This window comes from Bacteroidetes bacterium GWF2_43_63 (genome assembly GCA_001769275.1).
In the GTDB taxonomy this organism is placed as follows: domain Bacteria; phylum Bacteroidota; class Bacteroidia; order Bacteroidales; family DTU049; genus GWF2-43-63.
Map to the genome: position 1 here is coordinate 57,672 of MEOQ01000009.1, position 57,671 is coordinate 115,342.

The 57,671-nt window shown below is 40.2% G+C and carries 49 protein-coding genes (2 of these 49 cut by a window edge); 6 read left to right on the plus strand and 43 right to left on the minus strand.

The window, feature by feature from the left end; translation table 11 throughout:
• From A2W93_04555 to A2W93_04565, 3 genes are all read right to left on the minus strand, one after another.
• A protein-coding gene (locus A2W93_04555; protein OFY56032.1) for a hypothetical protein crosses the window boundary here: on the minus strand, positions 1-1,990 show its 5' portion. It extends 26 nt beyond the left edge of the window; only the first 1,990 of its 2,016 coding nucleotides appear in the window; it begins with the start codon at positions 1,988-1,990; its stop codon lies off the left edge, out of view.
• A 118-nt stretch (positions 1,991-2,108) separates the two neighbouring features.
• Positions 2,109-3,182 (minus strand): hypothetical protein, encoded by a 1,074-nt coding sequence (locus A2W93_04560; GenBank protein ID OFY56033.1) that lies wholly within the window; start codon positions 3,180-3,182, stop codon positions 2,109-2,111.
• Positions 3,183-3,296: 114 nt separating this feature from the next.
• Entirely contained in the window at positions 3,297-5,282 is a 1,986-nt protein-coding gene (locus tag A2W93_04565) for a hypothetical protein (GenBank protein OFY56034.1), read from the minus strand.
• Between the two features lie 262 nt (positions 5,283-5,544).
• Here A2W93_04565 and A2W93_04570 point away from each other — a divergent pair, with 262 nt between their 5' ends.
• Both A2W93_04570 and A2W93_04575 read left to right on the plus strand, forming a co-directional pair.
• Positions 5,545-6,300, plus strand: coding sequence for a hypothetical protein (locus A2W93_04570; GenBank protein OFY56035.1), 756 nt, complete (start codon positions 5,545-5,547; stop codon positions 6,298-6,300).
• 241 nt (positions 6,301-6,541) lie between these two features.
• Complete coding sequence (locus A2W93_04575; protein ID OFY56036.1) at positions 6,542-7,276, plus strand: hypothetical protein; 735 nt, start codon at positions 6,542-6,544, stop codon at positions 7,274-7,276.
• Positions 7,277-7,321: 45 nt separating this feature from the next.
• Here the strand turns inward: A2W93_04575 and A2W93_04580 are convergent, their stop codons facing one another.
• From A2W93_04580 to A2W93_04610, 7 genes are all read right to left on the minus strand, one after another.
• Positions 7,322-8,131 (minus strand): hypothetical protein, encoded by an 810-nt coding sequence (locus tag A2W93_04580; protein ID OFY56037.1) that lies wholly within the window; start codon positions 8,129-8,131, stop codon positions 7,322-7,324.
• A complete protein-coding gene (locus tag A2W93_04585) occupies positions 8,097-8,888 on the minus strand; it encodes a TIGR02757 family protein (GenBank protein ID OFY56038.1) in 792 nt (263 codons plus the stop codon). Before A2W93_04585 ends, A2W93_04580 begins: the two co-directional genes overlap by 35 nt.
• 811 nt (positions 8,889-9,699) lie before the next feature.
• The gene (locus tag A2W93_04590; GenBank protein ID OFY56039.1) at positions 9,700-10,251 is read right to left on the minus strand and encodes a 2-oxoglutarate ferredoxin oxidoreductase subunit gamma; all 552 of its coding nucleotides are present in this window, start codon (positions 10,249-10,251) and stop codon (positions 9,700-9,702) included.
• 17 nt (positions 10,252-10,268) lie between these two features.
• Positions 10,269-11,069 carry a 2-oxoglutarate oxidoreductase gene (locus tag A2W93_04595; protein ID OFY56040.1) on the minus strand — a complete coding sequence of 267 codons (801 nt, stop codon included), beginning with the start codon at positions 11,067-11,069 and terminating at the stop codon, positions 10,269-10,271.
• 4 nt (positions 11,070-11,073) lie between these two features.
• Positions 11,074-12,153, minus strand: coding sequence for a 3-methyl-2-oxobutanoate dehydrogenase subunit VorB (locus tag A2W93_04600; protein OFY56041.1), 1,080 nt, complete (start codon positions 12,151-12,153; stop codon positions 11,074-11,076).
• Between the two features lie 17 nt (positions 12,154-12,170).
• Positions 12,171-12,395, minus strand: coding sequence for a ferredoxin (locus tag A2W93_04605; protein OFY56097.1), 225 nt, complete (start codon positions 12,393-12,395; stop codon positions 12,171-12,173).
• A gap of 260 nt (positions 12,396-12,655) precedes the next feature.
• A complete protein-coding gene (locus tag A2W93_04610; protein OFY56042.1) occupies positions 12,656-13,933 on the minus strand; it encodes a methionine adenosyltransferase in 1,278 nt (425 codons plus the stop codon).
• 156 nt (positions 13,934-14,089) lie between these two features.
• Here A2W93_04610 and A2W93_04615 point away from each other — a divergent pair, with 156 nt between their 5' ends.
• Positions 14,090-14,380 carry a hypothetical protein gene (locus A2W93_04615; GenBank protein ID OFY56043.1) on the plus strand — a complete coding sequence of 97 codons (291 nt, stop codon included), beginning with the start codon at positions 14,090-14,092 and terminating at the stop codon, positions 14,378-14,380.
• Here the strand turns inward: A2W93_04615 and A2W93_04620 are convergent.
• Positions 14,372-15,100, minus strand: a complete 729-nt coding sequence (locus A2W93_04620; GenBank protein ID OFY56044.1) for a hypothetical protein — start codon at positions 15,098-15,100, stop codon at positions 14,372-14,374. The genes A2W93_04615 and A2W93_04620 overlap by 9 nt on opposite strands.
• Positions 15,101-15,587: 487 nt before the next feature.
• On the opposite strand from A2W93_04620, the gene A2W93_04625 reads away from it, so the two are divergent.
• Positions 15,588-16,220 (plus strand): hypothetical protein, encoded by a 633-nt coding sequence (locus A2W93_04625; GenBank protein OFY56045.1) that lies wholly within the window; start codon positions 15,588-15,590, stop codon positions 16,218-16,220.
• A gap of 435 nt (positions 16,221-16,655) precedes the next feature.
• On the opposite strand, the gene A2W93_04630 is transcribed toward A2W93_04625, so the two are convergent.
• Positions 16,656-18,188, minus strand: a complete 1,533-nt coding sequence (locus A2W93_04630) for a hypothetical protein (protein OFY56098.1) — start codon at positions 18,186-18,188, stop codon at positions 16,656-16,658.
• Between the two features lie 314 nt (positions 18,189-18,502).
• On the opposite strand from A2W93_04630, the gene A2W93_04635 reads away from it, so the two are divergent.
• Positions 18,503-18,766 carry a hypothetical protein gene (locus A2W93_04635; protein ID OFY56046.1) on the plus strand — a complete coding sequence of 88 codons (264 nt, stop codon included), beginning with the start codon at positions 18,503-18,505 and terminating at the stop codon, positions 18,764-18,766.
• 62 nt (positions 18,767-18,828) lie between these two features.
• On the opposite strand, the gene A2W93_04640 is transcribed toward A2W93_04635, so the two are convergent.
• The 11 genes from A2W93_04640 to A2W93_04690 all read right to left on the minus strand — a co-directional run bounded on the left by A2W93_04640 (position 18,829) and on the right by A2W93_04690 (position 33,242).
• A complete protein-coding gene (locus A2W93_04640; protein OFY56099.1) occupies positions 18,829-19,908 on the minus strand; it encodes a hypothetical protein in 1,080 nt (359 codons plus the stop codon).
• A gap of 868 nt (positions 19,909-20,776) precedes the next feature.
• Complete coding sequence (locus A2W93_04645; protein OFY56047.1) at positions 20,777-21,478, minus strand: CMP-N-acetylneuraminic acid synthetase; 702 nt, start codon at positions 21,476-21,478, stop codon at positions 20,777-20,779.
• The gene (locus A2W93_04650) at positions 21,468-22,517 is read right to left on the minus strand and encodes a nucleotidyltransferase (protein OFY56048.1); all 1,050 of its coding nucleotides are present in this window, start codon (positions 22,515-22,517) and stop codon (positions 21,468-21,470) included. Before A2W93_04650 ends, A2W93_04645 begins: the two co-directional genes overlap by 11 nt.
• Positions 22,518-22,535: 18 nt before the next feature.
• A complete protein-coding gene (locus A2W93_04655) occupies positions 22,536-23,705 on the minus strand; it encodes a UDP-N-acetyl-D-glucosamine 2-epimerase, UDP-hydrolysing (GenBank protein OFY56049.1) in 1,170 nt (389 codons plus the stop codon).
• Positions 23,706-23,711: 6 nt separating this feature from the next.
• Positions 23,712-24,722, minus strand: a complete 1,011-nt coding sequence (locus tag A2W93_04660) for an N-acetylneuraminate synthase (GenBank protein OFY56050.1) — start codon at positions 24,720-24,722, stop codon at positions 23,712-23,714.
• Between the two features lie 3 nt (positions 24,723-24,725).
• Positions 24,726-25,364 carry an acetyltransferase gene (locus A2W93_04665; protein ID OFY56100.1) on the minus strand — a complete coding sequence of 213 codons (639 nt, stop codon included), beginning with the start codon at positions 25,362-25,364 and terminating at the stop codon, positions 24,726-24,728.
• Between the two features lie 75 nt (positions 25,365-25,439).
• On the minus strand, positions 25,440-26,816 hold the full coding sequence (locus tag A2W93_04670; protein ID OFY56051.1) for a hypothetical protein: 1,377 nt from the start codon (positions 26,814-26,816) through the stop codon (positions 25,440-25,442).
• 3 nt (positions 26,817-26,819) lie between these two features.
• Positions 26,820-27,968: an aminotransferase DegT gene (locus tag A2W93_04675; protein ID OFY56101.1), complete on the minus strand. Its 1,149-nt coding sequence runs from the start codon at positions 27,966-27,968 to the stop codon at positions 26,820-26,822.
• A gap of 5 nt (positions 27,969-27,973) precedes the next feature.
• Positions 27,974-29,161 carry a UDP-N-acetylglucosamine 4,6-dehydratase gene (locus A2W93_04680; GenBank protein OFY56052.1) on the minus strand — a complete coding sequence of 396 codons (1,188 nt, stop codon included), beginning with the start codon at positions 29,159-29,161 and terminating at the stop codon, positions 27,974-27,976.
• 687 nt (positions 29,162-29,848) lie between these two features.
• Positions 29,849-31,060 (minus strand): AAA family ATPase, encoded by a 1,212-nt coding sequence (locus tag A2W93_04685; protein OFY56053.1) that lies wholly within the window; start codon positions 31,058-31,060, stop codon positions 29,849-29,851.
• A 988-nt stretch (positions 31,061-32,048) separates the two neighbouring features.
• Positions 32,049-33,242 (minus strand): AAA family ATPase, encoded by a 1,194-nt coding sequence (locus A2W93_04690; GenBank protein OFY56054.1) that lies wholly within the window; start codon positions 33,240-33,242, stop codon positions 32,049-32,051.
• A 462-nt stretch (positions 33,243-33,704) separates the two neighbouring features.
• On the opposite strand from A2W93_04690, the gene A2W93_04695 reads away from it, so the two are divergent.
• A complete protein-coding gene (locus tag A2W93_04695) occupies positions 33,705-35,024 on the plus strand; it encodes a hypothetical protein (GenBank protein OFY56055.1) in 1,320 nt (439 codons plus the stop codon).
• Between the two features lie 613 nt (positions 35,025-35,637).
• On the opposite strand, the gene A2W93_04700 is transcribed toward A2W93_04695, so the two are convergent.
• From A2W93_04700 to A2W93_04795, 20 genes are all read right to left on the minus strand, one after another.
• Positions 35,638-36,726, minus strand: coding sequence for a hypothetical protein (locus A2W93_04700; protein OFY56056.1), 1,089 nt, complete (start codon positions 36,724-36,726; stop codon positions 35,638-35,640).
• A complete protein-coding gene (locus A2W93_04705; protein ID OFY56057.1) occupies positions 36,726-37,628 on the minus strand; it encodes an NAD(P)-dependent oxidoreductase in 903 nt (300 codons plus the stop codon). The genes A2W93_04700 and A2W93_04705 overlap by 1 nt, the downstream gene beginning before the upstream one ends.
• Positions 37,629-37,636: 8 nt before the next feature.
• A complete protein-coding gene (locus A2W93_04710; GenBank protein ID OFY56058.1) occupies positions 37,637-38,341 on the minus strand; it encodes a hypothetical protein in 705 nt (234 codons plus the stop codon).
• Positions 38,334-39,545: a hypothetical protein gene (locus A2W93_04715; GenBank protein ID OFY56102.1), complete on the minus strand. Its 1,212-nt coding sequence runs from the start codon at positions 39,543-39,545 to the stop codon at positions 38,334-38,336. Before A2W93_04715 ends, A2W93_04710 begins: the two co-directional genes overlap by 8 nt.
• The gene (locus tag A2W93_04720) at positions 39,542-40,711 is read right to left on the minus strand and encodes a hypothetical protein (protein OFY56059.1); all 1,170 of its coding nucleotides are present in this window, start codon (positions 40,709-40,711) and stop codon (positions 39,542-39,544) included. Before A2W93_04720 ends, A2W93_04715 begins: the two co-directional genes overlap by 4 nt.
• Positions 40,686-41,813: a hypothetical protein gene (locus A2W93_04725; GenBank protein OFY56060.1), complete on the minus strand. Its 1,128-nt coding sequence runs from the start codon at positions 41,811-41,813 to the stop codon at positions 40,686-40,688. Before A2W93_04725 ends, A2W93_04720 begins: the two co-directional genes overlap by 26 nt.
• Positions 41,800-42,204 (minus strand): hypothetical protein, encoded by a 405-nt coding sequence (locus A2W93_04730; protein OFY56061.1) that lies wholly within the window; start codon positions 42,202-42,204, stop codon positions 41,800-41,802. Before A2W93_04730 ends, A2W93_04725 begins: the two co-directional genes overlap by 14 nt.
• Positions 42,205-42,419: 215 nt before the next feature.
• Positions 42,420-43,532, minus strand: a complete 1,113-nt coding sequence (locus A2W93_04735; protein OFY56062.1) for a hypothetical protein — start codon at positions 43,530-43,532, stop codon at positions 42,420-42,422.
• Positions 43,533-43,574: 42 nt separating this feature from the next.
• Positions 43,575-44,183, minus strand: coding sequence for a hypothetical protein (locus A2W93_04740; protein OFY56063.1), 609 nt, complete (start codon positions 44,181-44,183; stop codon positions 43,575-43,577).
• On the minus strand, positions 44,176-45,432 hold the full coding sequence (locus tag A2W93_04745; GenBank protein OFY56064.1) for a hypothetical protein: 1,257 nt from the start codon (positions 45,430-45,432) through the stop codon (positions 44,176-44,178). The genes A2W93_04740 and A2W93_04745 overlap by 8 nt, the downstream gene beginning before the upstream one ends.
• Positions 45,425-46,408, minus strand: a complete 984-nt coding sequence (locus tag A2W93_04750; GenBank protein OFY56065.1) for a hypothetical protein — start codon at positions 46,406-46,408, stop codon at positions 45,425-45,427. The genes A2W93_04745 and A2W93_04750 overlap by 8 nt, the downstream gene beginning before the upstream one ends.
• 238 nt (positions 46,409-46,646) lie before the next feature.
• A complete protein-coding gene (locus tag A2W93_04755; protein OFY56066.1) occupies positions 46,647-48,029 on the minus strand; it encodes a hypothetical protein in 1,383 nt (460 codons plus the stop codon).
• Positions 48,030-48,156: 127 nt separating this feature from the next.
• Positions 48,157-49,170 (minus strand): capsule biosynthesis protein CapI, encoded by a 1,014-nt coding sequence (locus tag A2W93_04760; protein ID OFY56067.1) that lies wholly within the window; start codon positions 49,168-49,170, stop codon positions 48,157-48,159.
• A 677-nt stretch (positions 49,171-49,847) separates the two neighbouring features.
• The gene (locus A2W93_04765) at positions 49,848-51,101 is read right to left on the minus strand and encodes a hypothetical protein (GenBank protein OFY56068.1); all 1,254 of its coding nucleotides are present in this window, start codon (positions 51,099-51,101) and stop codon (positions 49,848-49,850) included.
• Between the two features lie 745 nt (positions 51,102-51,846).
• Positions 51,847-54,273 carry a hypothetical protein gene (locus A2W93_04770; protein ID OFY56069.1) on the minus strand — a complete coding sequence of 809 codons (2,427 nt, stop codon included), beginning with the start codon at positions 54,271-54,273 and terminating at the stop codon, positions 51,847-51,849.
• A 331-nt stretch (positions 54,274-54,604) separates the two neighbouring features.
• Positions 54,605-55,375 (minus strand): hypothetical protein, encoded by a 771-nt coding sequence (locus A2W93_04775; protein OFY56070.1) that lies wholly within the window; start codon positions 55,373-55,375, stop codon positions 54,605-54,607.
• Positions 55,376-55,560: 185 nt separating this feature from the next.
• Positions 55,561-55,917, minus strand: a complete 357-nt coding sequence (locus A2W93_04780) for a four helix bundle protein (GenBank protein ID OFY56071.1) — start codon at positions 55,915-55,917, stop codon at positions 55,561-55,563.
• 235 nt (positions 55,918-56,152) lie between these two features.
• The gene (locus A2W93_04785; GenBank protein ID OFY56072.1) at positions 56,153-56,356 is read right to left on the minus strand and encodes a hypothetical protein; all 204 of its coding nucleotides are present in this window, start codon (positions 56,354-56,356) and stop codon (positions 56,153-56,155) included.
• 57 nt (positions 56,357-56,413) lie between these two features.
• Positions 56,414-56,908, minus strand: coding sequence for a hypothetical protein (locus A2W93_04790; GenBank protein ID OFY56103.1), 495 nt, complete (start codon positions 56,906-56,908; stop codon positions 56,414-56,416).
• A 598-nt stretch (positions 56,909-57,506) separates the two neighbouring features.
• A protein-coding gene (locus tag A2W93_04795; GenBank protein ID OFY56073.1) for a gliding motility-associated ABC transporter ATP-binding subunit GldA crosses the window boundary here: on the minus strand, positions 57,507-57,671 show its 3' portion. The gene runs 741 nt beyond the window's last position; the window shows 165 of its 906 coding nt (coding positions 742-906); the start codon falls outside the window, past its right edge; its stop codon occupies positions 57,507-57,509.

The window sequence follows — 57,671 nt, forward strand, 5'->3', positions numbered from 1 at the left end:
CAAATCCTGTAGGACGATAGATCACAACATCGCTTGCTGTAGTCGAGAAATCAATTTTTATTTCAACCCCGGGTTTTAGCTTCACAATGTCTATCCGGGTATCTCCTGCCTGAATGTAATAATCGCTGACCGTATACGATGGAATGCCTGTATTCCCTGCAATGGTCATCGATACATCATTCCCGTTCACGATTATATCTTTCAAAATGATGGGAGAACTAATTTCTTTCATTACATAATACGAAGGTTTCGGATTCAGCTTCACATCGCAAATACCGTGAATTCGCTGCGGGTAACGATAGGTAGAGTCTTCTCCAAAATGCGTACGGTAATCGTTCAGACAAAAATAGATTGCTCCGGCAACATAGTCTTTGCTGCCGTAAATCCTGATCTGTTCAACCATTTCCGTGGCACGTCGCTCATCTCCTCCTTTAAACTTCGGCTCACATATTCCCCACTCTGAAATGGTGACTGGTTTTTCAGGATACATGCCGTGAATGCGGTCAAGCGCTGCGGGGATTGAATCGAGGTTAAATCCGTACCAGGTTGTGTTGTATTCGTTATACATAATCATGTCGTAGCGCGGAGAGGCATCCGGCAAGATGTTTTCAGGCCCTGGCACTTCATGGTGAACTGCATTTGAAATATAGGCCACCAGACGCGAATTATCAAGTTTCCGGGCGTATTTTTCCATAGTATCCAACCCTTTGATGTTGGTTTCTTCGTGGCTGGAAATCTCATTACCAAGTCCCCAGATGATTATGCTGGGATGATTGTAGTGAGCGTCGATCATTTCGTCGAGATGTTGCAAGGCGATGGGCAGTAAAGTGTCGCTAAGATGCGTTTCGTAGCCCCAGAGCGGGACTTCTTCCATGATCAGAATTCCATTGCGGTCGCACCAGTCGAAAAACTTTTCGCTTTGCTGCCAGTGACAACGGGCAAAAACACAATTGGCATTTTTCATCAACGTGAGGCCTTTATTCAGATTCTCGTCGGTCTGCGCAAGTCCGTGTTCCATATCCTCGCCAGCGGTCCACTCCATGCCCATAAGCCGCATGGGCTCGCCATTCAGCACATATCGGTTGTTTTCAATTTTTATACTACGGAAACCAAAAACGGTACTCAGTTCATCTTTAGGTTTCTTGCCTTCAAACAGGGTGATATCGATCCGATATAGATTTGGCGAATCAAAATGCCAGAGTTTAGCTTTTTTCAGATTGACACTTGTCAAAAAACGACCATCGCTGAACTTCCCTTTCAGCTTGCCTTTGAAAACAATATTCTGTGTTTTCTGATTCTCTTCAGTAATTACCGCCTGGAACCAGGTCTTACTGCAGTTTATTTTTGAAAAGTCAATGAATGGAATTGAAATTTCTGCCCGACCACCATCACCGGCAGGAATGCCGTTTACATGAATAGTGCGCATGGCCTGAGGCTCAGTGAAAATCATATTCACACTACGAATAATTCCCCCGTCGTGCGACCAGTCGAAGCTCTTCATGTAAGGAATGCTTTTTTTCGATGGCTCATTATTGGTGTAAACCGTCAGTGTGTTTTCGCCTGGCTGAATGTAAGGCGTGATGTCAATTGTGAATGGAGTGTATCCAGCACCGAAATGCTCCCCAGCCTTTTTACCATTTACATAAACAATTGCATCGTGATTCACTGCTTCGAAGCGTAGCCGCACAATTTTATTCATCTGATTTTTGGAAATCTGGAATTTCCGGTCGTACCAGCCCGCACCCCAATAAGTGTAATAACCTTCGTTCATATTAAAGGAGTGTGGTACAGTGGCGGGACGCTTTCCGCGCGCCGGCAGGCCATTTTCGCCCCAGCCAAGCCTGAGCCCCCTGGTATCGGGATCGACAACAAAATTCCACTCTCCATCAAGCGAAACGATATCGCGGTTCTGCGCTGTAGAAATAGAAGGAAATGAAAATATGAAAGCGCAAAGCGCAATCAGACATATAATAAGCTTTTTCATAATCATGAAATTGAAAATATAAAAGAGAGAACAAACCTACATTTTTTTTCAAAATAAATCAACCCTGAAAAAAAACAGGCTGTCCGTTTTGTGACGAACAGCCCGATTGACAGTGATTTTTATTCTAGTTTCCCGATTCAGGAAGCTGCTCTTTCAGCTTTTCAACCTCCATCAAACGAATATTAAGCTGATTGATGTACGCTCTTTCTTTTTTAAGCATGTGGTCTTTGTAAGCTCTGTTAGCCCATTCGAGCGCGATGTTGAGCTCGCCTTCCATTTCAGCAGCCAGAGCCATGTTGTGGCAAGCGCGGCCGGCAATTTTCGGGTCAGGACTTTTGGCCGACTGAGACCAAAGCACTACAGCTTCTTTCCAGTTATTCACTTTCACGAATTTCTTGGCACTCTTCAGACGATCGTCACCTTTTTTATAATAAATGCGTGAAACACGAACCCAGTTGGGTGAAATCCGAATGCCCATCATTTCACCGGCGAAGTATCCTGCATCGTTTATGGCATTGCGCTTTGAAGGTAGTTTTCGAAATGCATCTTCGGGTGAATTTCCAACGGTGTTCCATCCTTTATCATCATAAAAAACATCCTGATCAATAATCTTTTTGTTGACATTGTCATACAAACGCCAGCCGGCATTGACTCTGATGTTCAGGTCTTCCATAAATTCCGTGACCATTACATTTTCGCCATTGACCGCACGCTCCACCTGACGTGAACGCGAGGTACGGCGAATATCGCTGTCGAAAGTTTCAAGCGAAACAATGGCATCGACATTATATTTTTTGCATAGTGCGTCCACTTCAGCCCAGGAGAGGGGGACAGGAAATTCCTTGGTGCCCGTGCCACGCAAGTCTTCACCTTCCATCAGTTGCGCTTTGAAACGCGGATTGGTGTTCACCTTAAACGCAAGTCCTTTACAAACATTATAAGAACCTTCGCGGTCGGCAGCAATGGATTCTCCGGTAATAAAACCTTCAAGAAAATTAGACCAACCCTCGCCCTTGGCTGGCAGACTGCGATTGAGGACTCCCACACTTTGAATGTGCTGTGGGACTGTGATCTGAGCGGGCACCAAAACGTTGGTGTATACAGTTGCTGTTTTGCATGAATAAAGTGAAACAGCGATAACTGCAAGCAGTAGAAGAGTAATTGTTTTCATGGTAGATGTTTTTCTGGGCTTGCCCAAAATTATACCAATTTCCTTACATGAAAAGAAAAATAATGCTTAAAGAATATATAAGATTGTAATGCAAAAAAAAAGCCGGCATAAGCCGGCTTAATAATTTGTTGATTAACTCTGTTAATGAGTTACTACGAAAGAACTTGTTGATGACGTACCGTTATGCTGAACACTAACGAAATAAATTCCGTTGATGAATGCTGCGGTATTAATCTGAATTGTATTTACACCTGCAGTCAGTTTTTCAGATGAAGAATAAACTGTTTCGCCCAATGTGTTTGAAACTGTTACCAATGCATCGTCAGCAGACTGAACATTGAATTTAATGGTTGTTGCGTCATCGGCCGGATTCGGGAAAACAACAAAACCAGCGTTTTCTTCATTGTCATTTATGCTGACAGTGTTTGATATGTTAATGTCATCAAGGAAAAGGTTGTTTCCATATCCGCTGGTTGCCCTGAAACGAACAAGAACACTGCTTTCTCCGTCATATGCCGATAAATTGACACTAATAAACTTCCAATGTGCTGCAAGAACTGTTGTGTATGCTGATTCACTGGCAGTGGTAGTTGCAAGTTGCGAACCCGATTTATTCCACACGGTTGCCCATGTTGCGCCGCAGTCTGTTGAAACATCAACCTGAAGTTTATCGGAATATGAAGAACTGTATTGGCGATGAGCATAATTGAATGTAAGAACAGAATTTGTGATAGATGAAAAATCCATTGGATAGCTTACGATGTCGTCAATCCCAGAAGAAATGTTGAACCAATTGATGAATGCGCTTCCACCTGCAAAGCAACCCTGAGTGCTGCGTGTCCAGTTGGTGCCATTATTATCATCGCTCAGAGTCCAATCGGCCGGAGGGAAGGTGGTTGAAGTAAATGGCTGTGTTACAGGAGCTGTAATGCTTGAAACAAATGTTACGAAAGTGGCTGACACTTCATCGTTAACAAATGAATAATCGGTTGTACTGTTAGGATCAGAGACGCTTACTTCAAAAACATGTGCTCCGTTTGTTGAAGGAGTAAAAGCAGGGAATGTAATGATGGTGTCATCTCCGGCAACAAGTGATCCGGTGAAAGCGATTGGAGTTTGAGCAACACCATTGATTGAATAATTAATATTAGCAGTGGTTATTGTTGCTAATCCGTTGTTATACAATCTCACTGATGGACTAAAAGGAGTCGTGCCACATGACATTGAAGGAATGCTGTCAAGGTCAGCAACACCAGCATCGAGTGGGAACGGTACTTTAAATTCATCACCACTCAGAATTTCCTTGTTTCCCTGCGAAACAAAAGCAACCAGCTTTAAATTATATAATTCAGCGGGAATAGTTCCGTATGTTGCAGGTACAGTATATACAAAAGCGGTGTCAAAAAATGTTCCCGCGGTAGTTGTGGGAATTGTGATACCCCATTGACCAAAAATAAGATGCCGCAGCATGTGCATATGATAGTAGCTGGAACCTGTAATATAATCGGGATTATATGAAGATCCGGACTGTGGCCCGACAACATAATCCTGAAGAACGGCAATATTAAGTTTATTTGTCGCAGTAGCTTCAGTTGCTGTATGATAAACTTCAACAAGTATTGAAAGTTCACGGGTAGCTTCATTCATTGTAGCATCGATGGCTACATTCACAGGAGATGTTTGAGCAAGCATGGTATTGGCAGCTGATGTCCATGAACCACGGTCCAAAGCTATATTAGTTCCTGAAAACACATGACGGTTAACAGTTCCTGAAGGATAACCGGTCAATCCGGTTTGACTTGCCAGCGCATCGCCAAAAGCAGTCCTGTAATCAGGTTGTCCTGAACTTGGAACTGAATAAGATCCCTGATGAATGTTGATTGGAAACACATCGCCCGGATTCGCGGTGGCTAATTCATTGGCAATCCGATGTCCATCAGGACAATACGGACAATTGATACCGGTATATTCTTCCAGAACAACGTTCTTTGGGGCAGGAATTGTGCTCACAATTGTTTGTGCCATCACTGTCATGCCAAAGCTCAAAAGCAATGCAAAGGTTAAAACATGTTTCATATTACTGTGTGGTTTTGTTTTATTATTTTGACCGTTCAAAAGTACTATCATACAGACAGAAAACCAAATGAAAAGTTGCAGAATTCTGTAAATATACAGTTTTCGACCTGTGTTTTATTCAAAATGTCATATTTTGTTACAAACATGAAATTAAAACGGATTTTTCATGATGAAAAAAAGGTGTTAGATTTAGTAATACACTATACGAACGTTTTTTTTAGTTTTGGAGAAACAGGTAAAAATGTGGTCTTTTTATCAATAATCTAAGCATGTTGGAAAATTTTCAACTCCAGTTCAAATACAAATAGTATTTTTGAAATCAAAAAGCAAAAATATGAAAATGAAATCTGCTCTACTTTTTCTGTCATTTATTGTTGTGACAATATCAACAATGGGACAGAACCTTTCGCTTTCAACCGACAATGGGCCTCTGGCTATGGATGAAACAATATACATCTGGGGCGATTCAGGACAGTATAGCACAATTTATTGCTACCTGCATGTAACCAACAACAGTGCAGCCGATATTGATGTACTGGTGAAAAAAACAGAAGTTGATATACTTGCCGGAACCGAAAATTCATTCTGTTGGGGAAATTGCTACCTGCCAATTGTTTTTGTATCCCCGGATTTTATTACCATTGGAGCTGGACAAACCAACGAGTTAAGTTTCTCAGGCGATTATATGCCCAAAGGTCAGGTAGGTTTGTCAACCATTCTCTATACTTTTTTCAATAAAAGTAATTCAGCCGATTCAGTGGCAGTAAATGTTGTGTTTGGCTCAGGAACAGCCTCCATTGATGGCATCGAAGCCGAAAATGCATTGGCAGCCTATCCGAATCCGGCTACGTCGCAGGTTAATTTCACCTATCAATCAGAAAACATGCAGGATCAGGCTCAACTTATTATTATGTCAGCTGCCGGATCTGAAGTTTATCGTGCTGAAATGCCGAACGACAATTCGCCGTTTTCGATTGACGTAAGCAACTTCAATTCAGGTGTTTACTATTATTCTGTATTGATCAACGGTCGAACCAGTGAAGTGCGCAAGTTAGTCGTGATGCACTAATCTGAAGAATACATTTCCTTTTCCGAATTTTGTTAAATTCTTGAATATATTGATTAGCCCTGAAAAGGGCTTTTTTTATTTTCCAAAAACCATGAAGCCATTTGTTTCAGCTCATTTTGACCAATGTAATAATCATGGCAAGCATATGATAAATGGATCGATTTGTCTAAATAGTCAGGAATGTATTGTTATTGGCTCACTTTTCGCCTAAATTTGTTATATCCACGAAAAAATTATAATCATGAGTAAAAATATATTCGCATTATTTCTGTTTTCTGCGTTAACCCTCTCTCAGGTTTTTGCGCAGGGTTTATTATTGTCGGACGATAAAGGGCCGATTGCAAACAATTCAATTATTAACGTGTGGGGCGATTCTGCCAACTCCAAATCTATATTTTCTAATATTGATATCACAAATTCCAGTGCTTCTCACATTGAGGTGCTTGTAAAAAAGACAGAAGTAAGCGTTGTCCCCGGATCCGAAAACAGTTTTTGCTGGGGTACATGCTTGCCTTCAAATGTATTTTTATCCACCACTCCTATCTTAATTGGCTCCCGCACGACCAATAAGAGCAGCTTTACCGGAGAATACAAACCATTGAATAATAACGGAACAACCACAATCCGATACACATTTTTCAATCAAAATGACATCAGTGATTCTGTAGCAATTACAGTTATTTACAATGCGGTTACTGCCATTGCTGACGAAATTCCGGTGATAATTGATTTTTCAAATGCTTATCCTAATCCGGCAGCAACAGTTGCTAACTTTAATTATGAATTTCAAAGTATTGGTTATGCTGAACTTGTAATTTCAGATCTGCTGGGAAGTGAAATTCACAAAACTGTGCTGCACAATGAAAAAAATAAACTTAGTGTTGATGTATCATCTTTCATTCCTGGCGTCTATTTTTACTCCCTCCGAGTTGACGGGAAATTGTATTTCACCCGAAAGTTGATTGTCAGACATTAAGAAAATTCTTAGCAGAGAAAAGGCCGGTTTTTACCGGCCTTTTTTTTAAATGTATCCAACCATTCTGTAGGTCAGATATCCAATAATTTCATGCAGCAACTCATCCCAGATGTCAAGAGCTTCGGTTTTTGGCATCAGAAGATTCATCCAGTACCAGCTTCGGTCGCCAGCTGTCAAATCAACCGGAAACGGATCGACATTCAGATTAACCTGGCGGAAACAGCCAATACTGCGGCGCATATGCGATGCTGAAGTGATCAATAAAAACTCGCCGCCAGGTATTGAATCGTTTAATATTTTTGCCGTATTTACAGCGTTTTCGCGGGTATTGTTTGATAAACTATCTATCAGAATGTCTTCGGCAGGCATGCCTATGTCAATCAGAAAATCGCGCAGTAAAACACTTTCGAGCATATCGGGATACTGCATGGAACCTGAGCCACCCGAAATAAGGATTTTTGCAGCCTTGTCATTTTTATACAGCCACAAAGCCTGCATGATGCGGTCGGGATTGTGGCGAAAAGTCAATGTTTGATTCTGCGCATCGGTAGTGACAATGCCGCCGCCAAGCACTATAACTGCATCGTACTCCTTTTGGATGGAATACACCGAAGACGGCTCCGGCTCCCACATACGCATGAATTCCTTAGCAATAAACGGATTGGTAAAAAACAAGCCGGTTGCCAATGCAGCAATCAGAAAGCGCTTTTTGAGTTTTGGCTTGCGCAGAAACAGGGAAAGCGCAATCAGAGCCAGAATCCAGGTGATCGGACTAAACAGAAATGCCAATATTTTGCTTAGGATAAAAAACATATTGCTGTCAAAAATAGTGTTTTTCGTTGATACCGGTACCAAACAAAGCAAAATCGAAACGTGCAGGATCATTCGGGTCGAGCAATCTGCAGTTTTCAGAGACTTCTAAAACAGCTTTGGCATCGGTCTGAAGTCGGCTTAGAATGCCGGTTTCACGAGCAATGCGGGCTGAATGCACATCGAGAGGAATGAGCAATCGACTCATTGGGAAAGTATCGGTCCACAATCCGAAGTCGACACCGCATTGATCGCGGCGCACCATCCAGCGGAGAAACATGTTGAGCCGTTTGGCAGCACTGCCCCGCTCCGGCGAACTGATGTGCTTTTCGAAACGCGCTTCGTGCGGATAACTCAACAAAATATTTCTGAAATTTCCGATGGCATCGAAAGCATTTGAGTTTTTGTTTTTCCGAATTGGTTCTGAAAACACGCTCTGCATGCCGCCTTCGCGCGTATAAATATTTTTCAGTCCTTCGCAAAGAGTGGCTGCATCGAACGAATTGAATGTGCGATATACAAAGCCCTGCAGGTTTTTCAGATCTTTTTGGGTATGTCCTGTCACAAACTGGAATGGAGCATTATCCATCCTCTGCATAAGTTGTTTTGCACCGGAGATAATCGCTTTGCGGTTTCCCCACGCAAGCAGCGCAGAAAATAAAGCTGCGATTTCGATGTCCTCCTTTTTCGAAAACATATGCGGAATCGACACGGGGTCTGTTTCAACAAACGAGGGGTTGTTGTAATAAGCGGCTTTTTCGTTGAGCCAGTCTGCTATTTTCGAGTCTATCTGATTATTCATTCAACAAGTCATTAAGAAGTCCACGAATCCTTGAGTCCACAAATTATTCACTCATTATATCATTTTTATCGGTGTTCATGAGCTCAGCGCCTTTCAGTCGCTTCGGTTGTCACGAATTGCACGAAAATACCTTTTTATTTGAACGAATGTACACGAAGAATTAAAAAACTTTGCCAAATGTTCAACACGAGTTTTTCAAAATGAGCATGACATTCGGAGGATGTCGAATAATAATAGCGTCCGGCAAAGCCGGATGTGATAACGCCCAAAAGCAAGACCCTGCAAGGGTCTAATCCACGTGTACCTGGATAATATTGATACATTATATCATCCTTTATTTGACCTCTCCGAGGTCGCTATATTCTATTTTTGACACGGCCTTGCAGGCCGCGCTATTATTGTTTGACCTGCGCTGCAGGTCAGGCAAAATCTTCAGACTAAATGTTACACTCAAAACTTGTATAACCAAAAATCGAAAAAGAAAGGACTATGATTATGTCGCCGACTTTCGTGTAATTCGTGCCATTCGTGGATAAAAAATGACACCAGCATTCTTCCCGACAGCCTGTCCGCCCTTTGGCGGAATTCCAGGTCAGCAGTAGCTGGAGTTTACCCCGCATTTGGCGGAGCAAAAGTGTCAGGGAAGATATTGATGGTAACAATCCAACGCAGAGAGATTGCTTCACGTGAAACGTGACAAAGTCGCAACGCACTCAGGTTGGACTGACGCTAAAATGTCGGGAATGCAAAAGTAAAAAAAGCTCCACCTTTCGGAGGAGCTTTTTGCAAGTAGTAATGAAGTTGTTTTGTTTTATTTCACTGTGTAAGGCACAATGATTTCGCGTCCAATGCCGACGGCTTTCACGTTCTCAGGAATGAGGCCGTGATGGCGGGTTGGCAAAGATTTTTTGAGACCTGCTTCGATGTACTGGTCGGTAACAACCGGTTTCACTTTGAGAAAACCACCCAAAACAATCATGTTGAAAATTTTGGATAATCCAAGCTCCGAAGCTTTTTTGGTAGCATTGATTTCGTAAATGGTGATATCTTTCCGTGTTGGCGGATTGACAATGCCATTGGGATCAAAGATGAGAATACCACCAGGTTTCACCGAGCTTTGGAATTTGTCGAGCGATTGCTGGTTGAGAATAATGGCAGTATCGAACTGGTTGAGAATCGGCGAGCTGATGCGATTGTCGCTGATAATGACGGTTACATTTGCAGTACCACCGCGCATTTCAGGACCATATGAAGGCATCCAGCTGACTTCGAGACCTTGCATCATTCCGGAATAGGCAAGAATTTTACCCATCGAAAGAACGCCCTGTCCGCCGAAACCGGCTATAATCATTTCTTCAGTCATAGTTTGCTGTTTTAGGATTACTTTTTAGTGACCATTTGACCATCAACCTTAATGTCGCCCAGTTGATAGAATGGGAACATGTTCTCTTCCATCCAGACATTGGCATCGGGGGCAGTCATTTTCCAGCCTGAATTGCAGTTGGAAACGACTTCGATGAAAGAAAGGCCTTTGTTGTTTTTCTGATTTTCGAAAGCCATGCGAACGGCTTTTTTGAATTTCCGGACAGCGCCGGGTTTATGAACCGCATGGCGAGCCACAAAATACGTACCCGGAAGCTGAGCTACCAGTTCGGTCATTTTAAGTGGGTTTCCCATCATTTCAACATCGCGTCCATAAGGGCTCGTGCTCGATTTCATGCCGGGTAATGTTGTCGGAGCCATTTGGCCACCGGTCATTCCGTAAATACCGTTGTTCACAAAAATGATCACGATATTCTCTCCACGGTTGCAGGCATGAATGGTTTCAGCTGTACCAATAGCAGCGAGGTCGCCATCGCCCTGATAAGTGAACACATATTTTTCGGGCCACATACGTTTGATTGCAGTTGCCACAGCCGGAGCACGACCGTGAGCCGCCTGCTGCATGTCGATATTGAGAAATTCATAGGCAAGAACAGAACAACCTACCGGTGCAACACCAATGGTTTTATCCTGAATTCCCATTTCTTCAATAATTTCAGCAACAACACGGTGAGCAGTACCATGGCCGCAGCCGGGGCAATACGACAAGGTTTTGTCGGTTAACAAGGAAGTTTTAGAAAAGACCTTGTTTTCGGGCTTGATTATGTCTTTCCAGACATCTAAAGTTACATCTGCCATGGTATTATCCTCCGATTATTTGTTTTTTAAGAGCCTCAACAACTTCAGTTGGAGAATGAATCATTCCACCAACACGGCCAAAATGTTCGACTTTGGTTTTGCCATTGACTGCCAGGCGAACATCTTCGACCAGCTGTCCAAGGCTCATTTCGACTGAAAGCATTCCTTTAACCTGTAAACCAAGTCTGTTGAGTTCAGCTTCGGGGAAAGGATAGAGTGTGATTGGACGGTGAAGTCCGACTTTAATTCCTTCGGCGCGTGCAAGGTCAACTGCTTTTTGGCAGATACGAGCGCTGGAGCCGTAGGCAACGAATAAATATTCAGCATCGTCGGTCATAATGTTTTCGAACATAATGTCCTGCTTCATGCTTTCATATTTTCTTCCAAGCTTTTCAACATGTGTTTCCTGAACCGACGGGTCAAGGTTCAACGATGTAATGATGTTACGCTCGCGATTGGCTGTTTTGCCGGTGGTAGCCCAAGGGCATTCCTTAATAATTTCTTCTTCGGTACGGCGTGGAATCGGGTCGAATAATTCAACTTTCTCCATCATCTGGCCAATAACACCGTCGCTCAAAAGCATAGCAGGTGTGCGATATTTGAAAGACATTTCAAATCCAAGTTTCACGAAATCGGACATTTCCTGCACACTGGCCGGAGCAAGAACAAACATGCGATAATCGCCATGTCCGCCACCTTTAACAGTTTGAAAATAATCGCACTGACCAGGCTGAATGGTTCCGAGACCGGGACCACTGCGAACAACATTCATCAATAAACAGGGCAGTTCGGCGCCTGCCATATACGAAATGCCTTCAGCCATGAGACTTACGCCCGGACTTGAAGACGACGTCATCACACGTTTACCGGTGCCAGCGCCGCCGTAAAGCATATTGATAGAGGAAGTTTCACTTTCGGCTTGCAGAACAACCATTCCGGTGCGTTCATAAGGTTTTTCAGCCATGAGATATTCAATCACCTCAGACTGAGGGGTAATCGGATAACCGTAATATCCGTCGCAGCCAGCGCGGATGGCGGCTTCGGCAACGGCCTCATTTCCCTTCATTAATTTTAATTCACCCATTGTTTATGGTCTTTAAATTATTCAACTTTTTTTGAGTAAACAGTGATAACCGCATCCGGACAAACTGTTGCACAGTTGGTACAGCCAATGCAGGCATCCTGGTAAGGCTCAGCATAAAAATAACCTTTGATGTTTACTTTATCCCCCAGCCTTATAACGGAGTTCGGGCAAACCGGGACACAAACGCCGCAGCCCTTACACCGGTCTTTGTCAATTACAATAGCACCTTTAACTTTTGCCATATCATGATTTTTTGTAAGATTCGTGGCGAAATTATACATTTTTTATTAATAATGGAAATTTCACAACGATTTTATCACACCTCTCAAAACCGCACTGCATGCGGCTAGCAGAGGCATGATACAAATCATTCAAAAATAATCTTGTAAATCAGGCCTTTTAGCTGAATAAAACAATGATATAGCTATATTTCAATGATTTTTCAACAAAAAACCCTGAAGTTGAAAGCTCCAGGGTTAATTAAAACGAATATCTCTTAATATCAGAGACTAAAAGCCTTTTTTATGTCTTCAACACGGTTGAGTTTTTCCCATGCGAAGAATGTGATTTTTTTCATCCATTTCTGCTTACCATCAATTGTCTTCTGAATGGCACCAGCGTGAAGCTCTGAAACTTCGACTTCCTGCTCATAAGAAGTACGGCCAAAATGCCCATAAGCAGCTGTAGGAGCATAAATAGGATTGCAAAGTTCATAATTTCGCAGAATAGCATATGGACGCAGATCAAACAGACGGCGAACAATGTCGCTGATTTCAGCATCGGTCATTTTTACTTTAGCAGACCCAAAAGTATTTACATTAAATCCAACCGGTTCTGCAACGCCAATGGCGTAAGCAACCTGCACCAGCGCTTCCTGAGCAACACCGGCAGCCACGAGATTCTTGGCAATATGACGCACCGCATAAGCTGCAGAGCGATCCACTTTCGAAGGGTCTTTGCCCGAGAAAGCACCGCCGCCATGAGCACCACGTCCGCCATAGGTGTCAACAATAATTTTGCGGCCAGTAAGGCCTGTATCGCCGTGTGGGCCACCGATTACGAATTTTCCGGTAGGATTTACATGTAATGTAAAATCACCTTTGAAAAGATTTTTCACACGCTCCGGTGTATCGTCCGATTCAATAACACGCGGGATCAAAATGGTTTGAACATCGCTTCTGATTTGCTCAAGCGAAACGTTTTCATCGTGCTGTGTTGAGATCACAATGGTGTCGATGCGCTGTGCAATGCGGTTGTCGTCGTATTCGATGGTTACCTGCGACTTCGAATCGGGACGCAGATAAGTCATGACTTTTCCTTCTTTGCGAATGGCAGCCAGCTCCTGAACAAAGATGTGAGCCAATTCGACCGGCATGGGCATATAATTGTCCATTTCATCGCAGGCATAACCGAACATCATTCCCTGATCGCCGGCACCCTGATCTTCTTCCTTTTCGCGGTCAACACCCTGATTAATGTCGGGTGACTGGCCATGTATAGCGGAAATAATTCCGCATGAATTAAAGTCGAAGCGGTATTCCGGTTTGGTGTATCCAATTTTCTGTATAATGTTACGAGCTGTCTCCTGCTGATCAATCCAACCGGTGGTGGTTACTTCACCTGCCAGCACTACAAGTCCTGTAGTAACCAGTGTTTCACAGGCAACACGCGATTTGGGATCGTGCCGTAAAAATTCGTCAAGCAATGCATCTGAGATCTGATCGGCCACTTTGTCCGGATGGCCTTCGGAAACGGATTCCGACGTAAATAAAATTCCCATTGTCTTTCTTTTTGAAGATTAATAATTCGGTTCAAGAAGTGAATGGGTTTGATTGCGTGTGTGCGGCAAATACTTTTTAGCATTTTTTACCGTGGTTGCAAGCAATCAAATCTTTCCACAGCGCAAAATTACAATTTTTTTCAAAACGGGCAATAATTGATTTTAAAGCTTTCCAATTCAAAGGTGCTTCGCATCATCTTTGTCCCTGGGGCGGAGTTTATCCCGCCCAGCGGGGCCCAAGACTATTTAATTTTAGCGCTGTCGGCACAAAAGTTTTCGAAATTCATCCGCCGCAGCGGACAAACATCAAGTCGGAAATCTAAAATCGATATTCTTAAATCGGTTTGTGCCTTAGTGGCCTTATCCGCGCGCCCAAAGTGGTTGGAGACCACAAAAAAAGCCGCACAAGGCGGCTCTGAAAATATTTTGAATATAGACTTAGAATAAGCTGTTGTTTTTTCCTCCAAAATAGAGTTTGATGCCGCCCATGAAAGACCCAAAAGCATCATCGGATTTGGTAATGCCTTCGCGTGCATCGAGCAAATCGGTTGGAGTGTTGTACCATGAATACTCGCCATAGATAGAAAGCATCGGAAATACATTAATTTCAGTTCCAAATCCGAAAATATAAGTGAAGGCAATTTCGCGTTCTTCGACACCAACTTCGTTGACTACAATTGCTGTAGTTGCGACGCGTTGTTGTGAACGATAGAAAATAGCGCCTGCGCCCAGTCTACCATAAAAATCAAACGGAAGAAATTCACAGGATTTATTTGTAATATTGGTCAGTTTGAAAAAATGCGCCTGAAAATCGGCTGACAGCGCCCATAAATTGCAACTGAATGCCTGATCGGTGGGAGCGCCATCGGAGTAAAACATTTTAGTCCCGTTAAGACGACCGTCCAAAACTTCAATATTTGAGCTGAGTGCAGGACTCCAATGCTTTCCAAGGCGAATAGCATAACCGCCGCTGACTTCATTAAACTCTTCGATGAGATGAAAACCGTTGTATGAAGTAATGTCTGTATAAGGCAGGAGTTGTCCGCCGGAAACACCGACAAACCATCCTGTATTTATGTCATTACATTTTAATCCTTCAGAACTGCATTGAGCATGAATGTTTACAACAAAGATAAGACTACAGATAATCGTAATTAGGATTTTCATGGTGTTTGGATTTTAATGCACAAATGTAAAGATAAAAATCAATAACGCTGAATTCTCTTCATATAATCTTATTTTTGATGCATGAAGTATGAAAATTAAATGTGAAATCAGAGCTTATTGCAGTGGCGAATGACTTTTGCACCCAACGATTCCGTGTCCGCTCCTATTCTCATGTTATGTGCCCCCTGACATTTTACCGTCTGCCCGAGGAGGTTGACACTTTAGCATTGCTGACGTGGAATCGTCAGGGGCGAATGCCTTTTGCACCCAACGATTCCGTGTCCGCTCCTATTCTCAAATCAATGTCCGGCGAACGACAAAATGTTGGGTGCCCCCTGACTTTTTACCGTCTGCCCGAGGAGGTTGACGCTTTAGCATTGCTGACGTGGAATCGTCAGGTGGTTAGAGCTCCCTGCAAATAACAGATTAGAAAAAATGCTTTTTTAATTATTCAACTTTTTGTAGTTTTGTATAAACCAATTAATAAATGACTGAACCACTATTAGCAAACAAGTATTATCATATATTCAATAGAGGCAACAACAGCGACTCTGTTTTTAAAAGCTATGACGATTATTCATATTTTATTCACTTATATTCCATTTATGCTCATCCATTTTTTGAGACTTTTTCGTGGTGTTTGATGAAAAATCATTATCATTTTTGCGTTCGGGTGAAAAATGAAAACGAGTTTGAGAGATTTGACAAACGAAACCGATGGAAAATAGAACCTGTAATAAAATGGCAAATGTATTCTATCAATGAAATTCCACTGGAAAAACAAATAATTCCGAAACCGCATCGAATGTTGGGTTTTATGTTCGATGCTTATTCAAAATACTATAATAAAAAATATGATCGGACTGGTGTCGTTTTTGAAAGAGGTTTTGAAAAAAAACTGATTGAAAAGGAAGATTATTTGATGGAACTAATTACCTACATACATAATAATCCGGTTAAACATCAAATTTCGAAAGATGCTGGATTGTACCAGTGGTCGTCATATAATGAAATACTTAATAACAGCTCCGCCTTTTGCAATTCTGAGAAAATTATTCAGATGTTTGATTCAAAAGAGAACTTTGTTTTCATTCATCAATCAAAGCACGCTGATGAATAGTGTTGTGTTAGTTTAGTGTTGGTTAGTTCATATCCGCACCCAACGATTCCGTGTCCGCTCCTATTCGCAAATAATGTCCGGCGAACGACAAAATGTTGGGTGCCCCCTGACATTTTACCGTCTGCCATAGGAGGTTGACATTTTAGCATTGCTGACGTGGAATCGTCAGGGGCGAATGCCTTTTGCACCCAACGATTCCGTGTCCGCTCCTATTCACAAATAATGTCCGGCGAACGACAAAATGTTGGGTGCCCCCTGACATTTTACCGTCTGCCCGAGGAGGTTGACGCTTTAGCATTGCTGACGTGGAATCGTCAGGGGCGAATGCCTTTTGCACCCAACGATTCCGTGTCCGCTCCTATTCACAAATAATGTCCGGTACCGCCTGCAGCAGGATAAACTCCCGACAAAATGTTGGGTGCCCCTGTAGCAACATCAAAAATCGTAATACAAATTATTTAAACTTGTTCGGAAACCGAGATACAAAAATGTGCATTCGTTGCGATCAATTTCTGAGATAGCTACACGCTTCATCAATCCAAGCGTTAGATTCATGTTTGAGGCTGGATTTATCAGATAGCTCACGCTTGCATCAATTATATTCACCTCCGTTTTGTTACCTTGCCCAACATAAACTCCATACTCAAACGGGCGCGTGGTGTATGATTGCCAGATGTCGTTGCCATAATTGACTCCAGCACTATCGGCTCCGTAGACAATGAAATTGTATTTCAGCTGTGCGAAAAATCGTTTGTGATGATATTTAAGAATACTCACGTTTTCAATAAAATTCGCACCAAGCGGATGAGCCAGCGCTTCGTTGTAATGTCCGTAAGACAAAGTGCTGGTGCGACTTGAGTATGTATATGGCCGCACAAAATTCAACTCGCTCTGCAATGAAAGCCCGTTGAGACCTGCGATATCGAATGTGCGGAAACCAAGCTGCAGCGCAGATTTGTTGCCCCACCAGCCATCGCCTGAAAGAATTTCATGTACCTTGATTTCATCGAGCATGAATTGTGCATACAACATATTTTTCTTACGGAGTTTATACGAAGCATTTAATCCGATCAGCACATTGTCGGGCGAGCCGAGCGAAAATTCAACCGGGCGAAAGAATATTACGGGGTTCAGATAATTCACATCGAATCCGCGATGGCCGGTGCTGTCTTCGTTAATCCAGATTACTGCTTCGTACAATCCAAGCTGCAAGCGATTGTTCACAGCGTAGTTCAGAAAGTGAAAAGTGCCGTATTTTTTCTGATAGCCAATGTTGTAGCCATGCGGTACACGCAAGTCCTGGAACTGAGCATACATAATGCTGTACTTCAGTTTCCATGCTTCGATATTGAGTTTCAAAAATGGATAATTGAACGCATAATCCGACAAAAGCAATGATCGATATCCGTCGCCATAAAAGTTTTTCCCGTGTCCGGCCTGAATATTCAAATGTTTAGATGGTGCATAGGAAATATGTCCGCTTGAAAACCCATAATCAAAACCGTCGCTGTAAAAAGTACGGGCCATTCCCTGCCCCGGCACCATATGCGTGTTTCGGATGCGGGTATCGAGGAAATTTACAAAGGTCCCTTGATTTTCATAGAATGATGTGATGAATGAAAACTTAGTTCCAATGCTGCCTTGAGCCTGCACGCCGCGTGTACTAATAAACCGAAAATCTTCATCGTTCGAAAAATCTTTGCCTGGTTCGAAAGCAAATACCGGATCGATATCGAGATAAAAATCATCGGTGCGCACCTGGAAAAAATGTTCGTTGAATGCTTTTCGAAAAAGCCAGCTGTCGAATTTACGCCGTGCCGGATTGCTGAACAATACAGCATTTCGCGACGAGTCGAGATTATAAACTTTACTAACATCGGCTTCAACAAAGGGACGTATGTTGGTGTGAAACGAAACAGAAGGATCATACAATGCTTCTTCGATATCCGGGGTAAAGGCTGAATTCATCGGAAGCGTGAGTTGTTGCGCTTTTGCAGAGTGCGATGAAAAAACAATGAGAGATACAATTATAGAAATTTTGAAAATAGTCATGCCTGAATTATTTCCGCAAAGATAATAATACCAAATTGAAATTGTAGATAGTCCAAGGACGTACTACAAATTCAAATTTGGTTAATGCCGTTAGCAAATACAAATCAAGCAACAATCTGATTTTGTATCTTGGACTATGTTATAAGTAAACACGGTATAAGTTGACGTCAGTCATCATCAGCTGTCGGTGATAAACTTCAAAATTATTTTGTGCAATAAATCAAGAGTGTTTGGCTTTGTTTGAAAAGACTTTTTTTTCTAATAATCCGCCAAAGAAAAGATGCAACCTATGTTTCGACGGAGTTTATCCTGCTGTCGACATTTCGACGGAGTTTACCCCGCCGCTTTTACTCAGAAAAAGTCTGTTCGCCTGTCGAGTCTTCGACTCCGCTCAGACTGACAGGAGCCAAGATCAAATAAAATTGGCGGGACTCAGCATGGCAGCGGCGGGGCTCAGCGTGACAGCAGCTTTTCTGTCATTTTTTTCACGATAGTTATCGTGATAGGTTGCGAGGCGCGCATCACTGGATGTCTCAGGATGACAATGACTTTAATGTCATTTAGCATCATGCACCTCAGACCTGCCGGTCACTTTGCCTGAAATCCGTCGGGCCCATTTGGTCACAGGAATCAGATACCAAATCGTAGCAATGACAGTAAGTATGAGTATGATTTTCAAACTTCCCAAATGTTGCAATATAAATGCCAACACAATAAAAATTATGCTTGCGACCGAAATTATTAATGTGGCCTGCGGATGCGAATATCCAAGATCGAGCAACTTGTGATGCAGATGTCCGCGATCGGCTTTAAATGGCGATTGCTTCCGCAAAATACGGGCAGTCATCACCCGAATAGTGTCGTAAATAGGGATAAATAAAATGCCAATTGCCACGCCTGGAGCTGAATATATATGATGCTCGTTGCTCAACAATCGGTTTAGTTCAATAAAACGAATTGTGGCAACAGCAATCACAAAGCCAATGAGTAAAGAACCTGTATCGCCCATGAAAATTTTATTTTTTCCATTCGAAAGGTTATATCGAAGGAAACCAATGATTGCTCCGGCAAGCGAAAAACACATGATTGCATACACATAGTCACCTACCAGCGCAAACCAGGATCCCAAAGTAATTGCAGCAATATTGCCGAGCGACCCGGCCAATCCATCGATACCGTCACTAAGATTAAAAGCATTTATGATTGCAATGACAACGAAAAAAGAAAATAAAACACTAAACCAATAAGGAATTTCATGAATGCCAAAGAGGCCTTGAAAATCGCTGATGAAAAGATTTCCAAGAATCACGACCAGTAATGTTGCAAATATCTGAGCCAGAAATTTTTTGATAGGGGCCAGTACGAAAATATCGTCTTTCATTCCCATCAGGAAAATAACCAGACAACCTGCAGCTATAAAGGGTCGTTCGGGCAAAGGCTCATTACCCGAAAACACCAAATATGAAAACTTGAATCCTGCAAAAATAGCAAGTCCCCCAAGCGTTGGTGTGGCAATTTTGTGTGCTGATCGTTCATTGGGTTCTTCAAATAATTTTTTCGCATTCGATAAAGCAACAATAGGAGGAATGGTTGCCCAACTAACAATCAGTGCAACGGAAAAGGCGAAAACCAGCATCAGATAAAATGGTACTGAGTAAATGTCGAAAACGACAGGATGCGTTAAAATACTGTACATAATGCTATAGTAACTAAATAATCAATCTCTTCTGTAAATTTCATACCTATTGAGAAACATGCAAATGTAGACTTTTTTTTTGTCTCCGGCTAAATAATTTTTTTAAATATTCCCAGTGTTAATAAGATAAGCAGGCATGCTCATACACAATATATGTAAATACACCTATTAATACGACCTGTCCGGCTAAGGGTTGAACACGTTATAGTGCAATTCTCTGGTTTATGCATTCCGAATTCAGCACTCAGCATAGCTTTCGGACGTATTTTCTTCGCGAAATCGTGTGATTAATGAGTTTTGAAGGAAAGTTAAGGTTAAGACAAATATTGGGGTTGAGGGTGTTGTTCAATTCACGCATCAACATTGAACGATGCAATTGAGAGGCGCGTGCCCAATGTAGGGTTCAGCCACAAAGACGTGATGATTTATTTTTTACCTTCATGACTTCGTAGTTATATTCTGTCTCCTTCGATACAATGAAGCTTGAGAAGCATAATGCGAAATGCTTCATCACTGCTAATGACACTCTCGTATAAACAACTAAATATCAAGCAGAAGAGCAAAACCGATCTTCCATCAAATCAACAATCACCGATCTTTTATCCCAAGGGTGATGAGCGAAATGCTCCCCGAGGCCCTGCCATCACGTAAAACGTGATAAATCGGCTAATGTATATTGCGCTATCAACGCATCGGATGGAGCTTCACGTAAAACGTGACACGGTCGCAGCTTTTTTTGACGCCTTCGGCTCATAAAAAATCGCAAATCATCCGTCGCAGCGGATTCCGTGTTCAATATTCAAGGAGCCTAACTATTTTTGCCAAGTCTTATAATGGATTCTGCAACTTGGAAATCCAGCAAGGAGTCTACATCTACTGAACTTTCATCATCCATCGCAAATTTTCGAACTTTGTCAAATTCAGCAATGGGCCTGTTTGTCAGGGATTGGATGTTTATGAAATAAATTGCGCCATTGTATTCCCAAACCATCGGGGCCTCCTGTCTTCTGCTGAAATTTCCTTCTTTCGATTTCTTTAAAAAGCCATTTGACTGCTCTTCAAATAAATTAAAATATGGGTTTGCTTTACTCTCCCTAACTGAAACAACCATGTCGAGATCATCGCTCCAAAGCTGATGTGCTGCCAAAATATGGTGAGATACGCGCAAAGGACTGGTGGCCTGAAGTAAACAAATTTTTGAAAACGAACGATTTAAATGGTTCCTGTAAAAATCAATGGCATGAAGCAATACTTCCCGCGTGCCTGCAGTATCGGATGCCAATTCCGCCGGTCGGATAAATGGTACAGATAGACCATAGTTTTCAACAACTTTTTTTATTTCCATATCATCAGTGCTGACACAGATGTTGTTGTTCGATGTTACACCCTGCGCTGCATCTATGGTGTAACAAATCATGGGTTTGCCGTTTATTGGCAAAATATTTTTTCGTGGCAATCCCTTTGATCCACCACGTGCAGGTATAATAAAGAGTGTGTCGTTAATTTCCATCTTTCAAATGCTTCACAATTTCCTGTGCGTTTTTGTAATCCTGATGCTGACCAATATCAATCCAATAGCCAACTATGGGATTGTGGATGACCTTTTGTCCATCGAGAATTAATTGTTCCAACAGATCGGTAATATTGTAGTGCGTGTTTCGCGGAATTTTATTTAGAACCGATGTGTTGAGAATATAGATGCCGGCATTGGCATAATCGGTATAAACCGGCTTTTCTTTCAGCCCCGTAATCTGTTCGTTGATTGTTGTAAAAATTCCCAGCGGCACTTTGGTTGTGTATGGAACGCTTGCTACGCCTGCCGCAGCCTGATGCTTCATGGTGTTGATGAACAGATCTTCGAAATCGGCATCGGTAAAAAGATCGCTGTTCATCAGAAGAATGTGTTCCGTGTCGAAACGATTTACCAGCGACAGAGCGCCGGCTGTACCCAGTGGCACGTCTTCCCAAACGTATTCTATTTGAATTCCCTTGGCTGAACCATCACCAAAATAATCGACAATTTGTTGCCCAAGATATTTAACGGAGATATAAAATTTTTCAATTCCAAAACTTATCAGGCGATCAATGTTGTGTTCAATGATAGGCTTGTTGCCCAGTGGCAGCATTGGTTTTGGCGTTTTATCTGTCAATGGAAGCAGTCGCTCCCCTCTTCCACCGGCCATTATCATGCATTCGAGCGGAAGGATGCTTTTTCGTTTTTTAAGATCATAGACCTTTACAATCTGACCAGCATCGTTGAGTAGCGGTAATAAACGAATTCCTTTGTCGCGGGCTTTTTTGAAATCAAGAATGCTGAATCCTTTATTTACTCGGTGAAACGATGTCAACATAAATTTATTGACGGAATCTGTCAACAGCAAGCCTTTGATGAAACCACGACGAATGTCGCCATCAGTAAGCGTTCCGACAAGTTGCTGTTTTTCATCCACAACAAATAAAGTCAAAGTGCCGGGAATACTGTTCATCTGTTTCAGGGCATCGAGAACAGGTGCTGTTTGCAGTATAATATTTCTGGAAAAATCGTTCATTGAATTACAAATTAATTCTTACGCGTTGTTTTCTCTGAGCTGGAAATCGATATTGTAAAATTGTTTTTTCAGTTCAATTTTATTCGTTTTCTTCAAAATATTCAGAATCTTTTCGGCTGCATTTCCTTCGCCAAAAGGATTGGATACCGGTAACGTTTTATCAAATTCAAAAGCCTTCTCCAACGCTTTGCTGATCTCGTTTTTCGATGGTTTGCAACTAATAACCGAACGACCCATGATGCGTCCTTTTTGCCTGTCGCCAATGTTTATGGTCGGCACATTGAACGAAGGTACTTCGATGATTCCGCTGGATGAATTGCCGACAACCGCATTCATAAATGGGATGGCAGACAAATAGCGCAACTGTCCCAACGATGTAAAAGCAATTGCCTTGTGAGGATTTTTACTTACAAATTCATCAATCATCTGGATAATGATACGTCCGTCTTTGTCGGAGTTGGGTTTGGTGAAAATCAACAAGGTATTATCCAGTTCATTCAGCGCATCCAGCAGTTGTTGAAATTGCTCGTGAGCTGTTTGTTTTTCCAAAGTAACCGGATGAAATGTTATCAGAAGATTTCGCTCCAATAATTTTTTTTCAATGGATTCTTCAAAAGCTGATTGGTCCAGCAGATTCAGCCTTTTTATATTATCCAGACCCATGGCCCCGACATTGAAAACCGTTGCAGGTTGTTCGCCCAACTGGATCACTCTTTTACGATATTCATCGGTTGCCGTAAAATGCAGGTGGCTCATTTTTGTGATTGAATGCCGGATAGCATCGTCGTAGGCGCCTTCGGTAAGTTCTCCGCCGTGGATATGTGCAACCGGAATTCCGGCAATTAAAGCGGCCTGCGCTGCAGCAAATATTTCGGTCCTGTCGCCCAGCAAAACAACAATCTCTGGCGCCAATTCTTCGAACGTTTCAGCAAAAGAAAGAAGGGCGAGAGAGTTTGATTTTGAAATGCCGACAGCAGTATCAGACGACAAAAGAATTTCCATTTTTTTTGAAATGGGGAAGCCGTCTTTTTCAATTTGCTTCCAGGTGAGTCCAAACTCAGGCGACATGTGCATTCCGGTAACGAGGAGTTGAAGCTCCAGCGCGGGATCTTCGTGTACTTCCTTAATCAGCCAGTAAAGCAGACCATATTCAGCGCGGGTTCCGGTTACAATACAGATTCGTTTCATTCGTTTTTAAATTTCAATGAGTTCATCCAATTTGAAATCCCGACTGGAAATCAGACCAATCACATCATCCCATTTCATCGGACTGATGCCGTTTCCAGGACGTTTTACGGTCAAATTTTCTTCTGAAAATATTTCTCCTTTGCGAATGTCTCTCGCGGCCACAATACTTTTTCGTGCAACTGCAATATTTTTAATTTCACCCGGACCTGGTTCCTTTATTCCTGAACCAGAAATGGCTTTTTCAATATTTCGGATGGCATCCACCATTTGCTTCAATTCAGCCGGCTCCAGCGATGCCTTGTGATCGGGCCCTTCCATATTTCGGTCGAGTGTAAAATGTTTTTCAATGACACAGGCGCCCAAAGCGACCGCTGCAACAGGAACTTCGATACCATTGGTGTGATCGGAATATCCGACTTTTACGCCCAAAGCTTCGCGCATATATTCCATGGCTTTCAGGTTTACATCCTCCATGGACGTTGGGTATTCAGTATTGCAATGCAACACTGTGATTTGATCTTTCGGCACACCGTTATCAATCAGGACAGAAAGAGCATCATTAATTTCATCCATGTTTGCCATTCCGGTACTCATTATCACTGGCTTTTTGCGGCTGGCAATGTGCTTCAGATAGGGCTTGTTCGTAATTTCTCCCGAAGGAATTTTGTAAAAAGGAATGTTGAGTTTTTCCAGAAAATCAATACTGTCAATATCAAAACCGGTAGATAAAAATTGAATGTCCCATTTTATGCAATGCTCGATTAATTCGTAGTGATTTGCTTCGGTTAATTCTAATTTTTTGAGCATCGAGAATTGAGAGTCATCACCATCACCGATGTTTGCTTTCTGGTAATCCGCTTTCCTGGCTGATTTGCTCACCAGAGAGCCAGCCTTGAAAGTCTGAAACTTCACAAAATCAGCTCCGGCCTGAGCAGCTGCCTCAATCAGTTGCTTCGCAATTTCAATGCTGCCGTTATGATTCACGCCGGCTTCGGCTATGATTAATGTGTGTTGCATATATTACCCGATATTTTTTAAAGGATTTCCAATATAAACACCCGGCTTGTCAATGTTTTGCAAAACCACTGAACCGGCAGAAATAACTGCGTGTTCAGAAATATTGATATTGTTTGCAACAACAGCATTACTGCCAACAAACGAATGAGAACCAATATTTACCTGACCATTGATGCAAGCTCCGGTTGAGATGTGACAGAACTCGCCCACCCGGGCTTCATGTTCAATCAACGATTTTGTATTAATGATGCTACAACAACCAATTTGCGCCGCAGCATTGACTATGGCCTGATGCATAATTATGGATCCTTCACCAATTACTGAATGCCTGCTTACATGCGCCATAGGACTCACAATCACGGGTAGCTGGCCGCCTGCATTTTTTACTTTACTGTAAATGCTGCTTCGAACATCGGAAGTTTTGATTTGACCAACTGTGATCAGAAAATTGGGACAGGTTTTTACCAATGCGACAATATCTTCATCATTTCCGATTACGTCGTAACCCAACACTTTGGTTCCAAGTTTTTCGGGCTGGTCAATAATGCCTATAATTTCATACTGGGCTGTTTGTTCAACAACATCGATGCATGAAATGCAATGGCCGCCACCGCCAACTAATATGATAGGTTGCTTTTTCATTTGAGTATTGCGCTGCTCGTTATATTCACCAGACGATCCGAATTCCATTCTGCATTTTTTTTATAGTCATGCGATTCATGAGATAAAGTTTTTTTCGAGTATTTCCCAGTAGCCGCCTTTTTCAGAACCTATTCTTTTTAGTTTGTTCATTTGCTTCAATTTATCAATGTCACGCCTTATCGTTCTGGTAGAGACCTTCAGCATTTCAGCCAACTCTTTCAAAAGAATCCGGTTGTTTGCCTGCATTAATTGAAGAATTGATATTTGCCTTTTATCGGGGACATTATCGGGGACATTATCGGGGACATTGTCGGGGACATTGTTTTGTATATTTGATTTTTTATCATTGTCTGGCCTTTCAATAGTAACCATAATTCCACCCATTGTGGTTTCAAAAACCGGAATATTTAAACCTTCATTTTTGAAGCCATTGGTTATTTTAGCAATGCCCCGCCCCCATGATTCAATAAAACCTGCTTTAAAAAAAACATCAGCTATATTCTTATTAAACGGCCGTGAAGGGTGTTTTCCAAGCAGTGTTTCGATGGTAAAATCATCGGGCAATCGGCCTTCGTTCCAAAGAATTAATTTGTCGTTATACACACTCAACTGGATTGGAGCCCCGGTATAATCTTTATGGATAATCGCATTGAATATTAATTCGCGTAATGCCATTTCAGGTATCTCAAGTTTTTCGATGCGTTGCAAGCCTTCATAACTTATTGGAGAGACAAGGTATTTTGTTTTAAGTATTTCCATTACCTTGTCGGCCATTTGCAAGATATTGCCTTCAACAAAGTCTTGGTAACGCAAATCGTCGTCGCTAGTTATAAAACGGCCAATTTTAAATGACACCGATGGGAAAAACTTTGAAGGTTTCATGCCAAATAACAATAAAGCCGCATTTTTAAGTTTATTGCCGTGGATTATAAGGTTTAGGTTTTCAAGGGTGGTTCTTAAATCTTCTTTGCCATTGTGGTTGGTTAAACGCTTACAGCTTGCGGCTTTTTTGAAGAAATAGGAAATCGCATCCGGATCAATATCGGATAAAGTAGCGTTTTCACAAGGCAAATCATCCCATGTTTTTCCTAATCGCTTTAACAGAAACTGTTGCAATGCCGACCCTTTGATTTCTTGCTTTGTACTCCCTGAACGATAATGATATACTCCTTTATATGAAATTGGCACACCCGAAGGAGATACAATGATTTCAATGTAGGGCTTACTTTCCTTTTGTAATAAATTAACATCGGCAATGATTCCCAAATAATTGACAATTTTATTTGGAATATCTTCCATTAATTTACGTGCATTGCTTAAACCAACAGCTTTTCCAGTATCATCAAAGCCAATACAAATTTTGCCGCCGGAAGCGTTTGCAAACCCGGCAACCCACTTGAGGTATTCGTCTTTCCAGGTTTGTTTGTATTCTATGTTTTGGCTTTCATTCATTCTTTACATGATTGCGCTGCTCGTTATATTCACCAGACGATCCGAAATCCATTCTGCATTTTTTAAATCGGCACATTGCGCATTTTTAAACATGGGCAAACGGTTTATCAGTTCCCATGCCGGCCGCGTCATTACGCCATGATTGTTGGTATAAGACAAAAATTCATCGCGTTCTTTGCGGTCGTTTAAGAAAATGGCATTGAGCCAGTAATTTGATTTTGCATTTTCAGGTTCAGTGAAAAAACGGATTCCAATCTGCTGAAAAAAAGTTTTGTATTGTAAGGCCAATGCTCGTTTTGATTCCAGAAACCGTTCAATCTGCTCGAGTTGTGCCACGCCCATGGCCGCGTTGATGTTTGGCATGCGATAATTGTAACCGATTTCATCGTGCGCAAATTCCCACGGATGAGGCACCTTGGCCTGTGTGGTGATGTGTTTTGCTTTTGCTGCCAATTGTTCATCGTTGAAAAGAAGCATGCCGCCACCACCGGTGGTGATGATTTTGTTTCCGTTGAAGCTCAGTATACCTGATTGGCCAAAAGTGCCGGTGTGCTGACCTTTGTAATAACTGCCCATGCTTTCTGCAGCATCTTCGATTAATGGAATATTGTATTGCTTACATACGTCGGAAATTTCATCAATCCGGCATGGGTGACCAAAAGTATGCATGGGAACGACGGCCGCGATTCTTTTTTTCGTTTGTTTATTGTAGCATCCTTCTGATCGCAATTCAGCATTTTCTTCCAGAAAACTTCGGAGTGCATTTGGGCTCAATCCCATTGTATCCTGATCGACATCAACGAAAACCATGGCTGCACCACAATAACTGATGGCATTGGCGGTGGCAATAAAACTCAATGGCTGGGTAATCACTTCTTCATGCTGCCTGACGCCTGCAAGCATCAGCGCAATGTGCAGCGCATTGGTGCCGTTTACACAAACCACTGCTTTTTTCGCACCTGTAAAGCGGGCCATGTCTTCTTCGAACTGATCAACAAATTTTCCAACACTCGAAACAAAGGTTGAATCAATGCATTCAGAAATATATTTTTTTTCATTGCCGATGAACACTGGCTCATGCAGGGCAATGAAACCTTCGGGTTTATTGTAGGTTGTGCGGATAAATGAAACGACTTTTTCAAATTTTTCCATCATAATCACATTTTTGAATCCAGATATTTACCCTTCTCGATATAGCCGAAATCCGGAATCATCTCGAAAAACAAATCCACCAGTTGTTGCCGGGTCCATTTTCCATTCTCTTTAAAATTTTGAATGGTATTTGTAAAATGGCTGATCAGGTTTGCATCAAACAATGCATCGTTCTTTATAATTCCAAGGCTAATGTAGCGATTTAAATCCAGCATTTCATTCTCGGTAAAAAATTCCTCAAAATCCTTTTCTCCGGTCGTATCGCTGGGTGTGAACAAACAGGGCCATTGTCGCTTATCGGGCAATGTGTTTGCAAGTTCCCGTGCTTCGTCTTCGGAATTGCACAAAAATGGCTCAAAGCCTTTGCTTTTTAAATAACGAACGGCAATTTCGGAGAATGTTATCAGATGCAGGCTCTCACTTAATTTTGGAAAAAATATATCGCGGTTTTCGCCAAAAATGCACGACATCAGACAAAGTTCACCCGATTCTTTGGGGATTACGAAGTATCGTTTCACATCGCTGGGAGCCACAATCGGCTGTCGTTTTTCGATGCGCTGATTAAAACCATGAAGCAAGGAGCCATCGGAGAAAGCCACATTGGCAAAACGTGCCGTTGAAAAGCTGATTTGCTCGCTTTTTTGCATCAGATACATTTCCATGATTCGTTTCGATGCACCCATCATGTTGGCCGGGTTGGCAGCCTTATCGGTAGAAACGCAAAAATATTTTTTTATCCCTTTTTCAATTGATTGCTGAATTGTTTTTTCGGTATTGAAAACATTCACATCAATCATTCGCATGAGCGTGTAAGGATCTTTCTCGCTGCGCACATGCTTCAATGCTGAGAGATTCAGCACGTAATCGTAATTTCCGTCATTTTCCCAGAAAGCATCGTACATGCACGATCCGATATCGATGGCAAATGTTTGAAAATCACCGTCAATATAACCAAACGAGCTGCGGATATCGCGCACCAGTTCCACCAAATTGTTTTCGCTGATGTCTACAACGTGTAGCTTTCGGGGTTTGCGTTTGAAAATTTCTTTAGTGACGGCCTGGCCGATAGAACCAGCACCACCAATGATTAAAAACCGTGAAGAAGAAACGATTTCAGACAATTCAGTTTCATGATTACCAATATCGTCGGTAAACAGTTCTTTATTTCTTCCGATCAATTGCAGCAAATTCATATTCAAATCTTTCAGGAAACCAATTCGACTGATATTTTGTAAATCAATAATATTGATTGTTCAAAATTAAGAAATTCTTTCTGGTTACGAAAACTATAATTCAATTTGAGGTTTTGTTTGAGTTTGAGCGGCCGTAAGCCTAACATCATAAAATACGGCAAATCCACGCGCTTCGCTGGTCTTCCGCGAATTATTCACTCATTATATTGTTTTAAGAGGTGTTCATGAGCTCAGCGCCTTGCAGTCGCTTCGGTTACGCTAATGGACGCGAAAGATTTTGCTTCCCTCAGCAGGTCTTATTGACGCAAATCCGCCAGCATCAGTCACTGGCGTGACATGAAGGGCGGACATGTTCGAATCCGCCTTCATCTGCGATGAAGACTGATTCCGTTGTGTATAATATTTTTACTCAGCGTTTATCGGGATATTGTATTCAATTATTTTCGCGTTATTCCGCGTCTGATAAAATGCCACAAAGGGCACAAAGCCACCAACTTTTTTTTGTGCCTTCGTGTCTCAGTGGCAAAACCTCAGCGAATGAAGCCCGTTTCAGAAATTCCTTAGCATAAAGCTTAAGATTTTGTGGATGTAATTTTCACCGCTCTTTAAGCCTTAAACATTAAGCCTTAAGCGTTAGTAATATTCCGCGTTACTCCGCGTCTAATCTCATGCCCTAAGCCGCATGCGTCATGCTTCATGCGAAAAATGCTTATGAAATGGTTCAACCAAAATATTTTTACCCGCAACATGAAATGAATCCTGTTGATCAGCGGTAATGATTCTGGCTGTTTTAATGCCGAAAAATTCCATGGCCTCAAGAAGTCCGTTCACTTCCCGGTCTGTATTATCTTCATCCAGTTGCCAGCAAACCTGATAAAGTGAGGTGATTTTACCTTTTTCTGCAATGGCAAAATCACATTCTTTTCCTTCATTGAAATAGAAAATCTCTTTGTGCTTTCTTCGTAACTCAATAAATACCAGGTTTTCCAGCAAGCGGCCATAATCATCACTGAATGAAACCGAGTTGGCCCGGATAAATCCATTATCAATGCAATAGACCTTCCTTGGATTAACAATCTGTACCTTGTTTGAATAACTGAACTTCGGTACAAAGAAAAATAAATAGGCGTCGGCAAAATACGACAGATACTCCATGATGGTAGATGCCGACTTTATTCCGAATGTCTTTCGCAGACTGTTTCCGCTCGCTGGCTTTCCTGCATTGGTAACCAGCCACACCGCCAGCTGACGCAATACCGTGCTGTTTTTTATATTATAACGGATGGCTATATCACGGGCAATAATATCATTAAATGTCTGCATAAGTACATCGGGCAGATTGGTTTTAATATATTCGGGAAAGCCGCCCCCTTCCAAATATTTCATCATGGACGACTTACCTGCTTTCCGTTTGGTGAAAGCAAGAAATTCCGTGTACGAAAACGGAAACAACTCTTTCGATATATGCCTTCCGGTGAGTTTGCTCCCTAACTCAGTACTGAGCATGGTGGCATTTGATCCGGTAATGAAAATCCTGTATCCTTCATCCAATCTGAAACGGGCAAATTTCTCCCATTGATCGACCAGTTGAACTTCATCGAAGTAATAGGCCTTTACTTTCTTTTCTTTGCCGATATCATGCAACCGGTTCATATCGCTTATGTCGAAGCCGGCCAGGCGCGGATCTTCAAAGTTCAGATAAATGCTTTCCGTTTTTTGGGATTCGTGAATCTGCTGCAAAACGGTGCTTTTCCCACAGCGCCTTATACCGCAGAGTATAAAGGCGTGACTGCTTAATCGCTCATAACCGCTTACCTTTCTCAATAATCCGGTATTGATTGAAGCCAGCCGTTCCTTTTGTGACTTTATTACCTGTTCTATTACGAGTCTGGATATCATGGAATGAATAGTTTTCGTTTACAAAGATAACTATTTTTCGTTATAAACGCAAACTAATGTTTGTTATTAACAAACACTTTGTCATTATATGATTTCTGAAGCACGTTTCATTGGCGTACTGAGTTCCCGGTCACCGATTGCGTTTCAGCTTCTGATACCGTGCCGGGATCTCCTGGAAAACCTTCGAAGACGCAGCATCTTCTTCGTCCACAGATTATTCGTTCATTAAATTATTTTCCAGCGGTACTCATGAGCTCGCGCTACGCGCTCGGTTAACGCAGATGTTCACAGATTAAAATCGTAAAATTCCCTCAGCAGCCTATTCAATTGACGCAAATTCGAATCACCCTTCACCTGCGGTGAAGACTGATTCAGTTGTATCGCGCAGAGCTCGCAAAGTCGCAGAGAGATTGGCCACAAGGGCGCCAAGACATCATGATATAAGATATTAGAGTTTTGATTTGAGATTTGAGAGCTGATGTTGGATTTGAAGGTCCTTTCTACTTTATGAACATTCTACTTTATGAACTACTGAGTTCCCGGCCGGAGCTTTCGAATCATCCCGCCGAAGCGGGACAAGTTCCCAAGAAACAAGGAATTCTGAAGTAAGAAGTAAGTTTTGAAGTGAATTTTACTTCATCTCGCGATAGCTATCGCGACTCACTTCCTTGTTCAGCGTTCAGAGTTCATGGGAGCCGGGGTCTCCCCGAAAACCTTCGCCGCTGCGCCTCTTTTCTTCCGCGAATGACACGAATCTCCACGAATGGATTAAGACCACAAGTACTGCATATTGACGCAAATGCAAAACAAGCTTCATCTGTGATGAAGCCCGTTTTAGATTGTACAATAAAAATCTTCCGTGCCTTCGTGGCTCAGTGGCGAAATTCCAAACTTCGCCTTTAAACTTTCTACTTTATAAACTTTTCACTTTTCTGGTGCGAAGCACATCGTAAATAAAAGTTGGCCCCGACACAAAGGTCCTTCACGCTCAATAAAGCAGGCCAAACATCCACAACGGAATAACGTTGCTGTGGCCGGATTCCAGATGATCAGCGGCGACGTAGGCATGAGGAATTCCGCGAATTTGCCGGTCATTCTTCGATCGGCCACCAATCTCAAAAACATAACGGCCGTCCACCAGAAAATCGCCTTCAGCAGTATATTCCACGCGATGTGCATACTCAAGCTGGTTCATAAAATAGGTTTCGCGCAGACTGCCGGTATTCACTTCTTCGGGTGCAAAAGCATACATGAAATTCGTGTTTTCAAGAAAAATTTTGTCGGGCTTCTGCAGGCGACTGATTCCTTTTGAATCACGATAAAGGTTTCGGGTCAGGTGGGCTTCTCTGAGGAAGAAAAGATAGGTTGAAAGGGTATTCCGGTTAATGCCGATCTTTTCGCTCAGTTTGCTCACATTGGGTATAAAAGGTGCTGTCTCAGAAATGACCTGCAGCAGTTGTTTGATTTTTGACACATACTGAATCTCCACCTTCCTGAGCAGGGGAAGTTCAATTTCCAGGATCATATTGGCCACCTCACCGATGCGTTGAAAATACAGATCGGCGCCTTCAGTGAAAAAGGGGTAGTACCCTTGTTTGAGATACACCGGAAAATGTTTCAGTGGCCGGATGACTTTATTGATTTCGCGGGCTATTTCCACATGTCCTTTCAAAAGGTCATGCAGCGATACTATCGGAAAATTGTGATCCAGAGTCATATTGAGGTACTCCCTGAACGAAAGACCCTGCATAGAATAAACCACTGCGCGCCGGCTAAGGTCGGCCCGGGCATTCAGAATTTCAAGCAGGGATGAACCTGTAAAAACGATCTTCAGTTTTGGAAAATCATCATACAGATTTTTCAGGACGATGGACCAGTCGGGGTACTTATGCACTTCATCCAGGCACAGATATCGACCGCCTTTCTTCTCGAAATCGTCGGCCAGATCCAGCAGCGAATGACTGGCAAACCACAGGTTGTCGAGGCTGGCATACAAAACTTCATCAGGATCCTTGCGTATGCTGTTTAAATGCTGCAGCAGCAAGGTGGTTTTCCCCACTCCCCTGGCACCCCGTATCCCAATCAAACGGGCATTCCAGTTAATGGAATCCATGAGCCCACGGTTAAAGTCGGTGGACACATTGTTGATTCTGCGTTCCGATCGCTCGTATAGTTCGTTCATAATTGCTTAATAGAATAAGCAAATATAGTCTTTTTTTGCTTAATGTGGTAATAAAAAGTGTTTTTTTGAAAGGCGGGAATCTAAAATCAACACGTATTTTTCTTTTATCCGCTTTTATCATAGATTTATTCAGATGTTTCAGCGTTCTTCCGCGTCTAATGTCGTGCCTTAGTGTCTTATATGTTTGTATTTTGAAACAGAAAAAGCAAAATATCAATAAATTTGACTTTGAGGGGGCTTGTGTAAAAGCACTGTGATGCTGTCACTGAGAGACCCCCAAATGTCAAATCCAATACGTGGTATATCTTGATTTCCAAAAATCGCATTTGATAAGAAAGTATCATGATTTGACAATTTTAAAACTAAAAACAACCGTCAATGAAACAGAAAAGTATTTTTATGGGAATTGATGTCAGTTAAGGATATGCGGATTTCTGCATCCTGTCATCGACCAGAGAACCTTTGGAACCTGATTTTCAGCTCGATGATCAAAGAGATGGGCATCAACTTCTTAAGGAAAAAGTTACTTCATTGCTTTCTCGTTCAGAAGACGTTTTTGTAGGGGTTGAAAACACGGGAGGATATGAACGCAATTGGATTAACGCGCTTCATGCAATCAGAAAAACAAATTCAAAACTGCATGTGTTCAAGTTTAATCCCAGAGCAGTAAAATATCAGATACAAAGTCTGATGAAGACTGTTGTTGATGATGGCGTTAGTGCATATGGCATTGCAATTTACATGATTAACAACCATAATCTGAGAGAAAATGACTGGGAAAAAAGTACCAATCAGAGCGAATATGAAAGAGAAATGCAGCTTTTGTACAGCATGATTCAAGCTCTGATTAAGCAAAGAACAGCCAAACTCAATCAGCTTGAAAAGCTTTTGTATGGCGCTTTTCCTGAGATATTAAAGTACGTTAAAGACTCGGTGCCAGCATGGGTTTTGAGACTAATCGAAAAGTATCCGGATGCAAAAGCTGTCGCAAAAGCAAAAATTGAAGGGCTGACAAAGATCAAGGGCATCAGCGAGAAAAAGGCGACTGTCCTTAAACAACTGGCAGTAAACAGCGTAGCATCATTACAGGGTGACATCACCCGAAAAATTATCTCACAGTACAGCCAGGATATAATGTATCTGAACAATGAAATAGATACATACAAAGCAATGCTGGTCTCTGTTTATAAGGACACTCCGGAATTGAAAGTGATCAATACCGTGAAAGGCATCGCTGATTGGACTGCCACATCGTTTTTGATTGAAATCGGAGATTACAAAAGATTTGGATCTACAGATCAGCTTGCATCTTTTTATGGTGTAAATCCATCTTTCAAACAAAGTGGTGATGGCCTTTACAAAGTAAAAATGAGTAAACAGGGAAGTGCAAAAATGAGGGCGGTTTTGTACCTTATTGCGCATAATCTTGTTATACATAATCAGTACTTCCGCGATATATATGCCAAGCACAAAGCCAAGGGTAAAAAGCACAATGCCGTAATGGGCATACTTATGCATAAGGTACTTCGGGTTTTGTGGGGAATGCTGATGACCAACACTCCATTTACTGAAAAAATCGATCTTATAAACCGGCAGAAATCAGTTGATAGTCAGGCAAACAATCACCCCATCAGTGAACGTGCCCGCAGATACCAGCCCCTTAATCTTGACGCTCCAATATCCAGGTCAAACTCTAAAAAAAGAAAGGCTATTCTCACGCCTCAATCATCAACAAAGGATGAATCATGCGAGGTCTTGGAGAATAACCCAGTGCAAACTTAAAAAAAGTTTGCGAATTTTTTGGAAATTAACGGTATATCTCAGTGGCAAAATTCCAAACGTCTGTTTTTTGTCCACAGATTAGCGCAGATTTACACAGATTAAAACCGTGAAATTTCCTCAGCAGGTCCTCCGATTTGCGCAGATACGAAACGGGCTTCATCTGTGATGAAGCCCGTTTTAGATTGTACAATAAAAATCTTCCGTGCCTTCGTGGCTCAGTGGCGAAATTCCAAACTTCGCCTTTATAAACTTTCTACTTTATGGACTTTCCACTTGCTTTGGTGCGTAGCACATCGTAAATAAAAGTTGGCCCCGACACAAAAGTCCTTCTCCACAATCTTCGCGGCTCCATCAGCAACCGGCTAAACCACTCAAGCCCAATGCTGATCATCCATTCGGGCGGGCGCTTGGTGGTGCCGGCATAGAAAAAACGGCGCCCAAAATAATCTTCCGGAGGCCGTCTTTTGGAGAGATATTAAAAATCTATTATCTTATAATTCTTACCACCGGAACCCGCTCCCAATCAATGTTTTCAAGGAATGTAAAATTATGGTATCTAGAAAATATTGCAATCTTTAAGCTTTAAAACATTATGAGCTAAACGTAATCCAAATTAAAACAATTCAGCATATTTATTCGAAATGTTTTTCCATGTATATCGTCTATGCGCAATCGATGACATTTCACTCGATAACTTTTCTGTTTGCTCTTTATCCAGTTTTGAAATAATTCCGAACAAATCAGTTTCATCTTTGAAGTATAATGCCTTCTCTTCTGTTGTGAAATGATTGGTTGTTACATCAAAAGCTATAATTGGCAAACCTAAACACATGGCTTCAACCAACGATGGAGCTGTTCCGCAAAAAGAGTGACTATGTATGTATAAATCAGCATTACTTCTGATTGCATCAAGTTCTTTTTGGTCATAAACCGCATCCTGCAAAAACAGATTTGGAAAATGTGAATATTTGTTTTTCAACGCTCTACCATATTCAAATTTGTTGTAGTTTGAAACAAGAACCAGATTTCTTTCTGGCACTTTACTATACGCTTCTAAAAGTAGATGCAAATTATTGTCAGCCTGCGCGCGCGAAACACTTACATCATAGTCATTGGCAAGAAACGGATATTTATTTAATAGTTGCTTGTCAATCTGAATTTTTTCAGTGTGATCTCCACCATATTCAATGAGGGTGCTATTTTTTTTATAAACGTCCTTTATATAATTACAAAAATGCTGGTTGTCTGCAACAATTGAAGTGGCATTTCGAATAGCAATTTTCTCCGATAACTTCAAATGCCAGCTTCCAATCTTACCCCATTTATTTCTTTTCCACTCCAATCCTCCAAAATTTATAACTGTGTTCGTTTTCTTAAAGAGCCTGAAAAAAGGAAGTATCATGCATCCACCGGTTCCAAGAATTAAGAGTGAATCATATTTGAACCAACTCAAAGCAATTGATACTATGTCGTAAATTATACTTTGAGCTCCATTAGCTTTAAATGGCAAATAGCGGAGTTTGCTGCCATTATATTCTTTTATTCTCTTTTCCTTGGGAGCTTTTTGACAAAAAACAGTAATGTCAAAGTCTTTGCTTTTTTCAATAGTCAAATAATTTACCAGCGTTTCAAATCCACCATAATTGGCTGGTAAGCCAACACTTCCAATTATAGCAACCGTTTTCTTTCTTCTGCTATTCATCAATCAATATATCCCTGATAATAATTCTCAACATATTCTTTCAACGAAACTTTCCAATCGCGCATATGATTTACGCCTCTCAGATCGAGCTTCTTTGTGAGCAAGCGCTCTGAATCAGGCCTTGCAGCAAAGTATTCTCGTTTGAAATATTCTGAAGTAACTACATCTATCTTTACAGAATCTTCAATTTTTAGAATTTTCAAAAGTTCCTGTGCCACTTCAAGGCGGCTGGTTTGACCACCGCACACACAATTATACAATCCCCAAAATTCCTTTTCAATCAATTCTTTAACGGTTCTAGCAAAATCGTGGGTATATGTTGGTGTCCCATCTTTATCATTCACAATATGAAGTTCTCTTTTCCCTTCCTTCAGCTGCTTCATTATTTTCTGAATGAATTTTTTGTCTTTTTTTGGACCTGAGCCCATCATCCAGCCAGCTCTGCAGATAACATAGCGTCTTGCATTTTCAACTACAAACCGCTCTCCCATATATTTAGAACGAGCATACACCCCCAGTGGATTTGGCGTATCCCAATCATCGTAAAGCTCCTTATGACCATCGAATATTCCGGCAGTTGAAATATACAACAAGGGTATATCGAGTTTGTTGGCTAAATATACAGCATTTTCAACCGAAGTAGTATTAGTCTTGTATGTGTCGGCTACATTTTCTTCGCAAAATTCTAGATCGGTGTATGCACCCAAATGAAACAAATAATCGGGGTTGAATTCCTTGACATCTTTTTTGTATGCATCATAGTCTCTGAAATCGAGAAATGAGAGCCAATCTTCATTCACATCCTTATCCGTGCATTTAATGTCATAATCATTTCTGAAGCAATGATAAAAAGCTTCACCAAGCATACCGCCGCAACCGGCAATGTAGATTTTCTTTTTCATCTTTGTTATTAGATTTGTTTTCTGTATTTAATCACTTTTGCAGGCACACCTCCAACAATAGAATATGGAGGTACGTCCTTTGTAACTATACTGCCTGCCGCAATGATACTGTTCTTCCCAACCGTTACTCCATCAAGAATAGTAGCTTTGGTTCCTACCCAAACGCCATCTTCAATTGTAACACCTTTCCTTGTTTCACCCTGGACAGAAACAGGCAAATCAGGATTCTCGAAAATGTGATTCTCGGAAAACACTGAAACATTGGGGCCAAAAATTACATTGTCGCCTATAACAACTTTTCCTCTGACCTGAATAAAGCAATTTTGTGCAATACCAACATTATTTCCAATAATCAATTCTACACCTAAATTTCTGATTACTCCTGTACAATCAATAATAGTGTATTTATGAATGGAAACATTATTTCCAATGGTTACACCGCCTCTAGATAATGCATTTATTTCTACGTAATCGCCAATAATAATCGATTTCCCTAATCTGATTCTTGACTTTGATCTAATTTTGACTTTCTTTCCTTTGAAAATAACACCTTTTGATTCTTTCAGAAAAGGTCTTAACAGGCTTCCTCTAATAGCTTGACAAAATCGGATTTTTAATTCAATAATTATATCTGAATTATTTAGTGCCGGATCAATTTGATAACCAACACGCCCCATTTTTTGAATTATTCGGGTTATTAGTTTTTTAATCATGTAATGCGGATTTATAAATATTCATCAACGCTTTATAATGAGCATCCTCTGAGAAATTCTCAGTTGCAAAATCAAACACGGTCTTTGATATTTGATTATATTCTACATTTGACATTTTCATTGCCTTATCAATGGCAGTCATCATTGAACTCTCATTTTTTGGTTCAAATAAAATACCTCGGCCATGCTCAAGCAACTCAGGTATTCCGCCAATATTTGAACCAATGACAGGCTTCCCGAATGAAAACGATTCAACAACCGTTAATGGATTGTTTTCATACCATTCAGAAGGTACAATTACAAATGAAGAATTACGAATTAAATTCCAAAGTTCTTCTCCTCTTTTGTATCCTATAATCTCTAGGTATTCATCACTCTGGTTTATTAAATCATCCATTAATGGCCCTGTACCAGCAATTATCAACTTACATTTAAGTCTTTTCGAACATTTTATTAAAAGTTCTATTCCTTTTTCGCGAGATAGTCTTCCATAAAAGAATAAGTAATTACCTTTAACAACAGACATTGAAAAAACTCCGGGCTTGAAATTGTACAAAACATTTGCATTTAATGCGTAATTGCTATTAAACTCAGCATGCTTGTTTCTGGAAAAATTACTTACAAAGATTAACTGGTCAATTAATTTCGAGGGATTTTTACAATACTTTCTGTAATAGGCATCCAAAGTCAGCATCATACTATGTGAAAAACGACCTTCTAATGAGCAGCGGTGAAAAGCACATCTTAAATACAAACCATCTTTACACAACTCGCATACATTGTTTTTTCGATCCAAAAATGTATAAGCCGGGCATATAAGCCGATAATCATGAACCGTGTGAACTGTTGGCACATTGCATTTTTTTAATGTACTAATTATTGATGTTGTAAGGCCGCCCAAAAACAAATGTATATGTGCGATATCAGGCTTTTCGTCTTTTATTAGTGCACTCAGATTCCGACTCGCTTTTCTATTATAAATAAAAGACTTAATTGACAACATCTTTTTGAACAATGAACCAGTCCTATAATCAGTACTTTCGGGAAAATAATGTGAATATTCGCTCTCTTCATTTTTATCAACTCTTAATGCAAAATCAACTACTTGATGCCCATGTTTTCTTAGCAGTTCGGCAGTATTAAAATACACAACATCGGCACCGCCGCGACGGTTATGATAGTTGTTGGTTAGGAGGATTTTCATTTTTGACATACGAATTTTACAGCGTTCTCAATACCATCCACCATGTTTGGCACATCAATGACTTTTGATGTTTCAAATGCTCCTGCACACAATTTTCCATATAGATCAGACTGCGTAAAAATAATCTTCAATTTTTCCGTTAATGCAGCAATGTCATTTATATTAATAACATATCCATTTAAATCATCAGTAACATAATCATAAATAGAGTCTGTGTCAGGAGACACAGACTCCCTAGTTCCAATAAAGGGTTTTTTGCAGGCATAGGCATGATTAATTGACAACCCGCCCTGACCAGGCAGAACAACTACATCTGATACTAAAATATAGAGCACTGCGTCTGCAATATGCTTTCCGGCGAAGATTGTACATTCTAACTCATCGGCTGTCATATGACTTTTTATCCATTGAATATCAAAGCCATCTCCAACAATTAATGTCTTTGCCTTTATACCAGCCTTATTAATATTCGCAATGGCTGAAATTAAATTATTAATTCTCTTACGTTTTTCGATACCACCAATAAATAAGGCAACTTTACAATCTGAGAGTTCTAATTCAGCCTTCTTTTTGTCAATGCTCCCGCTGAACTTTTCAATTGCAGCGAATATCTCTTTAGTATCTAATGCATTCTGTGCTCTGAATATCTTTTCTTTGGGGATATTTAAATATTCCATCAGATATTTATCAGCAAATGAATTATATGTTATATACGCATCTGCCTTCTTAGTCATACGATTAACAATCGGATCCATGAATTTTCTATTTGCAGTTCTTTCGTTTTCAGGAACCGCACCTGCTTCGTACCAAATGAATTTTCTTTTAAAAAGTTTGCAATAAGGAAATATAATTAAATCATTAAAAATATTTGTAGTGGGTTCTACGATTATCACATCAAAATTCCCAAAAAGCAGCCTGAAAATAAGAAAGGGATGAAAAACTATTAGTTGCTTATTATATCTGTTTAAAAACGAAAGAAAAATAGTAAACAATTTCACATGTTTAAACCCATCAATTTTCTCAGCATTTGCCGAAGCTCCTGACTTAAACCCCTTCCCGTAAAACACAGTAAGATCTATGTCCTTTCGTTCAGAAAGCTCAGTAAAAACTGGTACTCGATAATGCGGAATTATCCTTTGACTAATTGCAACCTTGATTTTTTTCATATATGTCAATAAAAAGTTTTTCGTAGTTTGATACCATAGCTTCCATGCTGAAATTTTCTACGGCATATTTATATCCATTTTCAATGATATTGTACCCTTCTTCAGTATTATAAACACTACGTGTTATTTCGATAACCAAACACAAGTCATCGTCAGTGCCATCATATTCATAACCGTTAATTCCATTAATAATAAATCCATCCGAGTTTGCATGCTTTGAAATAATACAAAAACACTTGCTGAGCATTGCTTCAAACAGCACATTTGGACAGCCTTCATAAAAAGAGGATAGAATAAATATATCCATACCCTTGTAATAGTCCTCTATGTTCTGAACTTTATCAATTAGTTCAACACAATTTTTTAATCCATTAGAATCAACATAACTTACTAGTTTTTCTGTTTCATCACTGAAAGAACCAATAATTTGTAATTTATAGGAATCTTTCTTTTGACCTGAAAAAACCCTCAACAATTGAATCTGATTTTTCTGTGTTGTCATGCGCCCTACATTTCCATATATTAGTTTTTCATCTGGCTTTCTCTTTTCACTTACATAATATCTATTTTTATCATACCCATTGTAAATGAACTGAATACGCGATTGATTTATATTCTTTTTTAAAATTGCTTTAAAATCATTAGCCGCTGATTTGCTATTTGCTACAATATAAGAACGTTTAATAAAATATTTCTCAATAAATATATGCTTTGGCGTATAAATAGAAAATGAGTTTCTGATTGTTGAAACGACTTTATTTTTATAATTTCTTCTTGAAGCAGCCAACCTTACCAAGAGACCATTCATAAATAAAGAAGTAAAAACAATATCAAAAACATTTTTAGATAAATAATTTCTTATAAAAAATATTGCCTCAAGAATTTTAAGCAATTTGTTTTCATGTTTGAGTATTTTCTTTGTAAAAATAATATTTTCAACACTTTCAATCTCATCATAAAAAACACCTTTATTAACTGCATATAAGCAAACGCTTACATTAAATCTTGACTTATCTATGTTTCTAATCAACTCCAAGAATTGGCGTTCAGCGCCACCCTGGCCGAGATTACTAATAATAAATGCTATTTTAATCTTGCTCATAAATAGTTTTTATAACCTTTGCTGGAACACCAGCAACCATAACATTTGAAGGAATATCCTTTGTTACGACCGCTCCAGCTCCAATAATGCAATTCTCATTAATTGTTACTCCAGGCAAAATAACAGCTCCTGCTCCAATCCATACATTGCTAAATATTTCGACTTTTTCAAATGTATGCCCTTGAATTCTAAAAGGAATATTAGGGTTTGAAAAATTGTGATTTGCTGTATGGATTATGACGTTGGGGCCTAATATAATATCATTGTGCAGAACTAATCCGCCGCCACCACTAATCCAACAACCCCTATTGAATGAACAATTATCGCCAATAACAATGTTCTTTGTAGCTTCGAAATGACAATGAACATTAACACCTAAACCTTTTCCCACCTTTCTGAAGCAAGCCTTGTAAAAAAGGCGTCTTAACCGATTCCCTAAATAAAAATCAGGAAATAGATTAAGGAAATTTTCGCAGTAATTGTAGATTACCAGTTTAATTTGAAACATCATATTTAAACGATTTTACTTTTATGACTTTTTCACCAGATGCAAATATGCCTATCAGAAAAATGAATGTCAGCATCTGCTTGCAATTTCTATTAACTTTATGAACCTTTCATAAAGTTCAAAATACTTGCACCATGATTTGCGAAATTAAAAGGGCCACTAGCTAGTTCAAATGCCTGTAATCTCATTTTATTTGAAATTTCTTTGTTATCGGCTACAAATTTCATAGCTTCACTTAGCTCGAGAGGATCGTCACTATTCAATAAAACTGCATTTTGCTTGTTCGTAAAAAAGTTCGGAATTTCTCCCCAGCGACTTGTTATGATCACACCTTTTGAAGCACAGTATTCTCCAATTTTATGAGGAAACCGTGCTTTATCTCGCTGATCAAAATTTAAGGGAATTAATAATGCTGTTGCCCGAGTATAATAGCCCCATAACTGGGTTTTGGGCAATGCAGATTTCAACACTACCCTATCGGAAAATCTTGAACTTTTTATCAAATGGACAGCATTTTCCATACTTCTCTTCCCACCATTTAAAACCAGAAGTAATTTAATGTTCCCTTTTGTTCCCTCAAAACCTCTTATAATTTGAATGATCGTTTTTTCATAATCAGACGAGCCGCAAAACATAAAATAATCTTCGTTAATTGGATCGACATCAATCGCATTCATTGCATCTTCAGGGTTTACCAAAACAGGGATATTAAAAACTGGTAAACTGGGATTTTTACTAATTACCTGTCTTCTGAGTTCTTCACTTATAGGGAATACTCCGTCAATTTTCGACCATGTCAATGATTCGAAGGCGTCAATTCGCTTTAAAAGTTTGCCATCTGCTTCAGGATGCATACTTCTGTAATCCTCAACGTGGGTAAGGAATATTTTCTTTTTTCGCAAATGTATAATAAACGAATAACATTTAACTTCCATATAATTTCGAGAATTAACAATAGCACAATCATATCTTGCAAAAAGAAGGTATAGCTTTTCTACAATTCCGCCAATGCTCCACAGTATCCTATTTACTATTTTGTTTTTATGTCTCCTCGATAAGAAGCTTGTATAGATATAATTAATATCATGAACAGTTCCCTTATATGGCAGGTCGCTATCGTAATTAAAGCTTTTCTTGCATACAAAGGTGACTTCACATCCTTGTTCTTGCAAGGATCGTCCAATGAGGGTTTGCTTTTCAACTTCCGCCATGCCGAAAGGGAAGCTGCTGGTACCTAAAAATAAAATATGCATTTAATTAATTTCGAGGGTCTTTATTACTCTAGCTGGAATGCCACCGGCAAGTGAATTTCGTGGAATTTTTCCTGAAACAACACTGTTAGCAGCAATTACAGAATTTTCACCAATTTCAGAACCCTTCAGTATTGTAACGTTCATTCCAAGCCAAACATTGTCTTCAATAATTACTGGAGCCTTCTTTGCAAATTTCGAAGCTCTCTCATTTGGATATATTCCGTGCCAATCTGTATCAGTAATTGAAGTATTGGCTCCACACATAACATTATTACCGATTACAATTTTTTCAGCCGCTGAAATCATAGTGCCACTAAAACCGCATCCTGAGCCAATTTGTATTTTAGCATTCCTGGTCAAGGTTTCAATTGTACAAGGTCTCATAATACCAGCTTGAAAATTCATCCTGATTCGGGATCGGAATCTACAATCTTCGCCAATTGATATAGAAGACCCATTGCATTTATAGAGCATTGGCTTTCCATGAAAAACTGAGTGCTTGCCTAAATCAACACCAATCAATGTGCATTTTAATCGAATGAATTTTGTATTAATGGTGGATGAAACTGCATTCCAAATAAAATACATTTTATTAAAAATTCTATTCATGCTGTGTATTTTGTTCTAAAATTGTTTGGTAAGCACTTCCAACCATTGCTATAGATTTTTCGATATCATGTCTTCTATGACTAACTTCATATGCCTTTTGACCCAGACTAACAGCAAACTCATCATCAGAAAAAACAATTTCTATTTTTTTTGCTAAATCCGCATTGTTATTATTAAAATAGTTCAAAGCGCTATTATCATCGACATAGGATGCAACACCTCCAGTAATATGAGCAACACATGGCAGACCTATCATTTGAGCTTCTGCCAGCGTGTTTGGACTATTTTCAATTAGTGATGTCAAGCAGAAAACATGAGATTTTTTAAGCCATCTAATTGTTTCATAATCTGACAAGTATCCTAATAATTTCACCTTCGATGATAAATTATTTCTGCGTGCAAATTTCATCAAATATTGACCATAATAACCTTTTTCATCAATTCCGCCAACTCTAAGTTCAATATCAGGATACTTGCTATTTAATAAAATCAAAGCTCTAATTGCAGTTTCGGCACTTTTCGCAGGACCCCTAATGTTCAATAATAAAATACTATTTCTGTCTGCCTTATTAAGTTCCCATTTGTCATGATAAAAAGGTTCTCTTAAAATTCTGGGCTCAGGAAAATACCGAGCTTTCGAATTAAATTTCATCAGTGTACTCTTATCAAAGTCGGTTCTTCCAAAAAAATACTTATTGATTTTCAATATTCTCCTTTCACGTAACCCACTACGAAACATGTTAATCACGTATTTGGTTTGGAAATATAAATCCTTCATTTTGTAATAAAACGATTCATCAGACTTTAAGACTATGTGATATGCTTTAAAAATTCGTTTAATAACGACCTTTGAGATTTGACTAGTTAATCCTTGAAGGGAAATAATAATTGGGACATTGATAATCTCTCCCTCCTCGCACAACAAACCAGAACGCCTTTCACTACCATGTATGTGAATTAGATCAGGCTTGATATTAAAAATAATTTTTTTAATTTGGTATAAAAATTCTTTTTCAGTAGAATTATAAATGCTAAGGTTACTGTGTATTATATAAAAAGTTATTCCTTCCTCGACAAACGAAAAGTTCTCAATTGGATATGGTGAAATTATATAGAATTCATACGCTTTACTTTTTAACAGCCCGGTTAAAAGATTGTCCATCCAGGTTCCAGTGCCAAAAAGGCCAAGATTAAGTTTTTGCTTAACTGCAGCAAGAGGAGTGTTTGTAATCCAAACAATTTTATACATGCTTTAACGCTGTTTTAATCTGATCATTAGTAAGATTTCTAATTGATTTCGATAGGCAAAAACCCGCAAGAAGCCATAATAGCATGAAATACGGGTCTGCAGCTGGGACTCTTGCCCAAAACATGACAAGCATGTGAACAATAATTGCAAAAGCAAATATTTTAGTCAAAGTATTTTTAGTCCTCCAGAGACCATATGATACCGCTTTAATAATAATTATTAAATAAGTTATTAATAGCAAAACACCTCCTTTTAAAATGATTTGCAAATAGCCAATTTCAATTATATCTCTTCCTCCAAAATTTTGATCATAGTATGGTGAAAATGTGGGAGTCGCATACATGCCAACTAATCCTCGTCCAGTAAGCAAATCACTTTTAATATCCTCGTAAAAATCCAGTGGTAGAGTCCCTCTTGAATCTTCGAACAACAATTCAGAAATTGACTTATCATTAATTTTAATTTTTTGCGGTAAAATTCTTTCAGAAAATTCAATCACGTCCTCAGGTTGTAATACAACAAAAAATAAAACAAGAGCACTGAAAACGTACAAAAATACTTTCCATTTTTTATGCTTTCGATGTGTGAATATCAATAAACCAGAAAACATAATTAATGCAAATAGTAAATCTTCTCTTTTATTACTTGAAAATGCTAAAAGAAAAAATATTATAACACCCAAAATAATTAAATTTCGTTTGCTTCTCAACCCATAAACCACAAAGATAATTAGTAATAAGCATGACCCAAATAGCATTGCTGACGAAAATCTTCTTATACTAATTGGTGTAAAATATTGCATGCATAAAAACACTATACCTACAACCAGCCCAAAAATTGATATTCTCTTCACCACCTTAATAAATGCATAAAGCTCTTTACTGCTTCTTGAATACAAAATAAAAGCTGGGAAAAGCCAAGTTGCGAATCCATAGATGTTCCATAAAACAAAATTATTAATAGTACCCCCGAACATGAAAAACTGAAAATAAACGCAGTATGCGGTAATAAAAAAGCAAACAATTAGTAAATAACTGTTGCTATTGATGGATTTAATAGAACTAAAGATTTTAATCAGGAGAATAAAAATAATTATTGGGGAGATTATATAGGTTGCATATTTAAAAATCCCACCAAACAGCAAATACAATTCGAATATAACACAGTTGATCGGCACAAGCCAAAGCAACAATTTTAAACTGAATTGCGTTAAACTATTTTTTCGAGAAGAAAGCATTAAATTTTATCTTTTCGTAATTACTATTAGCAGGTACGGCAATATACTGTAAGAAAAATAAAGTACAATAAAGTGCTATAGCTACTAATTTATTAAAAATATTATCAACTACTAACGAATTTAAGACATAACACACTATGCCTGATGACAAACAAAACAAGAATGGGAATAAACTAGTGAGGACAAACTTATTTATTTGAAGAGTGTACTTTTTCATCAATAAAATAATAATAAATACATTTACAAATTCGCTAATAACCAGGCCTAATGCACACCCCCAAAGGCCCCAAAATAGAGTGCCGCTAATAATTAATGAGAGTTTGATCACGTTTTTTGCAACGCCAATTTTATTATATGATAATGAATCTCCTTTTGCAAGAGGTATTTGATCACTTATTGTATTAAACGGCAGAAACAGAAAACTTACTGAAATTATTCTCAAAAGAGGAACAACGTCATCCCACCCAGGTCCAAGATATAATGAAATTATTACATCCGCAAACCAAAATAAAACACCTCCTATCAAACAATTTATAAAAACAATTAATGCATAGCTCTCAAATATCTTTTTAAAAAACACTAAATCATTATCTTGATTTTTAGCTAAAATTGGGAAGGAAACAGTGAAAATCGTACCTCTTAATTGTGTATTTAAAATATTTGTCAAAGAAATGGCTCTGGAATAAAACCCAGTTGCTGTTATGCCTGCGAATCTACCAAGCAGTGATAAATCCGCGTTTTTAGTAATCCTGTTTAAGACATTCATTATATTAACTGAAATGCCAAATTTCATGGATCCTTTAATCTCATCATCAATTTTGAATTTTCTAATTTTATATTTTGATAGAATAAAATATCCAAATAACAACAAAATGCTATCGGCTAGCTGCATATATATTAATGACCAATATTTATAACCGTTTATAGCAAGCATTACACCAACGAATGAAGAAACAATGGTGGTCGATATTTCTAATAATGTAATTCTTTTAAACTTAAGTTCTCTCTTTAATTTCACAAGTGCTTGTGAATAAAGAGAAATGATAAGATAATTTATAGCGAGCGCATATACAATATTAACCGCTTCAAAATTATTAAGATAATTACCAATAAATGGTGCAATGAGTGATAAAATAATTACTAAAAGTGAACCGATTACAACATTAAACCAGAAAAATGCACTTTCTGAATTCGAAGACAGTGTCCTTTTCTGGAGTGCAGCTGTTGTCATTCCAAAATCACCAAGAATTGTTGAAAGGCCTATAATTCCTTGAACAGCTGCAACTATCCCATAATCCTCAGGAAGAACGAAGCGAGCAATAATACCAACTCTTACGATCTGTATTAAGTATTTACCCATGCTTCCTATCAACGGCAAAATACTTTTTTTGATAATACTATCTGACATGATTTAATTATGTACTACGTTCAACTATTATAAAACAATACTTTTTGAAATCTAGTCGTGCTGAATAAGTATGCTTGATTCAAAAAGTTGTTTTATTTTTATACCAATCAACAAAATTGAAAATTCCATTTGAAATAATAGTATTTGCTTGAAAGTCAAAATCAGTTTTCAATTTTGAAATATCAGCCCATGTCATATCTACATCCCCATCTTGCATAGGCAAAAATTCTTTTTTTGCTTCTTTGCCGAGTGCAGCTTCAATTTGGTGAATAAAATCAAGCAGCTTCTCGGGCTTTCCATTGCCTATATTGTAAATGTCATACAGTTTTTCTTTATTCAATCGGCCTTTATCAACTATAGTAACAATGCCGTTTACGATGTCATCGATATAAGTGAAATCGCGGGAGAGTTCGCCATTGTTGAACACCTTTATGGGTCGGTCATTCATAATAGCATCAGTAAAAAGAAACAAAGCCATATCAGGCCGCGCCCATGGACCATACACTGTGAAAAAGCGCAAGCCAATGCACGGAATTTTATATAAGTGGCTGTAAGTTGCTGCCATGAGCTCGTTGCATTTTTTTGTGCAAGCATACAAACTTACCGGGTGATCTACATTATCATCTTCGCTGAACGGAACCTTTTTGTTGTTACCATACACACTGGAACTGCTTGCATAAATAAGCTGTTCAACCGGGTAATGACGGCATGCCTCCAGTACATTATGAAAGCCATTCACATTGCTCTGAATATAAATATCAGGCGCTTCCATACTGTAACGCACACCTGCCTGAGCAGCCAAATGAATTACATAATCGAACTTTTCCATTTTAAAAAGTTCCATCATAAAACCCTTGTCCTCAATATTCTGTCTGATAAAAATGTAGTTGGGGTATTTATGACTTTTGATCAAACGTCCCCATGCAATTTCATCCTTTAGTATTCCGGTTTCAGCCAGCCGTGCGTATTTCAGATTCACATCGTAATAATCATTGATATTATCAAGGCCTATTACTTCATGTCCTTTATTAATCAACGCAATGGCCGTGTGCATTCCTATAAATCCTGCTGTTCCCGTTACTAAGATTTTCATTGTTTTCAAAATTCTAATATTACTATTGTTGCAGTATGTTTTGTGCAATTATCAACTTTTCAGAATGTCAATATATTGATTCACTTCTTCGCCAGCGCACATTCATGTCCTTTATTGAAGAAGTTTGAGATGCTGGATTTTATGGTGGAAATGAAAGACATTTGTTTTATCAATTTTTTAAAGCGTAATGTTTCCGCGCGGGTCGGATATTTTGGGGAGAGAGATTAGTTGGGGGAGCATATTTTTTTAATGTGAAAATGTGAAGCTTCGCTTATGTGGAAATGTGATAATATTCGATTCTGGAAATGATTTGAAATACGATAAGTTAATTTGAAAATTTATTCACTCATTAAATTAGTTTCAAAGGAGTTCATGAGCTCACGATTTCATCGTTCGGTTGAAAAATTAATAATTTGATGGTTTATTTTGGGTGCGAAAATACGAGAAAATTTGCTTATGTGGAAATGTGGGAATACGAGATTCTGGGAAAGATTGGTAACGTCTCCCGCTGGTCATTGAGCCTGTCGAAATGCAGCGTGATAAATTCCACGATTGTAACGTCTGTAACGATTGTAACAACAAAGCCCCGTCTCAGAGCTGACAACTGATTATCCCGTGCCTTGCGGACTGGACTTCGCTGATGGCTGACAGCTGATAGCTGATCCGCAAGCCGTATGCTATTTCCCCAGCGCAGCCAACGAAACCACATTTATGCCATCGGGTCGGGTGTAGCTCATTCCGGTACCGGTGATAATGTTTAATGAAGCTGGCATTTCGATTTTACCTGGATCAATAACACTCTTTAATTTCAATAAATTTTTTGCAGCATCATCAATCATTCCAATGCCGAGTTTTACTTCAAAAGCAGCCCAGACTCCCCCGCGTTGGTGAACAATGGCATCAATTTCAAGCCCTGTAGAATCACGATAATGATAGACATCGGCATCGTTAGCTCTGGCATACATTTTCAGATCGTGATAAACCATCGATTCGAATAAGAAGCCACAATACTTCAGGTCTTTCAAAAGCGCCTCTTTATTAAGCTTAAGTGCAGCAATAGCAAGCGACACGTCGCAAAAATGCCTCTTTGGTGATTTGCGTAGTGCATTTGCCGATCTTATATGTGTATTAAATGCCGGTTGCTCTTCAAAAATCATTAACCCGGTCAATGCATCCAGATAATCAATAATAGTAGGGCGCGAAATGTCGGCATCTTCAATCCCCTTTATATCTTTTTCGAGCGTTGAATTATCAACCATTGTGGCAATATTACGGGCAATCGAACGGAGTAGTGACCGCACTTTCCTCGGATCACGTTTTATATTTGAAACTCTGCTCATGTCTGTTTCAGCCAGCAAATCGACATAACCACGGTTTAACAGAATGGCATCAGCGAATGTTCTGTCAAGGAGCGCTGGCCAACCGCCTTTTATCATTCTCTCAATAATCAGTTCAAGCGGAAGCTCAACATTAAGAAATGGAACGGCTCTGTTATCAAGGAGCTGCCTCATACTAACTTTACCGGAAGAATAGCCCATTTCCTGCCACGACATAGTCTGCATTTCTACAATGGTAAAACGTCCTGCTCCGCTATGCATTTTTACGTCCTCGTCAGGATTGGCCGAACCGGTAAGAATGAACTGTCCGGATTTTTTTCGCTCATCAACCTCATGCCGCACATAATTCCACAATTTTGGCTGATTCTGCCATTCATCAAGCAATCTGGGTGTGGCTCCGGCCAATAAAATACCCGGATCAATATTTATAATAACCGGGACTTGTTCATCTTTGTCAACCTGTAAAATGCTTTCGACAAATTGCTTTGCAGTTTCAGTTTTTCCACACGATTTAGGACCTTTTATCAATAACGCCCCCGAAGCGAGAAGTTTTCGCTCAATTTCGGTTTCAATGATTCTTGAATAGTAAGTCATTACGAATAATAGATGCTACAAAGATAATTAAACATTGACGACTTTACAAATTGTTTCACCTTTGCTTTACACTTTGACATGCTATGGCTTTACATTATGTCGAATTTTTTGGATGTTTTGTTTCAATTGTTCATTGAGCGTGAAATTTCCGCGCGGGTCGGATATTTTGGGGAGGGATATTAATTGGGTTTGCATGATACAGTTATGAGTTATGGGTTATGAGCTATGAGTTGGGGTTTAGGCATCAGTCGTCAGGCGATAGGCGATAGAAAATACGAAATACGAGATACGAGCGAGTCGTCAGGCGAAAGGCGTTAGGCGACAGAAAATACGAGATACGAAATACGAGATAAGAAATACGAGCGAGTCGTCAGGCGTTAGGCATCAGGTGATAGGCGTCAGGGTTTTATTATTCCCTTCGGGAGAGAGAATGTGTGCTGCGCGGAGTTTATCCCGCCATTTCGCACTTCGACGGAGTTTATCCTGCTATTGACACTTCAACGGAGTTTATCCTGCGGAACGCAGGGCTCAGAATGACAGCAGCGGGGCTCAGTGTGACAATGGCGGGGATCAGGATGACAGCGGCTTTGCGCGGGAGTGTGTGTACTGCGATCAGGCGTCGCTTCGCACTTGTCGCGTTTCACGCGATCATCGCCTTGTCGCATCAACGCCGCAGTGCTTCGCTAACGTTGCCTTTATGAACTTTATGAACTTTCCACTTAAGAGGCGCTTTATGCCGCATGCCCTATGCCTTATGCTTTGTCTCATCATCAATATACCCCTGTCCATAGCTGCTAACATACCCATAGCCATATCCAGCGCGTTTCTGAATAGGAACATCATTTATTATCAATACTGTATTTCTGACATTTTTCGTTTTCAGATCTCTCAGCAGATCACGCAGAATATTTTTTCTTGTGTTGCGCAATCGCACTACCAAAGCAAGCGCATCGGTTTGTTGGAGCAGAACTCTGGCATCGGTCACGGCTATCATTGGCGGAGAGTCGATCACTATAACGTCGAATTGCTGTTTCACCTGTTCCAGCAAAAAAGACATCTCCGCGCTTTCCAGCAATTCCGCCGGATTAAACGGTATTTTTCCTGAGGTAAGGATAAACATATTCTGAATTTCGGGACATGGCCTCAGCACCTCTTCAAGACTGACATACCCGGTAAGATACTCACTCAGACCCGGGCTTTGCGACAGCGTGGTCACTTCAGATAATCGCGATTTGCGCATATCGGCTCCAATGAGCAATGTCTTTTTACCCGACACTGCAAAGGCATGTCCCAGATTGATTGAAACAAAAGTTTTTCCCGCTGAAGGCAGATCAGATGAAACAATGATGGAGAAACCTTTTTTATTTTTTGCCATCATGTTAATATTGGTACGCAGATTACGGAAACTTTCCGCCACAATCGAATGTGGAGCACTGCTAAAAACTATTTCGTTAGCAACGTCGTTGTGCATAATATTACCGGCAGAAGGATAAGGCGACATTTCTTCGATCTCGCGCGGATATTCAAAAGTGTTTTTAAGCCAGCCAGGCAGAAATATAATTCCAAGTGCTATCATAAGCGACAATACGAAAGCAATCATAAGCACCATGCTGGTTTTTGGCTTTATCTGAACAACTTTACTGCAAACATCAATCACACTGTTGTCTGACATATTGGTGGCTGCGGTGATTTTGGCTTCTGCTCTGCGCTCCAGCAAAAACACATATAACTCGTTGTAGAGATTGAATTGCCGCTCAAAACCCAGCAGATTGCGCTGATTGGTGGGTAGCAATGAAACACGTGCATTGATACTACCTGAGCGCTTCTCCATTTCTGAAATACTCAGATTATTAAGCTGAATGATGTTTTTGGTGTTTTCAAGAATACTCTCTCTGGTTTGCTTAATCTGTGCGTTGATCTTCTGTACGGCGGGATTTTTTTCTCCGGCACTTTTCACCAAAGCCGAACGTTCGTTGTAGAGCCGTGCAAGCTCCTCAATCAACGATGCGGTGACAGCATCTTCAATCCCCATGCTGCTCGGAATCACAATGCTCTCGAGATCGCGTTCCTTTGCAACATAATCGCGCAGATAGATGTAATATTTGTTATTAAGCATCAACGCAGCTTTCTGCTCATCAATATTGCGCATCTGCTCAAAAATGGCTACCGCCTCTTCATCAAGACTTAAAATTTTATTTTCCTTACGATAGGTTTCAAGATCAGATTCAGCATTGCTCAGCTCTTCGGTGATCAACTCAAGTTCAGAATCTATAAATTCAATGGTCTTTATTGCAACACTGTTTTTGTTGTCAAGACCTGATTCGATATATACGGTTGTAATCGCGTTCAGAAAATCTTTCAGGATTTCTGGCTGATAATATTGCGAAGTAATTTTCAGAACCGATGAGGTTTTCGAAGCAGGTTCAATCACAAGTCCCTTGTTCAGTTTTTCTGAAAACGATTGCAGATCATTAAGCCTGAACGAAAGATCACCTTTGTCAAAAGTAGAAGGAAGTGCATTACCGCGAACTATTACAAAGCTGAAATTGGCAGTGTGAATGGTATCGCCGAAATGATGTTCTTTCTCGTAAATAGTATTAGCGACTTCGACATAATTGCCCTGCCGCAGATAATAATCATTCACGCGGTAATCATATAGTTTGCCTTCATTTTTATCAGATTTAAGAATAAAGGTATTGTCATCCTTAAATTCAATTTTGAAAAAAGCGCCGGCCACCTGTGGTTGCAGGGTGTCGACAATGATAGAAAATGGACGAACCGCGTAGATAGTGTTTGTGCGTATGCGGCCTGAGAGATAATAACTCACCTGCCAGTCGATGCGTTTCACGGCTTCTTCGGACATATGCATCGATTGCAGAATTTGTTGCTCATTTTCCACCGTGGTGGATGATTGGCCAATATCGAGCCCCATAAGTTTCTGCGCATCCATCAGCTTGTTTTGCTTATCCTGCACCAACACCGTAGTCGATCCCTGATAAAGGCGCGGAGCTTTACGCAGATAAAACAATGCGGCTCCAATGCCGATCAGCACGCAAAGTACAACAATGTACCATTGCCGCAGCACCCTGTAAAACAGCATTCGAAAATCAATGGTTTTTTCTTCCTCGTTCGAAGAATACTGTTTCATTTGTTCCTGACTATCCTGAGTCATATATTGTTTTTTTTAATTCACTAATTCCCGATCTCAACCTTAGCCTTGACCTCAACCTTAACCTGGGCGCGCGTCTCCTGCTTGCAACGTTTTACGTTGACGCGTGACCTTGACCCAATTACTGGTGCTGCGCGAATATTACCCGGGGCCTTCGCGCGAAGCGCTTGACCATGGGCTAAGATATTTAGCGCTGGAATTCACTCCGCAGTAGGCGGAGGCGCATCGGATGGAGCTCCGCAGCTTTTCTTGACGGCTTCGCCCTCTTGACCTTGACCTTGACCTCAAGCTTGACCTTAACCTGGGCGCGCGTCTCCCGACGCGTGACCACAATCTATCTAAACAGCGAATAAACCACCAGACTCGTCGAGATGACCGACAATACAAGGCTATATGGGAAATTCGCAAATCCGAATTGTTTGGCCTTCAGCGGCTCGAAATAAAGCTGATCGCCCGGCTGCATGTAATAAAACTGCGACAACAAAATATTTTTATTCGTCAGATCAATGCGCTCCACCAAAAGACTGTCGCTTCCAACCTTGCGCGTGATCACCACTTCTTTGCGATTTGCAAAATCGGTTGGTCGGGCAAGTGCAATCACATCAAAGATGGTCACCGTCGGCGAATAGAATGCAAATGAGCCAGGTGCAGAAACTTCTCCATTCACACTTACTCTGAAATTTGACAGCTTCACCGATACAACGGGATCAATAATATACGGACTCAAACTATCCACCAGCAACGAAGAAATTTCGCCCATGGTGAGCCCACTCACACCAATACTGTCGAGAAACGGAATCTGTACGGCGCCATTGGAGCCAACTTCATAACCTTTGAAATACAAGGTCTGCTCAGTCAGCATTTGAGAGTTGTAAGCTTGTGCCGTAGCTGGCCCATTGATAAAGGTTGTTGCTTTTTCATCAACCGATTTTACATCGATGTAGAGTACATCGCCATTTTGCACGCGGTATTGCGACGGCGTTTGCGTTTTTTCAATGCTTGATCCGTCCATGCCCTGATAGAGAAGAATTTTTTTCTGCGGTACGCAACTGGCAAGCATCAGTACTGCTGCCGAAATCAGAAAAAGAAGTCTGTATGTTTTCATTGAAAATAATTTACTTGTGTCTTTACTCAGTAGATGTCGCGACTTAAAGGTTAGATTAGGTTTAGGTTAAGCGGCTTAGTCTCAACCTTAGCCTTAACCTTAGCCTCAGCCTTAACCTTAGCCTTTACCTTTGCCTCAGCCTTAACCTTAGCCTTTACCTTTGCCTCAACCTTAACCTTTTTCTCTCATCTCCTCATCGTCTTAATAATTTTATTCAAACTATTAATCAGCTCCTCATATTGCATTATCAATTTCGCTACTACGTCCTTATCAAAATACCCCACTGCACAACCATACCGTAAATGATGCTTTGTTTCATACGCCGAGCCTCGCGAGACTGCATAAAAATAAGCTTTATCATTCCCCGTAACACGACCAAACCCTTCTGAAATGTTTGCCCCAACACTGTTCGCAGAACGCCGTAACTGAGAGGTCAATCCATAATCCTCAGACTTCGGAAGAGTTGCTGTAAGATTAAATACTTCGACAGACAAATCAAAGGCGGTTTTCCAGACAGGCATTTGGTTGAATGAAGTATACATGATATTTATTTATTATTTCTCAAATCTCACCCTTCTCTTACTGCTGAAAGCAGCTTGACCTTAACCTCAGCCTTAACCTCAACCTTTGCCTCAGCCTCAGCCTTAACCTCAGCCTTAGCCTCAACCTTCTCTCAGCTGCAAGCTGCTCAACCTTTACCTCAGCCTCAGCCTCAGCCTTAACCTCAACCTTAACCTTCTTCTCCCAGCTGCAAGCTGCTCAACCTTAACCTTAGCCTCAACCTTCTCTCAGCTGAAAGCTGCTCAACCTTTGCCTCAGCCTTAACCTCAACCTTAACCTTCTTCTCCCAGCTGCAAGCTGCTCAGCCTTAACCTTAGCCTTTGCCTCAACCTTTGCCTCAACCTTTGCCTCAACCTTTGCCTCTGCCTTAGCCTCAACCTTAACCTTATCTTCAGCCTCAATCTGGCGCTTCGCACCCACAGCTTCGCCGCGTCAGTCCCATTGAACCAACAGCGGAAGTTATTTTAAATCAACACCCTACGATGCCGAAAACGGCAAAACCAGAAACTTACCCAGTTCTTCCACTTCCAGCACAAAATGTGATTTTCCTTTCAGTCGCACTACCATTCCCGAAATTCCTTTCAGCGGTCCGGCATTGATTGAATATTGAGTCCCCGGCTGAGGAATTTCATCCACCATTTCGGCCATCAAACCGGCCTCGGCGATTCGCCTGATATCCGCAATCGTTTGTTCACGAAGCTTTGCAGCCTTCCCTTCGAACCGGATGTAACAAACCAAACCATCGGTATTGATGGCCTTGAAATATTCTTTCTGATCAACCTGCACAAAAATATAAGATGGAAAAAGCGGCTCCTCAACCCATTTCTTGCGATCAGTCCACTGACGCAATGATTTTTTCACTGGAAGATAATGATTGATTCCCTGGTCCTTCAATCGTAAAGATACTTTCTTCTCAGCACGCGGAGCTGTATAAGCCACATACCAATGACGCAAACTATCTTTATCACTCATATTCATACAGGCATATAAATATATAGCTTTTTGCTATATTCATTTTTCAAGACTGCAAATTTACGATTTTTCTCGTTCATTTCGATATAAATTGACCTTATATATTGCAAAATTATCGTCTTGGAATCAAATATAGGCTTCAGAAAAATTGTTTTTCATACTAAATAAGTTATTTTAATCGTAAATAACGATCAATATATAATCAATTTAAACAACTTTATATAAATAGTTCTGTTATTCTGAATGATTTTTTTTATCAGTGACAATGAACATAAACATCAGAGCTCTGTCCGCCGCGGCTGATTCGTATTTTGCTCGCCGCTCACCGATTTATCACGTTCCACGTGAAGGTGCTCAACCTTAGCCTCAACCTGACGATATATGATATACGCCCTTCGTCTTCGCTCAGGATAAAAATTTGAGATATGTGATTTTAGAAGTAAAGACTTAATTATGAACGAAGCTTCTTCTTGTTTTTAGCATAGCTCGCTGGTCACTGCTTGCTGCTCACCGAAGGTGCTTAGCCTTAACCTTTGCCTTAACCTCAACCTTCTAAGCCCCGTCTCAGAGCTGACAACTGATTACTGACAACTGAAAACTACTTCGTCAGCTGCTGAAACAATTCTTCAATCGAGTGTTTCTCTTTGTTCAGCGACAGCACTTTGTATTGATTGCGAACAGCAAAATCAAAAATTTCCTTGCGGACATCAATGTCATTATCTGTCTCAATTTCCCAGACGTTATTGCCTTTTGTGGTAGCATC

What these genes read in the sequence shown, in the direction of transcription:
- A2W93_04780 (OFY56071.1), bottom strand. Translation starts at nt 55,917, where the DNA reads ATGTATACTTCATTCAACCAAATGCCTGTCTGGAAAACCGCCTTTGAT.
- A2W93_04740 (OFY56063.1), bottom strand. Translation starts at nt 44,183, where the DNA reads ATGAATAGAATTTTTAATAAAATGTATTTTATTTGGAATGCAGTTTCA.
- A2W93_04575 (OFY56036.1), top strand. Translation starts at nt 6,542, where the DNA reads ATGAGTAAAAATATATTCGCATTATTTCTGTTTTCTGCGTTAACCCTC.
- A2W93_04610 (OFY56042.1), bottom strand. Translation starts at nt 13,933, where the DNA reads ATGGGAATTTTATTTACGTCGGAATCCGTTTCCGAAGGCCATCCGGAC.
- A2W93_04720 (OFY56059.1), bottom strand. Translation starts at nt 40,711, where the DNA reads ATGAAAAAAATCAAGGTTGCAATTAGTCAAAGGATAATTCCGCATTAT.
- A2W93_04590 (OFY56039.1), bottom strand. Translation starts at nt 10,251, where the DNA reads ATGACTGAAGAAATGATTATAGCCGGTTTCGGCGGACAGGGCGTTCTT.
- A2W93_04685 (OFY56053.1), bottom strand. Translation starts at nt 31,060, where the DNA reads ATGATATCCAGACTCGTAATAGAACAGGTAATAAAGTCACAAAAGGAA.
- A2W93_04600 (OFY56041.1), bottom strand. Translation starts at nt 12,153, where the DNA reads ATGGGTGAATTAAAATTAATGAAGGGAAATGAGGCCGTTGCCGAAGCC.
- A2W93_04650 (OFY56048.1), bottom strand. Translation starts at nt 22,517, where the DNA reads ATGAACGATTTTTCCAGAAATATTATACTGCAAACAGCACCTGTTCTC.
- A2W93_04750 (OFY56065.1), bottom strand. Translation starts at nt 46,408, where the DNA reads ATGTTCGGGGGTACTATTAATAATTTTGTTTTATGGAACATCTATGGA.
- A2W93_04660 (OFY56050.1), bottom strand. Translation starts at nt 24,722, where the DNA reads ATGCAACACACATTAATCATAGCCGAAGCCGGCGTGAATCATAACGGC.
- A2W93_04630 (OFY56098.1), bottom strand. Translation starts at nt 18,188, where the DNA reads ATGAATTCAGCCTTTACCCCGGATATCGAAGAAGCATTGTATGATCCT.
- A2W93_04640 (OFY56099.1), bottom strand. Translation starts at nt 19,908, where the DNA reads ATGCTGGTTTTCGCCTTTTCCGTTGCACTGATTGTTAGTTGGGCAACC.
- A2W93_04605 (OFY56097.1), bottom strand. Translation starts at nt 12,395, where the DNA reads ATGGCAAAAGTTAAAGGTGCTATTGTAATTGACAAAGACCGGTGTAAG.
- A2W93_04770 (OFY56069.1), bottom strand. Translation starts at nt 54,273, where the DNA reads ATGACTCAGGATAGTCAGGAACAAATGAAACAGTATTCTTCGAACGAG.
- A2W93_04735 (OFY56062.1), bottom strand. Translation starts at nt 43,532, where the DNA reads ATGGCGGAAGTTGAAAAGCAAACCCTCATTGGACGATCCTTGCAAGAA.
- A2W93_04645 (OFY56047.1), bottom strand. Translation starts at nt 21,478, where the DNA reads ATGGAAATTAACGACACACTCTTTATTATACCTGCACGTGGTGGATCA.
- A2W93_04625 (OFY56045.1), top strand. Translation starts at nt 15,588, where the DNA reads ATGACTGAACCACTATTAGCAAACAAGTATTATCATATATTCAATAGA.
- A2W93_04675 (OFY56101.1), bottom strand. Translation starts at nt 27,968, where the DNA reads ATGGAAAAATTTGAAAAAGTCGTTTCATTTATCCGCACAACCTACAAT.
- A2W93_04725 (OFY56060.1), bottom strand. Translation starts at nt 41,813, where the DNA reads ATGAGCAAGATTAAAATAGCATTTATTATTAGTAATCTCGGCCAGGGT.
- A2W93_04585 (OFY56038.1), bottom strand. Translation starts at nt 8,888, where the DNA reads ATGAATAATCAGATAGACTCGAAAATAGCAGACTGGCTCAACGAAAAA.
- A2W93_04755 (OFY56066.1), bottom strand. Translation starts at nt 48,029, where the DNA reads ATGGGTAAATACTTAATACAGATCGTAAGAGTTGGTATTATTGCTCGC.
- A2W93_04680 (OFY56052.1), bottom strand. Translation starts at nt 29,161, where the DNA reads ATGAATTTGCTGCAATTGATCGGAAGAAATAAAGAACTGTTTACCGAC.
- A2W93_04620 (OFY56044.1), bottom strand. Translation starts at nt 15,100, where the DNA reads ATGAAAATCCTAATTACGATTATCTGTAGTCTTATCTTTGTTGTAAAC.
- A2W93_04705 (OFY56057.1), bottom strand. Translation starts at nt 37,628, where the DNA reads ATGAAAAAGAAAATCTACATTGCCGGTTGCGGCGGTATGCTTGGTGAA.
- A2W93_04670 (OFY56051.1), bottom strand. Translation starts at nt 26,816, where the DNA reads ATGAATGAAAGCCAAAACATAGAATACAAACAAACCTGGAAAGACGAA.
- A2W93_04765 (OFY56068.1), bottom strand. Translation starts at nt 51,101, where the DNA reads ATGACTTACTATTCAAGAATCATTGAAACCGAAATTGAGCGAAAACTT.
- A2W93_04790 (OFY56103.1), bottom strand. Translation starts at nt 56,908, where the DNA reads ATGAGTGATAAAGATAGTTTGCGTCATTGGTATGTGGCTTATACAGCT.
- A2W93_04760 (OFY56067.1), bottom strand. Translation starts at nt 49,170, where the DNA reads ATGAAAATCTTAGTAACGGGAACAGCAGGATTTATAGGAATGCACACG.
- A2W93_04665 (OFY56100.1), bottom strand. Translation starts at nt 25,364, where the DNA reads ATGAAAAAGCAACCTATCATATTAGTTGGCGGTGGCGGCCATTGCATT.
- A2W93_04775 (OFY56070.1), bottom strand. Translation starts at nt 55,375, where the DNA reads ATGAAAACATACAGACTTCTTTTTCTGATTTCGGCAGCAGTACTGATG.
- A2W93_04715 (OFY56102.1), bottom strand. Translation starts at nt 39,545, where the DNA reads ATGAAAATCCTCCTAACCAACAACTATCATAACCGTCGCGGCGGTGCC.
- A2W93_04745 (OFY56064.1), bottom strand. Translation starts at nt 45,432, where the DNA reads ATGTATAAAATTGTTTGGATTACAAACACTCCTCTTGCTGCAGTTAAG.
- A2W93_04565 (OFY56034.1), bottom strand. Translation starts at nt 5,282, where the DNA reads ATGATAGTACTTTTGAACGGTCAAAATAATAAAACAAAACCACACAGT.
- A2W93_04595 (OFY56040.1), bottom strand. Translation starts at nt 11,069, where the DNA reads ATGGCAGATGTAACTTTAGATGTCTGGAAAGACATAATCAAGCCCGAA.
- A2W93_04710 (OFY56058.1), bottom strand. Translation starts at nt 38,341, where the DNA reads ATGATTAAAAAACTAATAACCCGAATAATTCAAAAAATGGGGCGTGTT.
- A2W93_04690 (OFY56054.1), bottom strand. Translation starts at nt 33,242, where the DNA reads ATGAACGAACTATACGAGCGATCGGAACGCAGAATCAACAATGTGTCC.
- A2W93_04700 (OFY56056.1), bottom strand. Translation starts at nt 36,726, where the DNA reads ATGAATAGCAGAAGAAAGAAAACGGTTGCTATAATTGGAAGTGTTGGC.
- A2W93_04655 (OFY56049.1), bottom strand. Translation starts at nt 23,705, where the DNA reads ATGAAACGAATCTGTATTGTAACCGGAACCCGCGCTGAATATGGTCTG.